Source organism: Citrobacter sp. TBCS-15, assembly GCF_005280815.1.
Taxonomy (GTDB): domain Bacteria; phylum Pseudomonadota; class Gammaproteobacteria; order Enterobacterales; family Enterobacteriaceae; genus Citrobacter; species Citrobacter werkmanii.
Genome location: NZ_SZWK01000101.1, coordinates 517,621 through 575,291, shown reverse-complemented (window position 1 = coordinate 575,291; position 57,671 = coordinate 517,621). Strand labels below are relative to the sequence as shown.

Annotated in this window: 45 protein-coding genes and 1 pseudogene (2 of these 46 only partly in view); 16 read left to right on the top strand and 30 right to left on the bottom strand. The window is 52.4% G+C overall.

Features of this window, described 5'->3' with window-relative positions:
• The 5 genes in view from FDW96_RS05795 to FDW96_RS05775 are tightly spaced (at most 9 nt apart) and all read left to right on the top strand, a layout consistent with a single transcriptional unit that may run on beyond the window.
• Positions 1-826: the 3' portion of a bifunctional diguanylate cyclase/phosphodiesterase gene (locus FDW96_RS05795; RefSeq protein ID WP_042310643.1), read on the top strand. Its footprint begins 1,367 nt before the window's first position; 826 of the gene's 2,193 nt are visible here — the last part of the coding sequence; its start codon lies off the left edge, out of view; it ends in the stop codon at positions 824-826.
• Positions 819-1,742: an amino acid ABC transporter substrate-binding protein gene (locus FDW96_RS05790; protein ID WP_137365338.1), complete on the top strand. Its 924-nt coding sequence runs from the start codon at positions 819-821 to the stop codon at positions 1,740-1,742. The genes FDW96_RS05795 and FDW96_RS05790 overlap by 8 nt, the downstream gene beginning before the upstream one ends.
• A complete protein-coding gene (locus tag FDW96_RS05785) occupies positions 1,726-2,619 on the top strand; it encodes a transporter substrate-binding domain-containing protein (RefSeq protein WP_137365337.1) in 894 nt (297 codons plus the stop codon). The genes FDW96_RS05790 and FDW96_RS05785 overlap by 17 nt, the downstream gene beginning before the upstream one ends.
• Before the next feature lie 5 nt (positions 2,620-2,624).
• Positions 2,625-3,314 carry a cysteine protease LapG gene (lapG, locus tag FDW96_RS05780; protein WP_061382549.1) on the top strand — a complete coding sequence of 230 codons (690 nt, stop codon included), beginning with the start codon at positions 2,625-2,627 and terminating at the stop codon, positions 3,312-3,314.
• A gap of 9 nt (positions 3,315-3,323) precedes the next feature.
• Positions 3,324-5,258 (top strand): EAL domain-containing protein, encoded by a 1,935-nt coding sequence (locus tag FDW96_RS05775; protein WP_137365336.1) that lies wholly within the window; start codon positions 3,324-3,326, stop codon positions 5,256-5,258.
• A 73-nt stretch (positions 5,259-5,331) separates the two neighbouring features.
• On the opposite strand, the gene FDW96_RS05770 is transcribed toward FDW96_RS05775, so the two are convergent.
• Together FDW96_RS05770 and FDW96_RS05765 are read right to left on the bottom strand one after the other, a co-directional pair.
• Entirely contained in the window at positions 5,332-5,598 is a 267-nt protein-coding gene (locus tag FDW96_RS05770; protein ID WP_042311152.1) for a hypothetical protein, read from the bottom strand.
• Between the two features lie 66 nt (positions 5,599-5,664).
• Complete coding sequence (locus tag FDW96_RS05765; protein ID WP_137365335.1) at positions 5,665-14,748, bottom strand: retention module-containing protein; 9,084 nt, start codon at positions 14,746-14,748, stop codon at positions 5,665-5,667.
• A 332-nt stretch (positions 14,749-15,080) separates the two neighbouring features.
• Here FDW96_RS05765 and FDW96_RS05760 point away from each other — a divergent pair, with 332 nt between their 5' ends.
• The 3 genes from FDW96_RS05760 (at position 15,081) to FDW96_RS05750 (ending at position 20,067) form a co-directional block, all read left to right on the top strand.
• The gene (locus tag FDW96_RS05760) at positions 15,081-16,424 is read left to right on the top strand and encodes a TolC family outer membrane protein (protein ID WP_061382348.1); all 1,344 of its coding nucleotides are present in this window, start codon (positions 15,081-15,083) and stop codon (positions 16,422-16,424) included.
• A 90-nt stretch (positions 16,425-16,514) separates the two neighbouring features.
• Positions 16,515-18,707 (top strand): type I secretion system permease/ATPase, encoded by a 2,193-nt coding sequence (locus tag FDW96_RS05755; protein ID WP_061382349.1) that lies wholly within the window; start codon positions 16,515-16,517, stop codon positions 18,705-18,707.
• Positions 18,694-20,067 (top strand): HlyD family type I secretion periplasmic adaptor subunit, encoded by a 1,374-nt coding sequence (locus FDW96_RS05750; protein ID WP_077949296.1) that lies wholly within the window; start codon positions 18,694-18,696, stop codon positions 20,065-20,067. Before FDW96_RS05755 ends, FDW96_RS05750 begins: the two co-directional genes overlap by 14 nt.
• Before the next feature lie 41 nt (positions 20,068-20,108).
• Here the strand turns inward: FDW96_RS05750 and FDW96_RS05745 are convergent, their stop codons facing one another.
• A complete protein-coding gene (locus FDW96_RS05745) occupies positions 20,109-20,714 on the bottom strand; it encodes a helix-turn-helix domain-containing protein (protein ID WP_042310657.1) in 606 nt (201 codons plus the stop codon).
• Between the two features lie 443 nt (positions 20,715-21,157).
• On the opposite strand from FDW96_RS05745, the gene FDW96_RS05740 reads away from it, so the two are divergent.
• The 4 genes from FDW96_RS05740 to FDW96_RS05725 all read left to right on the top strand — a co-directional run bounded on the left by FDW96_RS05740 (position 21,158) and on the right by FDW96_RS05725 (position 26,226).
• A complete protein-coding gene (locus tag FDW96_RS05740) occupies positions 21,158-21,943 on the top strand; it encodes a winged helix-turn-helix domain-containing protein (RefSeq protein WP_042310660.1) in 786 nt (261 codons plus the stop codon).
• A complete protein-coding gene (locus FDW96_RS05735; RefSeq protein WP_042310661.1) occupies positions 21,943-22,455 on the top strand; it encodes a hypothetical protein in 513 nt (170 codons plus the stop codon). The genes FDW96_RS05740 and FDW96_RS05735 overlap by 1 nt, the downstream gene beginning before the upstream one ends.
• A gap of 241 nt (positions 22,456-22,696) precedes the next feature.
• Complete coding sequence (gene mutS / locus FDW96_RS05730) at positions 22,697-25,258, top strand: DNA mismatch repair protein MutS (RefSeq protein ID WP_042310663.1); 2,562 nt, start codon at positions 22,697-22,699, stop codon at positions 25,256-25,258.
• A 113-nt stretch (positions 25,259-25,371) separates the two neighbouring features.
• Positions 25,372-26,226 (top strand): tetratricopeptide repeat protein, encoded by an 855-nt coding sequence (locus FDW96_RS05725; protein ID WP_137365334.1) that lies wholly within the window; start codon positions 25,372-25,374, stop codon positions 26,224-26,226.
• A gap of 255 nt (positions 26,227-26,481) precedes the next feature.
• Here FDW96_RS05725 and FDW96_RS05720 read toward each other — a convergent pair whose 3' ends face one another.
• The 4 genes from FDW96_RS05720 to FDW96_RS05705 are packed head-to-tail and all read right to left on the bottom strand — an operon-like array spanning position 26,482 to position 29,253.
• Complete coding sequence (locus FDW96_RS05720; protein ID WP_137365333.1) at positions 26,482-26,979, bottom strand: hypothetical protein; 498 nt, start codon at positions 26,977-26,979, stop codon at positions 26,482-26,484.
• 6 nt (positions 26,980-26,985) lie between these two features.
• The gene (locus tag FDW96_RS05715) at positions 26,986-27,222 is read right to left on the bottom strand and encodes a non-oxidative hydroxyarylic acid decarboxylases subunit D (RefSeq protein WP_038633131.1); all 237 of its coding nucleotides are present in this window, start codon (positions 27,220-27,222) and stop codon (positions 26,986-26,988) included.
• 10 nt (positions 27,223-27,232) lie between these two features.
• On the bottom strand, positions 27,233-28,660 hold the full coding sequence (locus FDW96_RS05710) for a non-oxidative hydroxyarylic acid decarboxylases subunit C (RefSeq protein WP_137365332.1): 1,428 nt from the start codon (positions 28,658-28,660) through the stop codon (positions 27,233-27,235).
• Positions 28,660-29,253, bottom strand: a complete 594-nt coding sequence (locus FDW96_RS05705) for a non-oxidative hydroxyarylic acid decarboxylases subunit B (RefSeq protein ID WP_061382350.1) — start codon at positions 29,251-29,253, stop codon at positions 28,660-28,662. The genes FDW96_RS05710 and FDW96_RS05705 overlap by 1 nt, the downstream gene beginning before the upstream one ends.
• Before the next feature lie 158 nt (positions 29,254-29,411).
• On the opposite strand from FDW96_RS05705, the gene FDW96_RS05700 reads away from it, so the two are divergent.
• Positions 29,412-29,816: a MarR family winged helix-turn-helix transcriptional regulator gene (locus FDW96_RS05700; protein ID WP_137365331.1), complete on the top strand. Its 405-nt coding sequence runs from the start codon at positions 29,412-29,414 to the stop codon at positions 29,814-29,816.
• Between the two features lie 74 nt (positions 29,817-29,890).
• Here the strand turns inward: FDW96_RS05700 and rpoS are convergent.
• The 12 genes and pseudogenes from rpoS to cysD form a co-directional block, all read right to left on the bottom strand.
• Positions 29,891-30,884: pseudogene (rpoS, locus tag FDW96_RS05695) on the bottom strand (RNA polymerase sigma factor RpoS).
• Positions 30,885-30,946: 62 nt separating this feature from the next.
• Positions 30,947-32,029, bottom strand: coding sequence for a murein hydrolase activator NlpD (nlpD, locus tag FDW96_RS05690; RefSeq protein ID WP_227255159.1), 1,083 nt, complete (start codon positions 32,027-32,029; stop codon positions 30,947-30,949).
• A 164-nt stretch (positions 32,030-32,193) separates the two neighbouring features.
• Positions 32,194-32,820 carry a protein-L-isoaspartate O-methyltransferase gene (locus tag FDW96_RS05685; protein ID WP_042310675.1) on the bottom strand — a complete coding sequence of 209 codons (627 nt, stop codon included), beginning with the start codon at positions 32,818-32,820 and terminating at the stop codon, positions 32,194-32,196.
• A complete protein-coding gene (gene surE / locus FDW96_RS05680) occupies positions 32,814-33,575 on the bottom strand; it encodes a 5'/3'-nucleotidase SurE (RefSeq protein ID WP_061382353.1) in 762 nt (253 codons plus the stop codon). Before surE ends, FDW96_RS05685 begins: the two co-directional genes overlap by 7 nt.
• The gene (gene truD / locus FDW96_RS05675) at positions 33,556-34,605 is read right to left on the bottom strand and encodes a tRNA pseudouridine(13) synthase TruD (RefSeq protein ID WP_061382354.1); all 1,050 of its coding nucleotides are present in this window, start codon (positions 34,603-34,605) and stop codon (positions 33,556-33,558) included. Before truD ends, surE begins: the two co-directional genes overlap by 20 nt.
• Positions 34,602-35,081: a 2-C-methyl-D-erythritol 2,4-cyclodiphosphate synthase gene (ispF, locus tag FDW96_RS05670; RefSeq protein ID WP_042310680.1), complete on the bottom strand. Its 480-nt coding sequence runs from the start codon at positions 35,079-35,081 to the stop codon at positions 34,602-34,604. The genes truD and ispF overlap by 4 nt, the downstream gene beginning before the upstream one ends.
• Positions 35,081-35,791, bottom strand: coding sequence for a 2-C-methyl-D-erythritol 4-phosphate cytidylyltransferase (gene ispD, locus FDW96_RS05665; RefSeq protein WP_061382355.1), 711 nt, complete (start codon positions 35,789-35,791; stop codon positions 35,081-35,083). The genes ispF and ispD overlap by 1 nt, the downstream gene beginning before the upstream one ends.
• An 18-nt stretch (positions 35,792-35,809) precedes the next feature.
• Positions 35,810-36,121, bottom strand: a complete 312-nt coding sequence (ftsB, locus tag FDW96_RS05660) for a cell division protein FtsB (protein ID WP_003034163.1) — start codon at positions 36,119-36,121, stop codon at positions 35,810-35,812.
• A 214-nt stretch (positions 36,122-36,335) separates the two neighbouring features.
• Entirely contained in the window at positions 36,336-36,659 is a 324-nt protein-coding gene (locus FDW96_RS05655) for a DUF3561 family protein (RefSeq protein WP_042310684.1), read from the bottom strand.
• Positions 36,660-36,706: 47 nt separating this feature from the next.
• Entirely contained in the window at positions 36,707-37,312 is a 606-nt protein-coding gene (cysC, locus tag FDW96_RS05650; protein WP_042310685.1) for an adenylyl-sulfate kinase, read from the bottom strand.
• Positions 37,312-38,739 carry a sulfate adenylyltransferase subunit CysN gene (cysN, locus tag FDW96_RS05645; protein WP_042310687.1) on the bottom strand — a complete coding sequence of 476 codons (1,428 nt, stop codon included), beginning with the start codon at positions 38,737-38,739 and terminating at the stop codon, positions 37,312-37,314. The genes cysC and cysN overlap by 1 nt, the downstream gene beginning before the upstream one ends.
• A gap of 9 nt (positions 38,740-38,748) precedes the next feature.
• Complete coding sequence (cysD, locus tag FDW96_RS05640) at positions 38,749-39,657, bottom strand: sulfate adenylyltransferase subunit CysD (protein WP_003034152.1); 909 nt, start codon at positions 39,655-39,657, stop codon at positions 38,749-38,751.
• Positions 39,658-39,911: 254 nt separating this feature from the next.
• Between cysD and FDW96_RS05635 the strand changes: the two genes are divergently transcribed.
• On the top strand, positions 39,912-40,949 hold the full coding sequence (locus tag FDW96_RS05635) for an aminopeptidase (protein WP_137361244.1): 1,038 nt from the start codon (positions 39,912-39,914) through the stop codon (positions 40,947-40,949).
• A gap of 50 nt (positions 40,950-40,999) precedes the next feature.
• Here the strand turns inward: FDW96_RS05635 and cysH are convergent, their stop codons facing one another.
• The 3 genes from cysH to cysJ all read right to left on the bottom strand — a co-directional run bounded on the left by cysH (position 41,000) and on the right by cysJ (position 45,322).
• Positions 41,000-41,734: a phosphoadenosine phosphosulfate reductase gene (gene cysH, locus FDW96_RS05630; RefSeq protein ID WP_085048822.1), complete on the bottom strand. Its 735-nt coding sequence runs from the start codon at positions 41,732-41,734 to the stop codon at positions 41,000-41,002.
• A gap of 76 nt (positions 41,735-41,810) precedes the next feature.
• Complete coding sequence (gene cysI, locus FDW96_RS05625; protein WP_137365330.1) at positions 41,811-43,523, bottom strand: assimilatory sulfite reductase (NADPH) hemoprotein subunit; 1,713 nt, start codon at positions 43,521-43,523, stop codon at positions 41,811-41,813.
• Positions 43,523-45,322: an NADPH-dependent assimilatory sulfite reductase flavoprotein subunit gene (gene cysJ, locus FDW96_RS05620; protein ID WP_137365329.1), complete on the bottom strand. Its 1,800-nt coding sequence runs from the start codon at positions 45,320-45,322 to the stop codon at positions 43,523-43,525. Before cysJ ends, cysI begins: the two co-directional genes overlap by 1 nt.
• Before the next feature lie 438 nt (positions 45,323-45,760).
• Between cysJ and queD the strand changes: the two genes are divergently transcribed.
• Positions 45,761-46,123, top strand: coding sequence for a 6-carboxytetrahydropterin synthase QueD (gene queD, locus FDW96_RS05615; RefSeq protein ID WP_006687049.1), 363 nt, complete (start codon positions 45,761-45,763; stop codon positions 46,121-46,123).
• 47 nt (positions 46,124-46,170) lie between these two features.
• Here the strand turns inward: queD and queE are convergent, their stop codons facing one another.
• From queE to FDW96_RS05600, 3 genes are all read right to left on the bottom strand, one after another.
• Positions 46,171-46,842 carry a 7-carboxy-7-deazaguanine synthase QueE gene (queE, locus tag FDW96_RS05610; protein WP_038633185.1) on the bottom strand — a complete coding sequence of 224 codons (672 nt, stop codon included), beginning with the start codon at positions 46,840-46,842 and terminating at the stop codon, positions 46,171-46,173.
• A 71-nt stretch (positions 46,843-46,913) separates the two neighbouring features.
• Entirely contained in the window at positions 46,914-47,603 is a 690-nt protein-coding gene (locus tag FDW96_RS05605) for an N-acetylmannosamine-6-phosphate 2-epimerase (RefSeq protein ID WP_137365398.1), read from the bottom strand.
• Positions 47,603-49,159, bottom strand: a complete 1,557-nt coding sequence (locus FDW96_RS05600; protein WP_042311155.1) for a maltose/glucose-specific PTS transporter subunit IIC — start codon at positions 49,157-49,159, stop codon at positions 47,603-47,605. The genes FDW96_RS05605 and FDW96_RS05600 overlap by 1 nt, the downstream gene beginning before the upstream one ends.
• A 165-nt stretch (positions 49,160-49,324) precedes the next feature.
• Here FDW96_RS05600 and FDW96_RS05595 point away from each other — a divergent pair, with 165 nt between their 5' ends.
• Positions 49,325-50,149: a MurR/RpiR family transcriptional regulator gene (locus tag FDW96_RS05595; protein WP_042310698.1), complete on the top strand. Its 825-nt coding sequence runs from the start codon at positions 49,325-49,327 to the stop codon at positions 50,147-50,149.
• Between the two features lie 55 nt (positions 50,150-50,204).
• On the opposite strand, the gene eno is transcribed toward FDW96_RS05595, so the two are convergent.
• The 5 genes from eno to rlmD all read right to left on the bottom strand — a co-directional run.
• On the bottom strand, positions 50,205-51,503 hold the full coding sequence (gene eno, locus FDW96_RS05590) for a phosphopyruvate hydratase (RefSeq protein WP_042310706.1): 1,299 nt from the start codon (positions 51,501-51,503) through the stop codon (positions 50,205-50,207).
• A gap of 86 nt (positions 51,504-51,589) precedes the next feature.
• A complete protein-coding gene (gene pyrG, locus FDW96_RS05585) occupies positions 51,590-53,227 on the bottom strand; it encodes a glutamine hydrolyzing CTP synthase (RefSeq protein ID WP_005130912.1) in 1,638 nt (545 codons plus the stop codon).
• A gap of 224 nt (positions 53,228-53,451) precedes the next feature.
• Complete coding sequence (gene mazG / locus FDW96_RS05580; RefSeq protein WP_042311157.1) at positions 53,452-54,243, bottom strand: nucleoside triphosphate pyrophosphohydrolase; 792 nt, start codon at positions 54,241-54,243, stop codon at positions 53,452-53,454.
• A 70-nt stretch (positions 54,244-54,313) separates the two neighbouring features.
• Positions 54,314-56,548 (bottom strand): GTP diphosphokinase, encoded by a 2,235-nt coding sequence (gene relA, locus FDW96_RS05575; protein ID WP_042310708.1) that lies wholly within the window; start codon positions 56,546-56,548, stop codon positions 54,314-54,316.
• Between the two features lie 100 nt (positions 56,549-56,648).
• Positions 56,649-57,671, bottom strand: the 3' portion of a protein-coding gene (rlmD, locus tag FDW96_RS05570; RefSeq protein ID WP_061382363.1) for a 23S rRNA (uracil(1939)-C(5))-methyltransferase RlmD. 276 nt of this gene lie beyond the right edge of the window; 1,023 of the gene's 1,299 nt are visible here — the last part of the coding sequence; its start codon lies beyond the right edge, outside the window; it ends in the stop codon at positions 56,649-56,651.

Genomic DNA, 57,671 nt, shown 5'->3' with positions numbered 1-57,671 from the left:
CGGCTGCTTCCATTTCTTTGAAGACGGCATGGTGATGAAGCAGACCCACAGCCTGTTTATTAATCAGGAAATCATTGATGGTATTGATAACAAGGAGTTCGAACTTCACTACCAGCCAATCATAAACCTGGCAGATGAAAGCGTGTATGGCTATGAATCGCTGATCCGCTGGAATCACCCCACCAAGGGACTAATTTATCCAGATTATTTTATCAACATAGCCGAAAGTTCCGGCCTGATTGTGCGTTTAGGTGAATGGATTATTCGTCAGTCCTGTGAAGCGGCGGCTAAATGGCCGGAGCGCACCAGAATTGCCATCAATATATCGGCCTACCAGTTGCACAGTCCGGGGCTGGTTGATGTGATCAAAGACGCCTTACGCATCAGCCAACTCGCGGCAGAACGCCTTGAAATAGAAATTACCGAATCCGAGAAACTGGATAGATCAATCGCCTTACCTGTACTGCAAGAGATCCGCGCTATGGGTATCGAAATTGCCATGGACGATCTGGGTACCGGGTATGCGGCGCTGGATTACCTGCTGATCTATCCTTTCACCCGCATCAAGATCGCCCGCACGTTGGTCGATAAACTGCAGCAGGATAATGCCAGCCAGTATTTGATTGTGATGCTGATTCAGTTTGCCCATAAGTACAATATGTCGGTCACCGCGGAAGGGGTAGAGACCGCGCAACAGCGCGACATCCTGCGCGACATAGAGTGTCAGAATGTTCAGGGCTATTTCTTTAGCTACCCGCTTCGCGAACGTGAGGTGCTTTCCGCGTTTGCCGAAGAGGCTATTGAAGAAGGTCTGAGCAATGCCTGACATCTTTCGCCTGACAAAACGCCTGCTCATGATGGTTGTACTGCTGGCAGTGGCCACGCCATGCATGGCAGATAAGCAACTGCATACGCTTGAACAGATCGCCAGCAAGAAAACCATTACCCTTGGCTATCAGGATGATGCGTTTCCCTTCTCCTGGCAAAATGGAAATACCCCTGCGGGCTACTCCATTGATATCTGCAACAGTATCGTCAGCGCGCTCAAGACAAAGCTTCAGCTAAAAAACCTAAAAATAGAGTGGGTAAAAGCCAATTCAGCATCGCAGTTTGTGCTGATTAAAAACCACATGGCAGACATCATGTGTATACCTGCCTTTTATTCACAAAGCCGGCACAGCATGAGCGAGTTCTCCCTGCCGTTTTACTTTTCGAGCACCCGCTTTGTGATGCGAAAATCCGAAAGCAACGACAACCTGGCTGAACTTTCCGGACATAGCGTACTGGTAAAAAGCGGTACGATTTACGTTGAGCAACTGCAAAAAGTGAATGCTGCGAATGATCTGGATATTAATATTCAACTCGACACCAATAATATTACGGCCTTCAACGAACTGAAGAACGGTGAGTATTCAGCACTGATCTCCAGCACGGTATTACTTAAAGGGATGATTGCACAAACGCCAAACCCTGAAGATTATGCGCTTTCCGATATTGCACTCAGCCCCCCCCTTCCGGCAGGACTGTTGCTCCCGTTACATGATAAAGAATTTAAAGAGTTTGTTGATGATGCACTCTCCTCTCTGATGACCAGCAACGAATTTACTGCGCTGTACAATAAATGGTTTCAGTCACCGATTCCGCCAAAAGCCATTAATTTAAACATTCCCATGTCAGATAACCTGAAAGCACTAACGGCTGCTAAAAAGAAGATCAGTTTTGATTATGAAAAATATAATTAATCGTGAGATGGCAAGGGTGAAACGTACGGTGCAATGGCTGCTCCTACTGGCAGGTATCGTCATCTCCCCTGCGCTGATGGCGCAGCAAAACGCCGCGACGCTCGACCATATTCAGAACAGCAGCGTGCTAAACGTGGGCTATCGCCAGTTGCCGCCATTTTCATTTACCGACCACAATGGCAAGGTCACGGGTTATACCATTGCGGTATGTAACTTAATTGCCGATAAGTTGCGCCAGTATCTTAAGCTCAACAGCTTAACTATTCATTATATTCCCGTGAGCTTTGGGGAACGCTTTACCGCATTAAACACGCGCAAAATTGATATGGACTGTAGCGTAAATACCAATGCGCCGGAGCGGATGTCCAGCGTCTCATTTTCTCTCAACTATTACATCGCAAAAATGCGCATCATTGCGTTACGTAAAAATAATATCCACTCGATTGACGACCTTAAAGGCCGCACGGTGAGCCTGCCAGGAAGCTCAAAAGATTTGCTGGAGTTTAATAAAACCAACAGAGAGCAGCATCTTAATATTTCGACAATTACTACCACCACGATAAACGGTGCGTTTGACAAGATGGCGCATAATGAAGCCGCCGCCTTATTCCTTGATGATGTGCTGGCCTGGCCGTTAATTAAGGATAGCGAGCAACCGGAACTGTTCAGCGTGTCGGCACAGAGCATCGGCAATGATATGCACTATGCCATTATGATGAGGAAAAACGATCCGCAGTTCGTGACGTTTGTAAACAGCACGCTGAAAGATTTCTTCGCCTCACCGATCAACGCGCAGTTACGCAAAAAGTGGCTGTCTCCCTGGTCCTGCGAAAAGATGAAAATCCTGTCGCCAGCCAGCTGTCAGCATAATAATTGAACACTATCAGCCGCTCGTTACACCACCGCTTGCTGCGCCTGTGGAAAATCCCTGGGGTGCTGCTGTTACTATTGACGGTCCATTCGCTGCGCGCCGCCTGGGATTTTGCCAGCATCCAGCAGAAATCCGACGCGCTTTACGGTCCCGCGAGTCCGCAAGCGCAACGGCGGATCAACGCCTGGCAGCAGGTGTTGCTCCAGTTGCGTAATGCAGACGAACAAACACAATTACACGCCGTAAACCAATTTTTTAACGATAAGCTCCGTTATACCGAAGATATTGACGCCTGGCATGACGTGGATTACTGGGCAACCCCCATTGAATCACTGCGCAAAGGCGAAGCGGATTGCGAAGACTACGCGATCGCTAAATATTTCACTCTCCGCCAGTTGGGCATCTCCGAAGACAAACTACGCATCACTTATGTTAAGGCCCTGCGTTATAACCGGGCGCATATGGTACTGGCCTGGTACCTCACGCCTGAAGCAATTCCTCTGATACTCGACAGCCTGACCAATACCATTTCACCAGCTACGCAGCGTATGGATTTATTACCCGTGTACTCCTTTAACAACACTGGCCTTTGGCTTCCGGGCAATCAGAACAATAAGCGCGTTGGGGACAGCAAGAGACTTTCTCGCTGGCAGCAAGTTTTCATCAAAATGCGGGAAGAGGGCTTCCCGATGGATAAATAGGAATCACCTGTGTCTCTTTTTAAACAGTTACTCCTGACAATCTCTCTCTTTATGATGGTTGTGTTTAGCGGCAATTTTATCGTGACGTTAGAAAGCTCTCGCGATCAGTCCAATAACCAACTCCTTTCACATGCCCAGGATGCAGCAACTGCGCTGGGCGTTTCGCTGACGCCCAACGTCAACGATCCGGCGATGATCGAGCTAATGGTGAGCTCCATTTTCGACAGCGGTTACTACAAAAAAATCCGTATTGTCGATCTGCAAAACGGTAAAACGATGCTTGAGCGCCGCGCGGCGGCGTCAATTCCCGATGTTCCCGGCTGGTTTGTTAATCTGGTGGATGTAACTCCGCAAACCGGCGAGGCGACCATTATGCGCGGCTGGCAGCAGGCCGCTCGCGTAGAAGTGACCAGCGATCCGATCTTTGCCGTACAGCGTCTGTGGGACAATACCTTAGGCAATCTGTTGTGGATGCTGTCCTGTAGTCTCGCCTGTTTAATCGCTGGCATTCTGCTGCTGCGCAAACTGCTGCGCCCGCTCAATTATCTGGCAAAACAATCAGAAGCCATTGCCCGCCGCGAGTTTCTGACGCTACAGGAACTGCCAAAAACGCCGGAATTACGCCGTGTCGTTAACGCCATGAATTTGATGGCAGCGAAGCTCAAGTCGTTATTTGAAGAGCAAGCTGTCTATAGCGAACGTCTGCACAATGAAGCTTATCTCGACAGCCAGACCGGAATTGCCAACCGCCGCGCGTTCGATATGCAGTTTCAGGCGCGGCTAAGTGATGCCGATACGGCGCCAGGGTATCTGATGCTGGTTCGCGTTCAGGATTTAGGCGGTCTGAATCAGCGTTTTGGCGGACCGCATACCGATAAGCTGTTGCTCAACATCGCTAACCTGCTGGACGCGCATAAAGAAAAATATGCCTCTCTCGACAGCACCCTCGCCCGCATTCGCGGCGGCGAGTTCGCCCTGCTCTGTCCGGGGGTTACGCACGGTGAAATGCTGGACATGGGCAATTCGCTGTGTCAGAAACTGACGGCCTTTTATGCCACCGGTATGTCAGACCAACAGCCGGTCGCCTATACCAGCATGGTGCCATTCAGCGCCGGAGATAACGCGCAGTCATTGCTGATCCAGGCCGATCGCCTGCTGGTGGAAGCAGAAACACATACCGACCATCAGGTGGTACCCACCACCGAGGTGCCAGCGGCTACCGAAGATCAGCATTTGTGGTTTGTTCGCCTCGAGCATGCGCTGGAAAATCAGCAATTCCAGTTGGTTTATCAACCCGTTGTGGATTGCTGCTCGCCCGACAAAATCCTGCATTACAAAGTGCTGTCGCGCATTATTGACGAACAGGGCAATACCATTACCGCCGGTCGTTTCCTGCCGTGGATCCACCGCTTTGGCTGGAGCCATCGCCTCGATAAAGTGATGCTGAAACTGACGCTGAACCAACTAAAAACTGCACCGGGGAAATTAGCGCTGAGTATTTCAGGCAGTTCTGTCGCCAGCGCAAACGCCATTGCTGACCTGCTCAATCCGCTGCGCTATGCACCGCGTATAGCCACCCAGCTGATTCTGGAATTGGATGAAAATCAGCTTCCTGGGCCACATCAGATGGCAGCATTTGTCAAAGCTGTAAGCCAGCATCGCTGCGCGCTCGGTCTGCAACACTTCGGCAGTCGCTTCAACATGATCGGTCATCTGTCGCAGTGGGGGCTTGCTTATCTGAAAATCGACAGCAGCTATATCCGTAATATTGATGAAGAAAACGATAAACGTTTGTTTATTGAAGTGTTGTGCAGCGCCACGCGCAGTATTGATTTGCCGCTGATTGCCGAACGTGTTGAAACACAAGGCGAGCTTAAGGTACTGCAGGAGTTAGGGATTGATGGCGCAATGGGTCAATTATTAGGTGAACCCACGCCGTTGTGATAACAGCAGGCAGCCTGTATATCGCCGGACAGCGCTTCGCTTATCCGGCCTACAAACCGGCTGCCTGCATCAGCTAAAAAATACGGTCATCACTACCAAGCAGTTGTTCCAGTCCACCGAGTTCCTGACGCGCGTTCGCGCGATTCATTAATTTAACCTGCGCCATCGGCGGAAGATCGGTAATGGCAATCACGCCTTTACGGATCAGCAGGTAAATCAGATCGTCGAGCACGCGGACCATCTCCAGGTCGCTTTTTTGCAGCATCTCTAACGTCTGTTGGGTGTCATTTTCAGCATTTTTACCAGCGCCTGCTGCCTGCGCGTGTGGTCCAGAATTCATATCAGTGTCTTTCATTTCGTATACCCTGATGCCGCTGCCCTGTTCGCACAGGGCAGCAAGCAACGATTAGTGAGTCGGGTTGTGATCGGGTTTGGCTATCAGGTGATCCAACGAGTAGGTCGCAGAATGCAGATCGCCGCTTGCATGAGTCGACAGCGCAGTATCAATGCCATGCGCGACCTTCGCCGGACTGGCGATCTGATGATGATCGCCGCCGCTTTGAATGTACTTCGCAATATCCACGCCTTCGTGCAGCTCACGCGCCAGATCGCTGAGATCGACTTTATCGAGCATGGCCTTCGCCTTATCGTCAGCGCTCAACACGGCAGTTGCCTGCCCGTGTCCGGTCGCTTCAGGGGCGTAAGAGAGTGATAACGCGCTATCGTCGAACAGGTTGTGCAGCGCATGTTTCATCGCGGCATGATTTCCTTTATCCGCCGTATGCCCTTTGTGTGGTGCCGGATCGTCCATCGTCACATTCAGCGTTTGCGTATACGGTGTAATATTGCCGTGGTCATCATGCGCCTCGACCAATACGCTCACTCGGTTATGACCTGCCCGGAACGCTGAGGTCTCGGCCTCAATGTCATAGGTCAGCCCATTATTGCCCTGATGAAGAATCGCATCGTACTGATGCCCATTAACCAGCGCTTTAATATGCTCCCCATCATGCACATCACCGCTCACGCTGCCGGTGATATGGGTGATAGCCCCCTGTGCTTCCGCACGTGAGATGTGGTTATCTCCGGTGAGTTTATCCACGATAAGCGTGGCGTCTGCCTGTTGATCCACTGCATAGGTGTGGGACGTTGTCTTTGAGTACGGGTTACCTGGCGCATCATGACCGTTGACCTCAACCGAGAATGCGGTGTTCGCTTTCATCACATCGCTGTCTACATCGACATGATAAACCCGCTCACCATTCCCCAACGTATCTACCGAACCTGTATATTCATGACCACCAATCTTTAATTTGATCGAATCCCATACATCCACATCGCCGCCAAGATGCCCGGTTACCCTCACCATCGTTCCCTGGAGTTCCTGATGATTCAGGACGTTATCCTGGGTGACGCTATCAATATCCATCGTTCCTGCAGCGGTCCTGTCGATAGTGATGGTCTTATCGGTCTGGATCTCATCACGGTTACCTGCATCATCATGGGCGGTGACGTGAGCGGTTATCTTTTGATCGTGAATCAGGTCAACCGTACTGGCATCTACGCTAAATACCTTCTGTCCGCCGCTGTTTTTCACATCAGCCACCAGATCTTTACCGTTAACCGTGATGGTCACCCGATCGCCAACATCCACATCCCCGGTCACATAACCGCTGATGGTGGTTTTCGCATGCTGAGTTTCCTCGTTATTCAGCACATCATCGACTGACACCTTATCCAGCACGATGCTGGCATCAACCTGCGTATCGATAGTGACCGTTTTGTCGTTTACGGCATGCATTGGGTTCAACGCCGAATCCTGCCCTTCTACGCTGACGTGAATATTCGGGTCATTTTGCAGCCCGACCGTACTCACCATCGCTTTGTAGCCCAGTTGCCCGTTCATATGCGGCAGCTCAATGACACGCGTATGTACTGTGACGCCATCGACGAGAATGGCGACTTTATCACCGAGATGCACGTCGCCATCCACCGTACCACTCACCTCTACGCTTCCGGCTTTCACTTCATCAGCATTGATAATATCGTCGCCGCCGACGGTGTTGATGGTCACGCTGCCGCTTGCCGACTTATCAATCGCATAGCCCTGCGTGAAGCTGGCAGGCTGCACGTTGCCGTGATCGTCATATCCTGAGACTGTCGCGACAATCGCGCGATCGGCCAGCAGGTCTTTGGTGTAAATATCGACGCAGTAGTGATGGTTATTATCGACAGTCGCCGCATAAGGGTTTCCGTTAACCGTCAGCGTCACCTTATCGCCGGGATGCACATCTCCGGATACCGACCCCGTTACTGTCATCTTAGGTTGCAGCGATTCCCGCGCGTTCAGCACATTGTCACCGGCAATGTTATCTATCGTCACGCCAGCATTAGCGCTCAGATCGACCACGACATGGCTGCTGGCAGAGGCGCTCCCCTGATTGCCATTATCATCCGTCGCCATGACCGTCGCGATAATATCCGGGTTATTGTGCAGATCGTTGATACTGACCTTCTTCGACCAGACCAGGTGACCATGTTTATCATCATGCACGACTGCAGTTAGCGTATTGCCATTGACCTGCAGACTCACCACGCTGCCATCGTGGATCCCTTCGCCGCTGACCGTGCCTCTGATGGTGGTTTTACCGCTTTGCGCTTCCGCCGCATTGATAACATCATCACCGGCGATCTTATCCATCGTTATCTGCAGCGGGTTATCCGTATCGACGGTGATGGTTTTCTGCACCGTATCTGTCGCTGCCCCAGCCGTGATAGAGACATCAAACATCGGGTGCGCCTGCAGTTCATTCGTTGGCACATCCACTTCGTATGCCAGCTGTCCCGGCATCGTCGGGATGCTCATAACATGCCCGGTGTACTGCACATGATTGATGGTAACAATCACTTCGTCCCCGGCCTGAACGTCGCCGCTGACCAGGCCACGGATTGCCGTCGTTGCTTTCTGCGCTTCATCGTGGTTGAGAACGTCATCGCCCGCCACCTTATCAACGGTAAGATGCACGGTCGGTTGGTGAGGTTGCGTGGTTCCCGTCCCCGTTGCCGTCGGGGTGTGCATACTAAAAGGCGTATTGGCAGGCGTATAAGTCTGGGTTACCCACGGGAGATCGATAAATTTATGCTCTACCGCTGTCGCCGTGTTGCCGTGATCGTCATGGGTGGTGATGGACACGGTGATATTGCCGTTGTTATTCCAATCCTGAGAAAGAATATCCAGCGTGTAACCCAATTGCCCATCATGGAGGGTAATAACATGCGTTTCCAGATGCGTGTTGTTGCCCACATCAACGGTAACCAAATCATTAAGCTTCGCGTCCGGGGTAACATGCCCGGTTACCGTGACAAATTCCGGGCGGTTTCCTGCGGGTAGCGCCCAGCCTCGCCAGCTCAACGCAGAATCAATCGTAATCCCGGCATCGGCAACGGTATCAACCACCACAGGCATGTCATCGTGCCCGTGTGCAATATTGCCTGCGTCATCTTTTGCCGTTACTTCGGCATGAATCTTCGGATCCATAAGCAGATCCAGAGTCGACACCTTAGTGCTGAAAGCCCGCTGGCCGCCGTGATCTTCCACCTGCGCATAGTAGATCTGATGGTTGATGGTGAGTTCAACCGTATCACCGATTTTGACATCGCCTCCCACCGTACCCGTAACCGTCGTTTGCGGCTTCAGGGCTTCGTCGTGGTTAATCACCGCATCACCGCTGCCAGTGAAGATCGGATCAATATGCACTATCGCGTCAATCTGGTCGTCGATAATCACGGTGCTGTGCGCATCTGCCGTGGCGTTATTTCCTGCCGCATCAGTGGTAGTGATGGTTGCGGTGATATGCGGATCGTTTTGCAGCCACTGGGTATCAACATCAGTGGAATACCCCAGGATTCCCAGATTTGGCAGGTTCGTCACCGTCGCATCAACCATATGGCCGCCGATATTCAGGTGCACCACATCATTAACCCTGGCATCACCGCCCACCGTACCGCTGACGATCGTCGTGGTTTGCCCCAATTCGATCTTATTCAATACATCGTCGCCCGTTACCGGATCGATGGTGATTGAGGCCAACGCTTGCGCGTCCAGCATAACCGTATGATGCGCTGTAATTTGCGCATGGTTCAGGGCATCGTCCGTGATATCCATGGTGACGCTGATATGCGGATCGGCAACCAGATCGGCCGTCGCAACGGGAACATGGAATCCCATTTGTTGATTACCGCGATCCTCTACCACACCGGAATAGGTATGGCCGTTGATGGTCATGGAGAACGGATCGCCGGGGTGAACTTCCCCGCTCACCGTCCCGCTCACCATCGTATAGCCATGCATCTGCTCAGCGAGGTTCAGCGTATTATCCGGCGTCACGGCATCAATGGTTATCTGCGCATCGACACGGGTATCGATAATCACTGTGGTTTCTGCATTGGCCGTCGCCGGGTTGCCCGCGCCATCGGTGGTGCTGACCGTCGCGGTCAGATGCGGATCGGAGATAAGATCGGCGGTACTGACTTTAATGCTATAGCCGAGAACCCCACCTCCAGTATCACCCACTTTCCCCGTCAGGACGTGGCCATTCACGGTGAGATAAACGACGTCATTTACATGAACATCCCCAGCCACTTTCCCGGTCACATACGTGAATAGTTGTTTTGATTCATCGCCATTAATCATATTGTCGCCAGTGACGGGATCAATCGTCAGCATGGCTTTGGCATGTAAATCAACCAGCAGGTCGTGCGTTATCTCCGCTTGCTGGAAATTATGCACATTATCTTCACCGACTACACGAGCAACGATATGCGGGTCTTTGACCAGATCGCGGCTCAGAACGTCCAGCTTATATCCCAGCGCATTGTTATGTTCCGGGAGTGCCTGCGCGGTTGTTTCGTAGGTATGACCGTTGACGATGACCTGAACTTTAGCGCCCGCGTGTACATCGCCGGACACCGTGCCCATCACCTCAGTGAGATGTTTTGCTGCTTCCGCGCCGTTGAGCTTGTCATCGCCCGCTACCGTATCAACGGTGATTCCCGCCCCGGCATGATTATCAATATGCACCACACGGGTTGCGGTGGTAATCACCTCATTTTCCACCGCATCGTGAGAGGTAACCGTGACCTTAACGGACACATTCTTATCCTGGGGCCCCTTATTATCACTGAACGCCGTTGAATCAACGGGGACTTGATAGCCCAGATGTCCGCCACCAAGGTCGATGACCTTGCCGTTAAACGTCTGGTGATTGATCTCAACGATCACCGCATCGCCAGGCTGCGCGTCTCCTCCCACCTTGCCGCTGATGAGCTGCATCGGCGTATCCAGCTCCTGGTGGTTAAGGTTGTTGTCGTCAGTAACCTTATCAATAGCCACGGTGCTGTGCGCCTGAGTATCCAGCGTGACGGTTCTATGCTCCACCGCAACCGCCTGATTGCCCGCAGCGTCGTGGCTGACCAGCGTGACCATTACGTCGTTGCTGCCTTCCTGCAGCACACCCGTTGGAACAAACACTTCGTAGCGCAGAACGCCGTGATCGTTAACCACCGTGCCGCTAAAGTCCTGATTTTGCCCCTGCACGTGAACAGTCACCGCGTCACCCGCTTTGGCATCCAGACCTTTCGCGATACCGCTAATCAGCGTCGGCATGCGGTTTTCAATGGCGTTTACCACGTCATCGGACGCCACCACTGCGGTCGTCACCACGTTTTTAGCAAAGTTATCGATATGCACTTTATGGCTGTCAGTCGCGATGGCAAGGTTACCCGCCGCATCATGCGAGGTAACCGTGACGTGCACATCGACATCCGTCAGCACATGAACGCTGTTGTTTGCAAACGCTGATGAGTCCACATCAATGCGGTAACCCAGCCTCCCCTGACCAAGGTCAATGACCTGACTCTCGTACTGATGACCATTAACCACCAGTTGGATCGGGTCGCCGACCTTCGCATCTTCCCCCCCGACGATGCCCGTAATGCGCTGTGTCGCCGCGGACAGTTCCTGGTAATTGATGACATTGTCCGTGGCAATGTTATCCAACGAGATAGCATTATGCGCATGCGTATCGAGGGTGATAATACGGTGCGATTCACTGGTCACCGCGTTGCCCAGCGCGTCATGGCTGAGCAGGGTCGCAACTACCGCATTCTTACCTTCATGCAAGGTTCCATGCGGCAGAACCACTTCATAGCGTAGCTGACCGTTATCGTTGACCACCGTGCCGTTAAAGTCTTGCCCATGAACGCTTATTTTTACCGCATCCCCCTCCCGGGCATCGCCACCGGCTACGATACTAATAATGGTGGGCATCCGGTTTTCATTGGCGTTCACCACATTGTCCGTCGCTACTGTGTCAATCTTGAGGGTGTTTTCCGCATAGTTATCGATATGAACTTTATGCGTATCGGTGGCGATGGCCAGGTTTCCCGCCGCATCATGAGAAGTCACCATTGTGGTAATATTCACATTCGTCAGAACATGGCCGCTGTTATCGGCAAATGCAGAAGAGTCCACATCGATGCGATAACCCAGCTTACCGCGGCCGAAATCAACCACCTTACCGCTGTACTGATGACCATTTATCTCCAGTAAGACCGGATCGTTGACCTTCGCATCCTCACCGCCAACAAAACCGGTAATCGTCTGTTTAGCCGCAAGCAGTTCCTGGTAATTCAGCGCATTATCTGCAGTGAGGTCATGTATGCGGATAGTATTATGCGCTTGCGTGTCTAACGTGATGGTGCGATGTGCCAGCGCGGTGGCTTCATTTTCCACCGAGTCATGACTGACCAACGTCACCACTACGTCGTTTTTACCTTCCTGCAAGGCCGTCTTCGGCAACGCGATTTCGTAGCGCAGCTGCCCGTTATCATCAACGATTGTTCCGGCATAGTTTTGCCCCTGTACGCTGACGGTGACCGCATCGCCCGCTTTAGCATCACCACCGGCTTCCCCGCTAATTAGCGTTACCATACGGTTTTCAATGGCGTTGACCACATCGTCCGTCGCCACAGCATCGATGCTGACCTGATTGGTGGCAACGTTATCAATGTGCACGCTGTGGGTGTCGGTGGCGATCGCCAGGTTACCCGCCGCATCATGAGAGGTGACCGTGACCTTCACGTCCACGTTACCGTCGACCGGCACGCTGTTGTTGGCAAAGTCTGCGGTGTTTACCGTGATACGGTAGCCCAGCGAATTGTGGCCTAAATCGATAACCTCCCCGCGGTACTGGTGACCGTTGATCTCCAGTTGTACCGGATCGCCAGGTTTAGCATCTTCATTGCTGCCAATGGTGCCGGAGATCACCTGGTTACGTGTGTAAAGCTCGCTACGATTCAGGGTGTTATCACTATCTACATCATTGATTGTCAGCGAGTTGTGCGCCTGAGTGTCGAGCGTGACGGTACGGTGCGCGAACGCGGTGACTTCGTTACCCGCCGCATCGTGGCTGACCAGCGTGACCACCACATCGTTTTTACCTTCCAGCAACGTTCCTTTCGGTAATGCCACTTCATAGCGCAACTGACCGTTATCATTAACCACCGTTCCGGCATAGTTTTGCCCCTGTACGCTGACGGTGACCGCATCGCCCGCTTTGGCATCACCGCCTGCCACACCGCTAATCAGCGTGGTCATGCGGTGTTCAATCGCGTTGACCACATCATCCGTCGCCACCGCGTCAATGTTGACCTGATTGGTCGCAAGATTATCAATGTGCACGCTGTGGGTATCGGTGGCGATCGCCAGGTTTCCCGCCGCATCGTGAGAGGTAACCGTGACCTTCACTTCCACGTTACCATCAACCGGAATGCTGTTATTGGCAAAGTCGGAAGCGTTAACCGCAATACGGTAGCCCAGCGTATTATTGCCAAGATCAATAACCTGACCGCTGTACTGGTGACCGTTAAGCTCCAGTTGTACCGGGTCACCCGCCTTCGCGTCTTCGCCGCTGACAGTTCCGGAGATAAGCTGGTTGCGCGCAAACAGTTCAGCGCGGTTCAGGGTGTTATCGTCGGTGACGTCATCAATCGTCAGGGCGTTGTGCGCCTGGGTGTCCAGTACCACGGTACGGTGCGTCACGGCAATGGCCTCATTGCCTGGTGCGTCGTGGCTGACCAGCGTCACCTGCACCTCATTCGCGCCCTCTTTCAGGGTGGCTGAAGGCACCACGATCTCATAGCGTAGCTGACCATGGTCGTCGAAAACCGTGCCATGAAATTCTTTGCCCTGAAGGGTCAGGGTGACCCGGTCGCCCGCTTGCGCATCGCCGCTGGCGGCGCCAGAAATGACGGTCGGCATACGAAACTCATTGGCATTGACGACATCATCAGTCGCTACTGCTTCAATAGTCACGGCGTTTTGCGCGGATAGGTCGTTATCGACATGATGATCGGTAGAAACCGTTGTGCGATTACCGGCATCGTCGAAAGAGGTCAGCGTAGCGTGAATATTCGGGTCGTTCAGCAATCCCTGAGTCTGTACCGGAATGGTATAAATCAGAGCGCCATTGCCCGGGTCAGTAACGACGCCGGTATATTCTTTACCATCAACCAATAAGGTAACGAGATCGCCAGGTCGGGCATCACCACCAACAGATCCATGGATCATCGTCTGCGGCTGGCGGGACTCGGCGTAGTTAATGAGGTTATCCGGCGTGACGCTTTCAACGCTAATGTTGATGTCTGGTCCGGTAATATCAATCAGCGCATGATCGACACTTTCTGCCGTTCGTCCTGTGACATCGGTCGCTATTGCCACTACGGTGACATTTCCTGGCACTAATCCGCCCAGATCGGTATTAATATTCCAGTGACCGTTATTCACCGGAACCTCAACGGTGAATGTGTTTTTTTGGCTATCGGTGAAGGTAAGCGTGACGTGATTTTGATTGCTGGTGCCGCTTAAATGGGTCTGGTGGAATTCACTTTTGTTAATAAAACCGTCATTACCGGCAAACTCGGTAATTTGCACTTCAGGCGGGAAAACGCTCGCCGAGCCTGCCCCCCCAACTGGCAAGTTGATATCCCAGTTCGGGCTGCCGAGACCTTTTGTATTAAAACCCGCCGTAGGATCAACCACCTGTCCGGTTAATTCAAGCTGAACCAGGGTGTGACCACCGCCACCGCCCTCAAGCTGTACCGGCGCGTCATTACCCGCCGCGGTGGCTTCCAACACCTGCGTCGGGTCAGCGCCGTCGGCAATGGCTTTTTGTACGGCGGCAATATCCTGGGCATCATGCTCCGGATTATGGTTGACCTGTAGCCCGTGCTCACCCCAATGGCTGTTACGGCCAATATCCAGCGTCTTCCCGTCTGGTAAAGAGAGACTCACCGCGCCGCTGGCGCCGGTCATAATTTCCTCACCGCTATATACCCTGTCGCCTTCATGAACAAGTCGTTGTGTGCCATTAGCATCAACAACGTATACCTGCCCAATGATTGCTTTGATCACACCGAGTAATTTGCTCACCGTAACCTCACTTAATTACCATCATTATTTTTATAAAATCGTTAATATATTAACGAACAAATATCACATTCATTTAATGTAAACATTAATATCTCAATGTGGAAAAAAACACATTTTAAAGAATGCAATTACATGAGACTTGACTGGCAAATGAATATAATAAAAAATAACCAAAAATAAAACACGATGTGACAAAACATGTCTGAGAATAGCTGACCACAAGCTTCAATTAAGACAATTTACCTTTGTTAATTAATATAACGTGTTTGTAAAAATGGATGATAGCGACGACAGCAGGATGTCATAACCGTGTCATATAAGGCATTCATGTCATGAAGAAGTTTTTAGTTTTTCTGCTTTCATGCTTTTCAATATCCTCAGTAAATGCAGAAGACTTACAAAATACCGTTAAAAACGCTTTAGCTAATCATCCTGAAGTTAATGCCGCAATAAATAGCCGTTATTCTTCAGAGCAAGAACTGCGGGCCGCTCAAGGTGGCTATTTACCCTCACTCAATTTAAATGCTGAAGCTGGGCGTAAAAATGTTGATGATGCAACGACTCGCGCGGCAGGACGCAATAACGGTCTGACCCAGTCACCTAACGAAGCGACGCTGAGTCTTGAGCAAAATGTGTTTAATGGCTTTGCCACCTCCAGCGAAGTTGCACGGCAAAAAGCGACCGTTGACTCGCGCGCCTGGAGCGTGATGAACACCAGCGAAAGTACCGCTTATGCGGTCATTCAGGCCTATTTCGACGTGCTACAACGCGAAGAGTTTGTTCGCCTTGCTGAGGACGATCTGGCGAACCACGAACGCATTTACGACCAGATAAAACTGCGTACCGATCAGGGGGTTGGGCGCTCCGGGGACTTTATGCAAGCCGAAGCGCGTCTGGCGCAGGCGCGTAATAACTTGCTGACCGAGCAGACGAATCTTGAAGACGCGAAAACCACCTTTGTCAGCGTGACAGGCATGGATCCGCAAGGTTTAAGCCTGCCCGAGAGTATTGACTCTCAGTTACCCACCTCGCTGGAAGACGCCAAAAGTCGGATGGAAAAAAACAGCCCATTACTGAAATCCGCCAATGCGGATATCGAAGCCGCGCATCAGCAGTATGAGGCTTCGAAATCTACCTTCTATCCGCGCGTGGACGTTGAGCTTTCCCGCGGGATTAGTAATAACACCGACACCACCCGCGCCCATACTGAAGAGTGGGAAGCGATGGTAAAGCTGCATTACAACCTGTACCAGGGCGGCAGCGACAAAGCCAATATGAACTCCCGCGCGTATCTGCATAAACAGGCGCAGGACGTACGCAATAACACGCTACGCCAGCTGAATCAGGAGCTGCGCCTGGCCTGGACGGCGTTACAAAACGCACGCGCTCAGCTTCCTTCAGCGGAAGAATATGCCGACCGTAGCGTCAAAGTGCGCACCGCTTATCAGGATCAATTCAGTCTTGGCGAACGTACGCTGCTGGATTTGCTCGACAGTGAAAATGAAGTTTTTTCTTCTAAACGTCGCCTTGTTGAACTGCGTTATCTGGCGATGACCAGCGGCTACCGTATTAGCGAACGCACGGGTGAATTAATGAATATTCTAAAAATCACACCGCCGCCATCAGGACAACCGGTGGATTCACAAGAAGAAAATAGCTTACCGGATCTGCATTAATAATTATTAATCCAAAATAAATCTCTGACCTGCACGCTGATAATTAGCTTGCTATTATTTCAACGTGCACGGTCAGAAATGGTTGCGAAAATGAGTGCACAAGCTGAATTATTAAATGAAGTATCCGGGAATTATGCCTGCCCTAATTCTCAACATCACGATCCCCGCAGTTATAATGACGATCCGCTATTAGATAGCTTACTCATTCTGTGTGCATTACACGGTAAACCGGCGAGTCGTTCAACATTAAGCAGTGGGTTGCCATTAGAAAACGATCGGCTCACGCTAAATATATTTCCACGCGCGGCGGCAAGGGCCGGTTTAAAGGCGCGGGTTGTCACGCGCGCACTCGATAAAATTCCGGCCATGTCTCTGCCTGCAGTCCTGTTACTGCGTTCTGGCGGAACCGGAGTATTACTGGCATGGAACGACGACGGCAGCGCCCGCTTTATGCCCAGCGAAAGCGAAGGTGGGGAGATTTGCGTCGATGTCGCCACGCTTGAACAAAGCTATGCCGGTAAAGTGATTTTTGCTCATCCGCGCCACGAATTCGATTTGCAGGCGGAAGCTTTTCTGCCACGTACCAAATCCTGGTTTAAAGACACGCTGAAGCTGTCACGTTTCCTGTATATGGATGCGGTGCTGGCTAGCCTGCTGATCAACCTGATTGCGCTCGGCACGCCGCTCTTCACCATGAACGTCTATGACCGGGTTGTGCCTAACCAGGCAACGGTCACGCTGTGGGTGTTGGCAGTCGGTATCTGCCTGGCTTTTGTTTTTGATCTGATATTGAAAATGCTGCGCGGTATCTGCCTTGATATTGCGGGGAAAAAAAGCGATCTCATCATCTCTTCAACGCTGTTTGAGCGCATTATCGGCATGGAGATGAAAGAACGTCCGGCGCGGGTGGGCAGCTTTGCGCAGAATATTCACGAGTTTCAGTCACTGCGCGATTTCCTCTCATCACTTACGCTGACGACGATTATCGATCTGCCCTTCACCCTGCTGCTGCTGATCGTCATCGGGATTATTGGCGGAGCGCTGGCCTGGATCCCGGTCCTGACGCTGCCGATTGCTTTGTTGTGCAGTTGGGCGTTACAAAAACCGGTCAACGCGGCAGTCACTAAAACCATGAGTCTCGCCAGCGAACGCCAGGCATTGCTGATTGAAACCTTGAGCAGTCTGGATGCCATCAAAGTGAATAATGCCCAGAGCGAACGCCAGTTTCAGTGGGAACAAACGCTGGGCAGCCTGAGTCGCCTGGAGCTACGGGTGAAAACGTTGTCCAGCCTGGCGAGCAACCTGACCGGCTGGTTCCAGCAAATCTCCGGGGTGGTGATGATTATCGTCGGGGTGTACATGATTATCGGCGGCAAACTGAGTATGGGGGGACTTATCGCCTGCTACATGCTCAACGGCCGGGCATTAATGCCGCTGGGTCAGTTAACCGGCCTTATCGCCCGCTATCAACAGGCGAAGCTCACCATCAAAAATACCGAGAAAATGATGTCGCTGGCGCAGGAGCGTCGCGCGGATGAAAATCCGCTCAAACGTGAGCAGCTACAGGGCAGCATAGAATTTCGCGATGTCGATTTCAGCTACCCGGAACAACAGAACCTGTCGCTGCAAAAAATCAATCTGACCATTCAGCCTGGGGAACGAATCGGCATCATCGGACGCAGTGGTTCTGGTAAAAGTTCGCTCAGCAAACTGCTGGTCAATCTGTACCAGCCCAGCGCCGGAAATATTCTGATCGACGGTATCGATTCTCGTCAGTTGGATGTGAACGATCTGCGCCACAGCATCGGCTACGTGCCGCAGGATATCCAGTTGTTCAATGGCACGCTACGCGACAATTTGCTGTGCGGTGCGCGTTATATCGATGACGAAACCATGCTGCGGGCGGCAGAACTGGCCGGCGTGAACGATTTTGCGCGCTTGCATCCTGACGGCTATAACCTGCAGGTTGGCGAGCGCGGCTCCCGACTTTCCGGTGGACAGCGGCAGGCGGTAGCGCTGGCACGCGCGCTTTTGCTGGATCCGCCTCTTCTGTTACTGGATGAACCCACCAGCTCGATGGACAACACCAGCGAGGAGAAGATCAAACACGCGCTGGTCCCCTGCATCGCGGGCAAAACGTTATTACTGGTTACGCACCGCGCTTCCATGCTGTCGCTGGTTGACCGCCTGATTATTGTCGATAAAGGACGCATCATCGCGGACGGCCCGAAAGCGGTGGTGATGGATGCGTTGAAAAAGGGGCAGATTAATGCATCTCGCTGATTTCCTGGTTCGTGCCCGCCGTGCTATGCAGCACTACTTTCATGGCCGTGATGAAAATCAAACTGACAGTATCAATGAAGTCAGTCAGGCCATTATTGATGACTCCCCGAGAGTGATTCGACTGACGCTGTGGACGATCCTCGCGCTGGTGGTATTGTCTTTCGTGTGGGCTGGCTTTGCGAAAATCGATGAAGTCACCCGCGGGGAAGGTAAAGCGATCCCTTCATCCAAACTGCAAAAAATCCAGAACCTGGAAGGGGGGATCGTCACCGAGCTGTATGTGCATGAAGGGCAAATCGTTAACGCTGGAACACCGTTACTGCACCTGGATGACACGCGCTTTGCCTCTAACGTCGGCGAAACAGAAGCGGATAAACTCGGCTTGCGTGCAAAGGTTGAACGTCTGACGGCGGAGGTTGAAAACCAGGACTTTGTTATTTCACCAGAGATTGCCAGCAAAGCGCCGGATGTCGCACGGGGAGAAACCGAACTGTACAACAGCCGCCGGGAGCAGTTTCATAACGAAATATCCGGGCTGGAAGAACAACTGGTGCAGAAAAAACAGGAGCTGCGCGATTTTGAATCTAAGCAAGATCAGTTCAAGCACAGCCTTGGGCTAATACGCCAGGAAATCAAAATGTCCGAGCCGCTGCTCGCCTCGGGCGCCATTTCAAAAGTTGAACTACTGCGTCTGCGTCGTACCGAAGTGGAAACCGCCGGGCAGCTCAATTCGATTAGTTTGTCGCTGCCCAAGGCCGCATCAGAAATTAACGAAATTGAGAATAAAATCGGTGAAAGCCGTGGCCGTTTCCAGAGCGATGCGCTGGCGCAACTCAACGAGGCGCGCACGAACCTGAGCAAGGCACAGGCCAGCGTTAAAGCGCTGGAAGACCGGGTGAACCGGACGATGGTCACCTCACCGGTGCGGGGTATCGTTCAGCAGGTGATGGTGAATACTATCGGCGGCGTCATACAGCCTGGCAGCGATCTGGTAGAAATCGTTCCGCTGGATGACAAGCTGTTAATCGAAGCCAAAATACAGCCGCGCGATATTGCCTTTCTTCATCCGGGCCAGCATGCAATGGTGAAATTTACGGCCTACGATTACACCATCTATGGCGGTCTGCAAGGCGAAGTGGTGCAGATAAGTCCGGACACCGTCACCGATAAACAGGGGCGAAGCTTTTATATTGTTCGCCTGCAAACGGACAAAAACTACCTGGGAACGAAAGAACATCCGATGCTGGTAATCCCCGGCATGGTAGCGAGCGTCGATATTCTCACTGGCAAGAAAACGATTCTCAGCTATCTGTTAAAACCGATTATTCGCGCTCGCGCGGAGGCGCTCAGAGAACGTTAAACGCCTGCGCTCCCTTTCATCATGTCAGGGAGCGCATAAATTTATAACGGAGTACAGAAGGAAAGTTTTCCCCGGTTTAATGTGATTTTCCCGTCATTAACCAGTTCCTGTAAAACCTTGTGGATGGCGCTGCGGGAGATATGATTACGGGTCAAAATAAAGGTATATACGGACGTTTTCTCACGCACCTCAGGTTCCATCGACCAAATATATTTTACGTGTTCAATAATCTGCTCACGAATGGTGCGATGTGACTGCAACGCTTCACGCTGAAAATAGCGTTGCAGGTGATGCGTTAAGATATCAAACGCCTGCTTCCATAAGTTTTTAGCGGTAAACATATGATCTGCATTCTGCACGCTCATCGCCCACATTTCGCAATCGGTATCGCAACGTAAATAGTGCCCGGCGACTTCAGTACGCATTTGCGGCAAACCGAGTATGGCCGGAGCAGAAATACTCACGGTGACTAAGTCATTTTCCACACGATAAACAGAGACGGTCCCTTTCTCCAGAAACAAGATATTTCCATCAACCTTCAGATCAATACGCTGGCGTTTTTTGCGTAACGACAGCCAGGCATTCTCTGACTTCTTCATTTCATCACCCACAAGTACTACAGCATTTTCAATTTCTTTCTGGAACATGGGACTCTCTACCGCAAATTATGGCTTTATCAAAATTCACTTAGCATCAAAATAAATGTCAGCCTTCAAGCAGGCTGACATTTATCCTTTCTCTACATCTACCACCGGCATTCCCTGGTGCCGTGACGCGTTCAGACACATGATGTTTTCGCGTGGTGGCGTCAGGCAGTATATTGCGCTGTCCATAAAGAATTAATGGCAATCATCTTTGCGGTCACTCTTTCATCTTTCTCTTCTTTGCAGCATAGCCAAAAAGACACAATCCATTGATTTATATATGGTTTATTTCAATTAAAAAGTTATCATTGTTAGTATATTATGATACTAATTTGAAACACTTCGCGATCTTCGTTGTAGGATCGGGTCCATGCTGGTAGCTATTATGGGCTAAGTGGTATCATTACTTACCAACCGCCTGGCGCACCATTAAGAGTAGAGACACTATGTCTGAGACTGGCAATGTCAGTTATCTGATTGAAAATAGAATCATATTTACGCCAGACACACAATCTCTGGCGCGAGTAGCTCAACCCAATCAGCAGATAAAACTCAAACACTCAGCATCATTATGTCTTTTATTACTTATTCAGCATCGCGGCCAGGTGGTTTCACAAAATGAACTACTGGAGTTCGGCTGGGGTAAAAATCATCGTCAGGTTAGTTTCAATGCCTTTTATCAAAGCATTCTCTCCCTACGTAAAAGTTTGCAGCAGCTGGATCTGGAACAACCACTGATCACAACAATCCCTCGTAAGGGGCTGATTATTCAGGAGTCGTTTGACATTCAGGCGATTGAGACGCCAGAGAGTATCTCTTCTTCAGGTGAAGAGTCCGTAGCCCCGGATACCGTTACAGAGGAACTGCTGCCTGGGACACCGCGTCAATCTTTGTTCACCACCGCAGAAATAATCATGGCGACGCTGACGCTTATAATTTGCGCGCTGATATTATACCCTTGGCAGGCCAGCGATGATTATTTTTCCGACTATATCAAGGCCAGCAAAACGCCAACTGACTGTCAGTATTATTTTAATAACGATGCCAGTAATTTCTCCCGGCATACGGCGTTTGTCGACAAAAATCCAGGGCTGTGTCAGAGCAATAAATTCATCTATATTACGACCTACCCTGAGTCAAAGAAATTGTCAGTGCTTGTATGTCACTCACCGATGAAAGCCAGGCAAGAAAACGCCTGTCAGTCGGTTTATTACCCCCGGTATGATAGCTAATGAATTTATATCCCCGAACATCCCGCATCCAGACAGGTGTTATCCTGCTGATCTGTTTTGCTGCGCTCATGGTTACTGCCGTCTATCGGTTCAATAAAAACACAGGTGAACTTCATAATCTGACCTGTCGTTCAGCCATCGAAATAGTACGTAATACAAGCTCATTTCGTGGGATTATTGATATTAAAATCGGCGGGAGTAAAGGCATTGTGAATGTTGATGGCATCATCAAAGATGCCAGAAATAATGAGCAAACCGTGCAACGCATGGTCCTGTTTACACAATCCAGCTACGGCTCAAGTCCGGTCTGGATTTCACAGAAAATACAAATATCCAATCGCGAAACGGCCCCCGCCAGCCTTATTCAGGAACTGCTCCCCGACTTTTTCCTGACCAATACCAGCGTATCCAACGTCGATTATTTTGCGCTAAATAGCAAGACGTATCTGATTACCAAAGAAGGGATCCCTTACCTGTACTGCCAGAATTATGCGTTGCCGCAAAATGAATAATAAGTAAGCGTTCTGGCGGCCAAACCTACGGGGGAATGTCCGTGGATGAATTTATCGTTCCCCCCTCCCCAGAATAAATTGTCATCGTCTGATTCGCCCCGGAGCGGAACCTGGATCGAGAAGTCATCCTTCCCCGCTTTCCCTGAAAAGCATATCTCCGTTATCATGTGTCTCTTATGTGATAACAACGAAAACAAGAATATCGCAATCCATTGAAAATCAGGGAACTGGACACAACTCCATGAGTACAATCGATAATCTCGACGCCCACACCCCCATGATGCAGCAGTATCTCAAGCTGAAGGCTCAGCACCCGGAAATACTGCTGTTTTACCGCATGGGCGACTTTTACGAACTGTTTTATGACGATGCGAAACGCGCGTCTCAGCTGCTTGATATCTCCCTGACTAAGCGCGGCGCATCCGCAGGCGAGCCCATCCCAATGGCGGGTATTCCCCACCATGCGGTAGAAAACTACCTCGCCAAGCTGGTCAATCAGGGGGAATCCGTCGCTATTTGCGAACAGATTGGCGATCCAGCCACCAGCAAAGGTCCAGTTGAGCGTAAAGTGGTACGTATTGTCACGCCTGGCACCATCAGTGATGAAGCGCTGTTACAGGAGCGCCAGGACAACCTGCTGGCTGCCGTCTGGCAAGACAGTAAAGGCTACGGTTATGCCACGCTGGACATCAGCTCCGGGCGTTTTCGCGTTAGCGAGCCTGCCGACCGCGAGACCATGGCCGCCGAACTGCAGCGTACTAACCCGGCTGAACTGCTGTATGCCGAAGATTTCGCAGAAACCTCACTGATTGAAGGACGTCGCGGCCTGCGCCGTCGTCCGCTGTGGGAATTTGAAATTGATACCGCCCGTCAGCAATTGAACCTGCAGTTTGGCACACGAGACCTGATTGGCTTTGGTGTTGAGAACGCCCCACGCGGGTTATGCGCTGCCGGCTGTCTGCTGCAATATGTGAAGGATACCCAGCGCACCTCGTTGCCGCATATTCGCTCCATCACTATGGAGCGTCAACAGGACAGCATCATTATGGATGCCGCCACACGCCGCAATCTGGAGATCACCCAGAACCTGGCGGGCGGCGTTGAAAACACATTAGCTTCGGTACTCGACTGCACCGTAACACCTATGGGCAGCCGTATGCTCAAGCGCTGGCTGCATATGCCGGTCCGCGACACCAAAATCCTCACCGAGCGCCAACAGACCATCGGCGCGCTACAGGACACCACCAGCGAATTGCAACCTGTGCTGCGTCAGGTGGGCGATCTGGAACGCATTCTGGCTCGTCTCGCGCTGCGTACCGCGCGCCCGCGCGATCTGGCCCGCATGCGTCACGCTTTCCAGCAACTACCTGAACTACGTGCGCAACTGGAAAACGTAGACAGCGCCCCGGTGCAGATGCTGCGTGAGAAAATGGGTGAATTTGCGGAACTGCGTGAACTGCTGGAACGCGCCGTGGTGGAAGCTCCACCGGTGCTGGTACGCGACGGCGGCGTCATCGCGCCTGGCTATAACGAAGAGCTGGACGAGTGGCGAGCGCTGGCTGATGGCGCAACCGACTACCTCGACAGACTGGAGATCCGCGAGCGCGAACGCACGGGTCTCGATACGCTGAAAGTCGGATTCAACGCCGTTCACGGATACTACATTCAGATCAGTCGTGGACAGAGCCATCTGGCGCCAATTAATTACGTGCGTCGCCAGACGTTGAAAAACGCAGAACGTTACATTATTCCAGAGCTGAAAGAGTATGAAGATAAAGTTCTGACTTCCAAAGGTAAGGCGCTGGCACTGGAAAAACAGCTATACGACGAGCTGTTCGATATGCTGCTGCCGCATCTGGCTGATTTACAACAGAGCGCCAGCGCACTGGCGGAGCTGGACGTCCTGGTCAACCTGGCAGAACGTGCTTATACGTTGAATTACACCTGTCCGACCTTTACCGATAAACCTGGTATTCGTATTACCGAGGGGCGTCATCCGGTGGTGGAGCAGGTACTGACAGAGCCGTTTATCGCCAACCCGCTCAACCTATCCCCACAGCGCCGGATGCTGATCATTACCGGGCCGAACATGGGGGGTAAAAGTACCTATATGCGCCAGACCGCGTTGATTGCGCTACTGGCTTATATCGGCAGCTATGTTCCGGCACAAAAAGTCGAGATAGGGCCTATCGACCGTATCTTTACTCGCGTAGGTGCGGCGGATGATCTGGCATCCGGTCGTTCCACCTTCATGGTTGAGATGACCGAAACCGCCAATATTCTGCATAATGCTACCGAGAACAGCCTGGTGCTGATGGATGAGATTGGACGCGGCACTTCAACCTACGACGGCCTGTCGCTGGCATGGGCGTGTGCAGAAAACCTGGCTAATAAAATCAAAGCATTAACATTGTTCGCGACCCACTACTTCGAACTGACTCAGTTACCGGAGAAGATGGAAGGCGTCGCGAATGTACATCTGGACGCGTTAGAGCATGGCGATACCATCGCCTTTATGCACAGCGTACAGGATGGTGCAGCGAGCAAAAGCTATGGCCTGGCGGTAGCAGCCCTGGCTGGTGTGCCGAAAGAGGTGATCAAACGCGCGCGGCAAAAACTGCGTGAGCTTGAAAGCATCGCGCCGAATGTTGCCGCAACCCAGGTCGATGGAACGCAGATGTCGCTGCTGTCGGTTGCGGAAGAAACGTCACCCGCCGTTGAAGCGCTGGAAAACCTCGATCCGGATTCACTCACGCCTCGCCAGGCGCTGGAGTGGATCTATCGGTTGAAGAGTCTGGTGTAAAAATTATCTCCCAGTAGGCAATTTTTGCCTGCTGGGATATCGCATTCTATTTTTTATTTAATACAGGAGAGTATAATAAATTCAGTCCACCACCGTAATTATTCAAGGAATTTATGAAAAGGATATTTTTATTTATAACATTAATTTTTCAATTTTCAATTACCTGCTATGCAAAATCGTCTCCTTCACTTGATGATCTTATTCAAGCGGAAGAGCGCTATTCCCAAACCAAACAGGAAAACCTAAAAAACATTATCGAAAAAGCACAAAGTGGTGATACCAAATCGCAGCTTATGCTAGGTATTGCATACAAAGAGGGTATCAACGGAATTATTAATCGCGACAAAGCATTTTATTGGTTTAATCTGGCCGCCGAACAGAACAACAGTGATGCACAATTTTATTTGGGCACGTTATACCATAATGGCGACAATGAAACACCACCGGATTATGGCAAAGCCATAAGTTGGTATGAAAAGGCCGCAAATCAAGGCCAACTTCAGGCTCAGGTTAACTGCGCTAACATCTATCAGTTTGGCCCCGAAGCGTTTCGCAATATTGATAAAGCAACGTTCTGGCTAACAAAAGCAGCAGAACAAAACGATCCCATCGCCCATGCTAACCTGGGAATTATTGCTGCCGATAATAAGAATTTTAAACTGGCGGCATATCATCTTAAGTTTGCCGCTGAGAAAGGTTACCGTATAGGTCAATATAATTATGGTACGCTTTTCTTATCAGATGATCGCTTCAAAAAAGATCTCCCTCAGGCAAAAATTTGGCTTGAAAAAGCAGCTCAGCAAAATCTTCCGGAAGCCCAGATTTCATTAGGTAGGTTCTATGCCTGGGGATTCGATGAAAAGGGTATTGATAAAGAAAAAGCGATGTTCTGGTTAAATAAAGCAAAAGATGCAAATGCCATAACTGAAAAGGAAATCGACGATATTCTTGCTAAAAAAAACAATTGATATCCCCCTGATAGCATGATGCTATTGGGGAAACATATACTATTTCGTCAGTAAGTAATAATTCTGAACAATCTCACCGGAAACTTCCGCTGGGAAAGATATCTGAATACTGTCAGGTTCACCTCCTCAGCGTTGCGCCATCGGCGTACAACTCTGGAGAATGACGCCAGAAATAGAATCTTTGCTATATTGCCTTACCGCATAGCTTGGCGGTTCATTGACGGTAATATCTGTATAATCAGCGTACGTAACGCGTTATTCCCGGAAAAGTTCACGCACAGTATTTGCCATTTCAGGATTTCCAGGAAAATCGACCCGCAGGGTTGAAAGATCGAGCTCAGTACGTATTTTTCGCTGCTCTTCTTGAATGTTTCCTTCTACCGAAACAGACACATACATATAGGGTTTTGCTGCATTAACGAGTAAATAGGTTATCTCGCTATTATAATAGAGATGATTAAATTTCCGACCAGTTACCGTCATTACAGACATAATCTGGATCGGAATTGTGCCATCGCCACTCTTAACGTCCATGTGGGCCTGACATTTAATAACGGAGCCGACGGACTCGCTATTATAGATTTGCATAATTTGTTCATGTGATGCGCTTTGCGCGCCAGAACTTATTCCCAGCAAAAATAATAAAACGACCCGCCGGTAGAATGACATATTTTTGATGATGTCCTTGCTGTCATGTTGCAAAAAAGAATTTAAGCAATTATAGGCCGGGTAAGGCGAAGCCGTACCCGGCATTTTTGATTAGCGCTTATCTTCCGCCAGCAGCGGCGGGATACTCGGCACCATTGGCGCGTCGTCGATATCTTTCTGCGTCATGCGAAACGCTTGCGGGTAATGCTCGCGGCTGGTACGGCGCAACGGCTCGGTATTGCGCCAGGTGTACAGACAGTGCTGACACTGATATACGGTCCAGACACCTTTGACCGGCGAGTTCGCCATCACTTCAATATGTTCATCGGCACAACGTGGACAAATCATCTGCTACTCCTTATTTACGGTTGGCCAGCATGGCAGTCAGCTTTTCAGCCCAGGCTTTTGTTTCCGGTAAATCGCATACCGGTTGGCTGTAATGACCTCGATTATCCGGTGCAACCGGTGTCGTGGCATCGATGATGAGCTTGTCAGTAATCCCCGCCGGACTGGAACCCGGATCAAGTTCCAGCACCGACATATTCGGCAGTTGCACCAGATCGCCCGCCGGATTGACCTTCGAAGAGAGCGCCCACATCACCTGCGGCAGGTTGAACGGGTCAACGTCTTCATCAACCATGATCACCATCTTCACGTAACCCAGGCCATGCGGCGTGGTCATCGCACGCAGACCCACCGCGCGGGCAAAACCACCGTAGCGTTTTTTGGTGGAGATAATCGCCAGCAAACCGTGGGTGTACATGGCATTCACCGCCTGCACTTCCGGGAATTCAGCTTTCAGCTGTTGATAAAGCGGTACGCAGGTTGCAGGACCCATCAGGTAGTCAATCTCCGTCCACGGCATCCCCAGATACAGCGATTCAAAGATCGGTTTGGTGCGATAAGAGACTTTATCGATACGCACGACGGTCATGTTACGTCCACCGGAATAGTGACCGGTAAACTCACCAAACGGACCTTCGATTTCACGTTTACGGCTTTCAATGACCCCTTCAAGAATCACTTCTGACCCCCAGGGTACGTCAAAGCCGGTGAGCGGTGCGGTAGCGATTGGGTACGGACTTTCACGCAGCGCCCCCGCCATTTCGTATTCCGACTGATCGTACTTCAGCGGAGTAGCTCCCATCAGGGTGATGATCGGATCGTTACCCAACGTGATGGCAATCGGCAGATCTTCACCGCGCTCTTCCGCTTTATGCAGGTGCAACGCGATATCATGCATCGGCACCGGTTGCAGGCCAAGCTTGCGTTTGCCCTTCACTTCCATACGGTAGATGCCGACGTTCTGCTTGCCGAAGTTGTCCCGATCCAGCGGATCGCGCGACACCACGCAGGCTTTATCAAGATAAAAACCCCCGTCGCCATCGTTGAGGCGAAACAGCGGCAGAATATCAAACAGGTTGATCTCATCACCATCAACACAGTTTTCAGCCCACGCAGGGTTGGCACGGCGTTCCGGGGCAACCGGAAATTTATCCCAGCGACGGATAAACTCATCAATCTGTTTTTTCACCGGGGTATTTGGCGGCAGTCCCAAAGAGATGGCGTGATTCTGCCACGAGCCGATGGTGTTCATCGCCACGCGGGCGTCGGTAAATCCACGAATATTGTCAAACCACAGCGCCGGGGCACCGTCGCCAATACGCCCGGTTGCGTTGGCCGCCGCCGCCAGATCCGGCTCGGCGTTAACTTCCTCACTGATTTTCAGCAATTGTCCCTGGTCGTCCAGCGCCTGCAAAAAGCTGCGCAAATCATCAAATACCATTATTCGTTCTCCTGTGCAAAATTCTGCGCCTGTCGTAATCCCTGCCAACGACGGGCGTTAGGATGTTCAAGCCCAAACTGGTCGAGCACGCGCGCGACAATGTGCTGCGTGATGTCATCAACGGTTTGCGGATGGTTGTAAAACGCGGGCATTGGCGGGACCATCGTCACGCCCATGCGAGAAAGCGCGAGCATGTTTTCCAGATGAATAGTGCTGAGCGGCATTTCACGCGGAACCAGCACCAGTTTGCGCCCTTCTTTCAGCACTACATCAGCGGCGCGCCCCACCAGCCCTTCCGCGTAACCTGCGCGAATACCGGCCAGCGTTTTCATGCTGCAGGGGATAATGATCATGCCGTCAGTACGAAACGATCCGGAGGAGATGGTCGCGGCCTGGTCCGCGGGGTTGTGGCAATAGTCTGCCAGTGCGGATACATCGCGGACGCTGTACGGCGTTTCCAGCTCAATGGTCGTTTTGGCCCATTTCGACAACACCAGATGGGTTTCCACTTCCGACATTTCCCGCAGCGCCTGCAGTAGCGACACACCGAGCGGCGCGCCGGTAGCCCCCGTCATTCCTACGATCAGTCTCATTCAACCCCTCAATTTGTTCGTGTACGAACGTTTTGATTAAAATACTCCCACAATTCATTGTGGGCAAGGCCACCGCGCACGGATCGCTAAAACAGCAATGATTAAAAAAGGAGGGGTAACCCGTTATGATAGAGACTGACAGCAATCCCGGAGCTCTCATGCCGTTACGAAATAAAGCATTTCATCTTTTACGTCAGCTTTTTCAGCAGCATACGGCTCGCTGGCAACATGAGTTACCAGAGCTAACCAAACCGCAGTACGCGGTGATGCGCGCCATTGCCGAACAGCCCGGCATTGAACAGGTCGCCCTGATGGAGGCAGCGGTCTGCACCAAAGCCACGCTTGCAGAAATGCTGAGCCGGATGGAAAAGCGTGGACTGGTCAGAAGGGAACACGACCCCGCGGATAAGCGTCGGCGGTTTGTTTATTTAACCGCGCAAGGAGAGGCATTACTGGCCAGCGCAACCCCGCTGGGAGATCGCGTGGATGATGAGTTTCTGGGCAGACTTAGCGAGGAAGAACGCGAACAGTTCACTCGTCTGGTGCGCAAAATGATGGAATGACCCGCCGGGCAATATTCTACTCAAAGAAAAAGGCCAGTCTCGGTGAGACTGGCCTTTCTTGATGGAACTTGTGCTTACTCGCGGAACAGCGCTTCGATATTCAGCCCCTGAGTCTGCAGAATTTCGCGCAGACGACGCAGGCCTTCAACCTGAATCTGACGAACACGTTCACGCGTGAGACCAATTTCGCGGCCCACATCTTCCAGTGTTGCAGCTTCATACCCCAGCAGACCGAAACGACGTGCCAGCACTTCACGCTGTTTGGCGTTCAGTTCGAACAGCCATTTGACGATACTCTGTTTCATATCATCGTCTTGCGTGGTGTCTTCCGGACCGTTTTCTTTTTCATCGGCCAGGATGTCCAGCAACGCTTTTTCGGAATCGCCACCCAGCGGGGTGTCTACCGAGGTAATGCGCTCATTGAGTCGGAGCATACGGCTGACGTCATCAACCGGTTTATCCAGTTGTTCAGCAATCTCTTCTGCGCTCGGTTCGTGGTCCAGTTTATGCGACAACTCACGCGCGGTACGCAGATAGACGTTCAGCTCTTTTACAATGTGAATCGGCAGTCGGATCGTACGGGTTTGGTTCATAATCGCCCGTTCGATCGTCTGACGTATCCACCACGTTGCGTATGTTGAAAAGCGGAACCCGCGTTCCGGGTCAAACTTCTCGACTGCACGGATAAGTCCCAGATTGCCCTCTTCAATCAGATCCAGCAATGCCAGACCACGATTGCCATAACGGCGGGCAATTTTCACCACCAGACGCAGGTTACTTTCAATCATGCGGCGGCGAGAGGCGACATCTCCACGCAGTGCGCGACGCGCAAAATAAACTTCTTCTTCGGCTGTTAACAGTGGTGAATAACCAATCTCACCAAGGTAAAGCTGAGTCGCGTCCAACACACGCTGTGTGGCCCCCCTGCGATAACAGCTCTTCTTCAGCCAGGTCGTTATCACTGGGTTCCTCTTCACTCAAGGCTTTCTCATCAAAAGCCTCTACTCCGTTCTCATCAAATTCCGCATCTTCATTTAAATCATGAACTTTCAGCGTATTCTGACTCATAAAGGTGGCTCCTACCCGTGATCCCTAACGGAACTAGCAAGTGAAAGCCTGGTTCCGCCGAATTATCGCTGCGGCAAGTAACGCAGCGGGTTTACGGATTTCCCCTTGTAACGAATTTCAAAATGCAAGCGTGTTGAACTGGTTCCGGTACTACCCATGGTAGCTATTTTCTGCCCCGCCTTGATTTCTTGTTGTTCCCGGACCAGCATTGTATCGTTATGGGCGTAGGCGCTCAGGTAATCATCGTTATGTTTGATGATAATAAGGTTACCGTAACCACGCAGCGCGTTACCGGCATAGACGACGCGTCCATCAGCGGTCGCGACAATAGCCTGTCCTTTGCTGCCTGCAATGTCGATCCCTTTATTGCCACCTTCGGTAGCCGCAAAGTTTTCGATCACTTTGCCGTCAGTTGGCCAGCGCCAGGTAGAGATTGGCGCGCTGGTCGACGTTGAGCTTGCAGTTGTTTCGGTTGTGCTAACTGCTGGAGCCGTTACTGGCGCTGTGACAACTGTCCCAGCAGGCTTGTTGTTCGGCAACATTTTGTTAGCACTTTGTTCACCTGAATCCTCAGAATACGTAATTGTTGGTTTCGAAGCAACAGCAACGGTGGAATTTTGTGCAGGGTTGGTCACAACTCCTTGCTGTGCTGCATCCGCCTGGGTGATGGCATTCCCACCGGTAATCGGTGTACCCGAGGCGTTGCCCACTTGCAGAGTTTGGCCGACATTCAGGCTATACGGGGCCGGAACGTTATTGCGCTGTGCGAGGTCACGGAAATCGTTCCCGGTAATCCAGGCGATATAGAAAAGCGTGTCGCCTTTCTTGACAGTATAGGTGCTGCCGCCCGTGTAGCTACCTTTCGGAATATTCCCATACTTACGGTTGTACACGATACGACCGTTTTCCATCTGTACAGGCTGTTCTGCAACAGGCTGAATTTGCGTTGGTTGCGTAGTCGGACTCTGCACCGGTTGGATCTGTGGCGTCTGTTGTACTGTCGACGTCGAGCCCATTTTTGGCGGAGGCGTAATCAGCATGCCGGAACTGGTGTTCGTGGATGCACCGCCGTCAACCGAGCTGACCGGCGCTGGTGGATTCGAGGTGTTTGAACAACCTGCCAGCCATAATGAAACCAGTGACAATGCCGCAATACGGCGAATGGTAAATTTGTGGCTTCCCGCGCTCATTTATCCCCCAGGAAAATTTGGTTAAAACCCGTAACGTAATCACCGTGTAAAAGCATCGACACGATACGCTGACTAATTCCAGAATATCCAGGAAAACTCCAGGTATTCAGAGCCAGTGTCTACGCAAGCTCCCCTTTAACTAAGGGAACAAAACGTACGGCCTCCACGGTATCAATAATAAATTCGCCTCCCCGACGACGCACCCGCTTCAGGAACTGGTGCTCATCGCCCACGGGTAAGACGAGAATGCCGCCTTCATCCAACTGCATCATCAGTGCAGTTGGGATCTCAGGCGGCGCTGCCGTTACAATGATAGCGTCAAACGGGGCCCGCGCTTGCCAGCCCAGCCATCCATCACCGTGACGGGTAGAAACATTGTGTAAATCAAGCTGTTTCAGGCGACGACGCGCCTGCCATTGCAGGCCTTTAATGCGCTCAACGGAGCATACATGATGCACCAGATGCGCCAGAATCGCCGTCTGGTAGCCTGAGCCCGTGCCAATTTCCAGCACCCGCGATTGCGGCGTTAACTCAAGCAGCTCAGTCATACGTGCAACCATATAAGGCTGCGAAATCGTCTGCCCCTGACCAATCGGCAAGGCAATATTGTCCCAGGCCTTATGTTCAAACGCCTCATCAATGAATTTCTCACGCGGCACGGCAGCGAGAGCATCGAGGACTTGCTCATCTCTGATGCCCTGGGCACGTAATTGTTCAAGAAGAGTATGTACGCGTCTGCTTACCATTGCGTGTCGACTCCCACGCTGTCCAACCAACTCGAAACCACCTCATGCGCACCGTAGGCGGTTAAATCGACATGCAGCGGCGTGATGGAAACATAGCCTTCATCGACGGCGGCAAAATCTGTATCTGGCCCGGCGTCGCATTTTTCCCCCGGCGGCCCAATCCAGTACAACGTATTCCCGCGTGGATCCTGCTGTGGGATAACCTGATCCGCCGGATGGCGACTGCCGCAGCGGGTGACGCGAATACCTTTAATCTGATCCAGCGGTATATCCGGAACGTTGATATTCAAAATACGCCCGGTGCGCAGCGGTTCACGACTCAGCGCCCGTAATATACGACAGGTTACTGCCGCGGCAGTATCGTAGTGCTTATGGCCATCAAGCGAGACAGCCAGCGCAGGGAACCCAAGGTGACGACCTTCCATTGCCGCCGCAACGGTACCGGAATAGATGACATCATCCCCGAGATTAGGACCTGCGTTAATACCAGAAACGACAATGTCCGGACGCGGACGCATTAATGCGTTCACGCCCAGATAGACGCAGTCGGTGGGCGTACCCATTTGTACGGCGATATCGCCGTTATCATAGGTAAACGTGCGAAGTGAAGATTCCAGCGTCAGCGAGTTAGACGCGCCACTGCGGTTACGATCCGGGGCAACCACCTGTACATCAGCAAACTCACGCAGCGCTTTCGCCAGCGTTTGTATACCGGGTGCATGGACCCCATCATCGTTACTCAGCAATATACGCATAATCACCCATTGTGTTAATAAGTTCCCTTACTACACTGGTGGCGAAGCTACCTGCCGGTAGCCAGAAGCGTAACTCAACGGTTACGTCATCCCACCAGTTCCAGCTTAATTGTTGTGGATACAGCAACATAGCGCGTCGCGATGCCTCGACTTTCTCGCGCAATAGCAGAGACTGCAGCACGATTTCATCCGCAACAGCGCCTTCTTCAAACGCCAGCGCGTCGCGCTGAGTTCCCCACTCACCGCTACCCGGTAATGCCGCTGTAATCATCAATTCTTTATCATCGACGCGACGCTGTAATTCAGTCTGTTCTTCCTGCGTGGCGACAAACCAGCTTCCGCGTCCCGATAATTGTAGCGCATCGCCGTCAACAACTTGATTAAAGTCTGTTTTTTTCAAGCGTTCACTGACGATCTGATTAAACAACGCGCTACGGGCCGCCGACAACCAAAAACTGCGTTTATTGCGATCGCGCACCGGCGCATCACTTTGCGCCCAGCGCAGTGCCCCTTGCAGATTGCTGCCGCCGATCCCAAAACGCTGAGCACCAAAATAGTTCGGTACGCCGCGCTCACTAATCGCCTGTAAACGCGCTTCAACGTCATTTCGCTCGCTCACTTCACGTAGCACAAGCGTAAATTCGTTGCCTTTCAGCGCCCCTAAACGCAGCTTACGCTTGTGGCGCGCGTACTCCAGCACTTTACAGCCTTCGAGCTCAAATTTGCTTAAATCAGGCATTACATTGCCCGGCACGCGCGCGCATAGCCACTGTTCCGTGACCGCATGCTTATCTTTTTGCCCGGCAAAGCTCACTTCACGGGCGTGAATTTTCAGGAATTTCGCCAGCGCGTCAGCGACAAAACGGGTATTACAGCCGTTTTTCAGAATGCGCACCAAAATGTGCTCGCCTTCGCCATCCGGTTCGAAACCTAAATCTTCGACGACGACAAAGTCTTCCGGATTCGCTTTCAGGACACCATGGCCCAGTGGTTTACCATGAAGATATGTCAGATTTTCAAACGCAGTCATTTCGTTGCCTTAATGAGTAACGCCACCGCTTCACAGGCAATCCCTTCCCCACGCCCGGTGAAACCGAGTTTTTCCGTGGTGGTCGCTTTCACGTTAACATCATCCATATGGCAGCCGAGATCTTCGGCAATAAATACACGCATTTGCGGAATGTGCGGCAGCATCTTCGGCGCCTGAGCAATAATCGTCACATCCACATTACCAAGCGTATAGCCTTTAGCCTGAATACGCCGCCAGGCTTCACGCAATAATTCGCGGCTATCTGCACCTTTAAAGGACGGGTCGGTATCCGGGAAGAGTTTACCGATGTCACCCAGCGCCGCCGCGCCCAGCAAGGCATCGGTTAGCGCATGTAACGCCACATCACCATCAGAATGCGCCAGCAGTCCTTTTTCATACGGGATGCGCACGCCACCAATGATAATTGGGCCAACGCCGCCAAAAGCGTGTACGTCAAAACCGTGTCCGATTCGCATTATGCATTCTCCTGATGAATTGTTCGGGACAGATAAAATTCCGCCAGCGCCAGGTCTTCCGGGCGGGTGACTTTGATGTTGTCAGCGCGTCCTTCGACCAGTTGCGGATGAAAGCCGCAATATTCCAGCGCCGAGGCTTCGTCCGTAATGGTTGCGCCTTCGTTGAGCGCACGGGTCAGGCAGTCGTGCAACAGTTCGCGAGGGAAAAACTGCGGCGTTAACGCATGCCATAAGTCTGTACGATCGACCGTATGGGCAATGTCTGTGCGGCCCGGCTCAGCGCGTTTCATCGTATCGCGTACGGGTGCGGCCAGGATCCCGCCAGTGCGGCTGGTTTCACTGATTGCCAGCAAACGCGCTAGATCATCCTGATGCAGACACGGCCGCGCGGCGTCATGCACCAGTACCCAACGGGCATCTCCTGCGGCTTGCAAACCGGCAAGGACAGAATCGGCACGTTCATTGCCGCCATCCACTACGGTAATTTGCGGATGCGCGGCAAGTGGAAGTTGGGCAAAGCGGCTGTCGCCTGGGCTGATAGCGATGACGACTCGTGTCACCCGGGGATGGGCCAGTAGCGCATCAACCGAGTGTTCAAGAATGGTTTTATTGCCAATTGAGAGGTACTGCTTAGGACACTCTGTTTGCATTCGGCGGCCAAATCCGGCAGCCGGCACCACGGCGCAAACGTCCAATAAAGTGGCTGCCATGTTAGATCCCTGGACGGTTTATCGATTATTTTGCCCTGCAGTCTGGGCGCGTTTAGACGCGTCAGGCACCAGACGATAAAAGGTTTCGCCCGGCTTAGTCATGCTGAGTTCGTTGCGCGCGCGCTCCTCAATAGCCTCTTGTCCGCCATTGAGATCGTCAATTTCGGCAAAGAGCTGATCGTTACGCGCTTTAAGTTTCGCGTTTGTAGCCTGCTGCGCAGCAACATCATCGTTGACGCGACTATAGTCATGTATGCCGTTCTTACCGAACCACAGCGAATACTGTAGCCAGACTAATAAAGCCAGCAACAGCAGCGTAAGTTTACCCATCCTGCCCCCTGAAAAACGGCATTAACATCCCATAACTTCCGTAGACGACTTTACATCAACGGACGGGAATGCCGCGACAACGCGGGCAAATGTACCACATTTGCCCGTTGTTACGTATACCCTGTGTAAGGAGAACATAATCTCATTGTTGGTTACGGTTTGAATTATGACCAGACAGTGAACGACATCGGCGATCGTTTAAAACGGACTTAGCCTAGCCCAAAAGCCAAAAGAATAGGGCGCTAAACATTCCACCCACCACCAGCAGGGTGCTGGTAATGCTCAGCAGCAGCTTTCCCTTTAATAGCGAGTGCAGGGCAATACCCGCCACAATCGCCACGGGCAGCAACGCGAGGAAGAAAGGCCAGGTATAAAGGAAGAAAAACAGTGTGTTAGGGCCATACATCAGACATGGGAACCCCAGCGCCAGCAGCCACGCTACAAAACCGACCACGGCCCCTGGTAGGGACCAGGTGGTTTCGTCGGCGGCGGCGAAGGTCTCTGACTCTGTGATAGTAATGTTATGGCTGTTACGCATATCTAATCCTGTGACCGTGACTGACCGGGCATGCAAGCTCGGGTGTCTCAGGATCTGATAATATCTTCCTGCCTCAGCAGGTCTAATAATTGGGGAACCAAATTTGTTACCAATTGTTCACCATCAAGATGAATCTCTGGCGATTCAGGCGCTTCGTATACCGAATCAATTCCGGTGAAATTGCGCAACTCCCCCGACCGGGCTTTTTTATACAGCCCTTTTGGATCGCGCGCTTCGCACGTTGCTAATGGCGTATCGACAAAAACCTCAATAAAACGCCCTGCGCCAAGGCGCTCACGGACCATTTTTCGCTCGGCGCGATGCGGAGAGATAAACGCGGTCAACACCACCAGACCGGCATCCACCATCAGGTTCGCCACCTCGCCAACGCGCCGGATATTCTCCTTACGGTCAGCATCGCTAAACCCCAAATCGCTACACAGGCCGTGACGCACGTTATCGCCATCCAGCAGATAAGTGCTGACGCCCAGCTTGTGCAACGCTTCTTCCAGCGCTCCCGCTACCGTAGATTTACCGGAGCCAGACAGTCCGGTAAACCACAGCACAACACCACGGTGACCGTGGCGTTGCTCCCGCTGTTGCGGTGTAACAGGATGGGCATGCCAGACGACGTTTTCGTCATGCAGCGCCATTATTTGCCTCCCAGCAGATCGCGCGCACCCCAGTGTGGGAAGTGGCGACGCACCAGCGCATTCAGCTCCAGTTCAAACGCGCTGAACTGAGAAGCGGCGGCCTGCTCCTGAATGATAGGCTCGCGCACCAGCCCCGCGCCGACAGTGACGTTAGTCAGGCGGTCAATGATAATCAACCCACCCGTAACCGGGTTCTGCTGATAGGTATCCAACACCAGCGGTTCATCAAACGTCAGATTAACCAGACCAATGCCGTTCAGCGGTAACGCGTCGACCTCACGCTGGGTCAGGTTATTAATATCGACCTGATACTGCACGGTATCCACGCGTGCACGGGTCTTCTTGCCGGCAACTTTGATGTCGTAGCTCTGCCCCGGCGACAGCGGCTGTTCCGCCATCCACACCACATCAACGGCAGCGCTTTGTACCGCTGGCAACGCTTCACCAGCATCCAGCAGCAGATCGCCCCGGCTGATGTCGATCTCATCTTTCAGCACCAGGGTGATCGCTTCACCTGCATGCGCTTGCTGTAAATCACCATCAAAGGTAACGATCCGCGCCACGCTCGACTCAACGCCGGACGGTAACACCTTGACGCGTTGCCCTACCTGCACGCTACCGGAGGCCAGCGTTCCGGCATAACCACGAAAATCCAGATTTGGTCGGTTCACATACTGCACCGGGAAACGCATCGGCTGGGTATCGACAATGCGCTGGATCTCAACGGTTTCCAGCACTTCGAGCAGCGTCGGACCGCTGTACCATGGCATGCTGACGCTTTGTGAAGCCACGTTATCGCCTTCCAGCGCAGAGAGCGGCACAAAGCGGATATCCAGGTTGCCCGGCAGTTGTTCAGCAAACGTGAGATAGTCTTCGCGGATGCGGTTAAATGTCTCTTCGCTAAAGCTCACCAGATCCATTTTGTTGATCGCTACCACCAGGTGCTTGATCCCAAGCAGCGTGGAGATAAAGCTGTGACGACGGGTCTGATCCAGCACGCCTTTACGCGCATCGATCAACAGGATCGCCAGGTCGCAGGTCGACGCACCGGTCGCCATATTGCGGGTGTACTGTTCGTGACCGGGGGTATCCGCAATAATAAATTTGCGCTTCTCGGTGGAGAAATAACGATAAGCCACGTCGATGGTGATGCCCTGCTCACGCTCGGCCTGCAAGCCGTCTACCAATAGCGCCAGATCGAGTTTTTCGCCCTGGGTGCCGTGGCGTTTACTGTCGTTATGCAGCGATGAGAGCTGATCTTCATAGATCTGCCGGGTATCATGCAGCAGGCGACCAATCAGGGTACTTTTCCCGTCATCCACGCTACCGCAGGTTAAAAAACGCAGCAGGCTTTTGTGTTGCTGGGCAACCATCCAGGCTTCAACGCCGCCTTCATTAGCAATTTGTTGTGCAAGTGTCGTATTCATGGCGGCTCCTTAGAAATACCCCTGACGTTTCTTCAGCTCCATGGAGCCCGCCTGGTCGCGGTCAATCACGCGGCCCTGACGTTCACTGGTGGTTGAGACCAGCATCTCTTCAATAATTTCCGGCAGCGTCTGCGCGTTAGACTCCACCGCGCCGGTCAGCGGCCAGCAGCCAAGCGTGCGGAAACGCACCATGCGCTTTTTAATCACTTCGCCGGGTTGCAGATCGATTCTGTCGTCATCAATCATCATCAGCATACCATCGCGCTCCAGCACCGGACGCTCAGCCGCCAGGTACAGCGGTACGATGTCGATATTTTCCAACCAGATGTACTGCCAGATATCCTGTTCGGTCCAGTTAGAGAGCGGGAATACGCGAATGCTTTCGCCTTTGTTAATTTGTCCGTTGTAGTTGTGCCACAGTTCCGGACGCTGATTTTTCGGGTCCCAGCGATGGAAGCGATCGCGGAAGGAGTAAATGCGCTCTTTGGCGCGCGATTTCTCCTCATCACGGCGTGCGCCGCCGAACGCGGCGTCAAAACCGTATTTGTTCAGCGCCTGCTTAAGCCCTTCGGTTTTCATAATATCGGTATGCTTGGCGCTGCCGTGAACAAACGGGTTGATGCCCATCGCCACCCCTTCCGGGTTTTTATGCACCAGCAGTTCGCAGCCGTAGGCTTTCGCCGTGCGGTCACGAAACTCATACATCTCGCTAAATTTCCAACCGGTATCAACGTGCAGCAAGGGGAACGGCAGCGTACCAGGATAAAACGCTTTGCGCGCCAGATGCAGCATTACGCTGGAATCTTTGCCGATGGAATACATCATCACCGGATTAGAAAACTCGGCGGCCACCTCACGAATGATATGGATGCTTTCCGCTTCCAGTTGCCGCAGGTGGGTAAGTCGTTTTTGATCCATAACCGTTCCTATGTAATGCCGTTATTTTGCTAGCGATGCTCAGATAACCTGACTATAGGGAGGGCAAGGAGGCGAATGAAATTACGAATTGGAATGAGTAGTTCCTCAAAGGAATAACGATCTGGAAAAGCAAATATCAAAAAGTGCTTAAGCCACCGGATTTCGGGCATTTAGGAGCAAATGAAATTGTTTTACCTCGATCACGGTTTCATACTAGCGGCTAAAAATTTCTGCTTGGTATTTAAGGACTCACTATGTTTTCCGCATTGCGCCACCTGACTACCGCCCTGGCGCTCGGCGCGTGCTTTATCCTTCCCGCACAGGCAACATCTTCGAAGCCCGGAGATATCGCAAATACCCAGGCACGCTACATCGCCACATTCTTCCCAGGCCGGGTGACGGGTTCTCCGGCAGAAATGTTATCTGCTGATTATATACGTCAGCAATTTCAACAGATGGGCTATAGCAGTGATATTCGGACGTTTAACAGTCGCTATATTTATACCGCCAAAGATAATCGTAAAAACTGGCATAACGTAACGGGCAGTACCGTCATTGCAGCCCATGAAGGCAAGGTGCCACAGCAGATTATTATCATGGCGCACCTCGACACCTACGCCGCACAAAGTGACGCCGATTCCGATGCCAATCTGGGTGGATTAACCCTGCAGGGTATCGACGACAACGCCGCAGGGGTGGGCGTGATGCTGGAGCTGGCTGAACGGCTCAAAAATGTGCCGACGCAGTACGGTATTCGCTTTATCGCCACCAGCGGTGAAGAGGAAGGCAAACTGGGCGCAGAGAACATCCTGAAGCGAATGAGCGCCGCCGAGAAGAAAAATACGCTGCTGGTTATCAACCTCGATAATCTGATCGTTGGCGATAAGCTCTATTTCAACAGCGGGAAAAGAACCCCGGAAGCCGTACGAAAACTGACGCGCGACCGGGCGCTGGCCATCGCGCGCAGCCGCGGTATTGTCGCCAGCACCAACCCCGGGCTGAACAAAGACTATCCAAAAGGTACCGGCTGCTGTAACGATGCAGAGGTGTTCGATAACGCGGGAATTGCCGTCCTGTCCGTTGAAGCGACCAACTGGAGCCTGGGCAAGAAAGATGGCTATCAACAACGCGCCAAAAGCCCCTCGTTCCCAGACGGCAACAGTTGGCACGATGTACGGCTGGACAACCAACAGCATATCGATAAAGCGTTACCGGGCCGGATTGAGCACCGCAGCCGCGACGTGGTACGCATTATGCTGCCGCTGGTAAAAGAGCTGGCGAAGGCAGGGTAATCCTGAAAAAAAAGAGCCCCGGTAATGCATAACGCTTACCGAGGCTCATATTACCCTTCGTGCAGCCCGCATTCGCGCTTCAGCCCGAAGAAGCGCGTCTCTTCTTCCGCCATGCCCGGCTCCCATTTGCGGGTAGTATGCGTATCACCCACCGACAGATAGCCCTGGTCCCACAGCGGGTGATATTTCAGCCCGTGCTTTTGCAGATACTGGTAAACGGTACGGTTATCCCAGTCAATGATCGGCAGCACTTTAAACACGCCGCGCTGAATTGCCAGTACCGGCAAATGCGCCCGGCTGCCTGACTGCTCGCGGCGCAGGCCCGCAAACCAGGTCTGTGCTTTCAGCTCTTTTAGCGCCCGGTTCATCGGCTCGACTTTGTTGATGTCATTGTATTTCTCAATGCCCTCAACGCCCTGCTCCCACAGTTTGCCATAGCGTGCTTCCTGCCAGGCAGCACTCTCCTTCGCCCGATAGACTTGCAGATTCAGCCTGAGTTTGTCCGTTAACTCGTCAATAAACTGGTAGGTTTCCGGGAACAGATAGCCGGTATCGGTCAGAATTACCGGGATATCCGGGCGGATCTGATTGACCAGATGCAGGCTTACTGCGGCCTGAATACCAAAGCTGGAAGAAAGCACATATTCTCCCGGCAAATTCTCCAGTGCCCACGCCACGCGGCCTTCGGCGTCCAGCTTTTCCAGTTGGCTGTTAGTTTCAGCCAGAGCCATAACGCGTTCAACTTTCGGCAGATCGTTCAATGCGTGTAGATCGAGTACGGACATAATTACCTCATCTTATGCCTGATGGCGCTACACTTATCAGGCCTACAAAACCGTCGCGTCACCAGGCAAAGGGAACTTATTCCCAGAAATCACGCGCTGGATCGAGCACCGGGCGAATGATGCCCGCACGCACCGTAAAGTCGCCGAAGCCTTCACCCGCTTCGCGCTCTTTCGCCCAGCGCCCAACCAGTTCGTCAACGGAATCGAGAATTTCTGATTCCGTAATATTTTCGCGGTACATACGCGGAATACGCGTCCCCATGCGGTTGCCGCCCAGATGCACGTTGTAGCGACCAGGCGCTTTGCCCACCAGCCCCAGCTCCGCCAGCATCGCGCGGCCGCAGCCGTTCGGGCAGCCGGTCACGCGCATCACGATATGCTCGTCCGGGATGCCGTGTTTTTCCAGAATCGCTTCCACTTTGTCCGTAAATGACGGCAGGAAACGCTCGGCTTCGGCCATCGCCAGCGGGCAGGTCGGGAACGACACGCAGGCCATCGAGTTTTCACGCTGCGGTTTCACCGCATTCATCAACCCGTGGTCGCGCGCCAGCTTCTCGATCTTCGCTTTCTGACTTTCCGGCACGCTAGCGATGATCAGATTCTGGTTGGCGGTGATGCGGAAATCGCCTTTGTGGATCTTCGCGATCTCCAGTAAACCCGTTTTAAGCGGACGTCCCGGGTAATCCAGGATACGACCGTTTTCGATAAACAGCGTCAGGTGCCAGTTGTTGTCGATCCCTTTCACCCAACCAATGCGATCGCCGCGACCGGTAAACTCATACGGGCGGATCGGCTCAAATTTGATCCCCGCGCGACGCTCAACTTCTTTTTTGAACGTGTCGACACCGACGCGCTCAAGCGTATATTTGGTTTTCGCGTTTTTACGATCGGTACGGTTACCCCAGTCACGCTGGGTCGTCACCACCGCTTCGGCTACCGCCAGGGTATGCTCCAGCGGCAGGAAGCCAAACTCGCTGGCTGTACGAGCGTAGGTTTTCTTATTACCGTGCTCAATAGACAGACCGCCGCCAACCAGCAGGTTAAAGCCCACCAGCTTGCCGTTTTCGGCAATCGCCACGAAGTTCATGTCGTTGGCGTGCAGATCGATATCGTTCTGCGGCGGGATCACCACCGTGGTTTTAAATTTACGCGGCAGATAGGTTGCGCCGAGGATCGGTTCTTCGTCGGTGGTCGCGACCTTCTCCTGATCGAGCCAAATCTCCGCATAGGCGCGAGTGCGCGGCAGCAGATGTTCAGAGATCTTTTTCGCCCACTCATAGGCTTCCGCGTGCAGCTGCGACTCATAAGGGTTGGAGGTACACAGCACGTTACGGTTCATGTCGTTGGCAGTCGCCAGCGCATCCAGCCCCACCGAATGCAGCATCTGATGCACCGGTTTGACGTTCTTCTTCAGAATACCGTGGAACTGGAAGGTCTGACGGTTAGTCAGACGGATGCTGCCGTAAATTGTGTTGTCAGCGGCGAATTTATCGATCGCCTTCCACTGGGTAGTGGTGATCACCCCACCCGGCAGACGACAGCGCAGCAGCATCGCGTGACGCGGCTCTAGCTTCTGCTCGGCGCGCTCGGCGCGAATGTCGCGGTCATCCTGCTGGTACATACCGTGGAAACGGATCAGCAGGAAGTTATCGCCGTGAAAACCGCCGGTCAGGCCATCATTCAGGTCTTCCGCGATGGTGCCGCGCAGGAAATTACTTTCACGCTTCATGCGCTCGGCGTCAGTCAGTTTGCCTTCGACCACTAAAGGCCCTGGGTATTTTTCGCTCATTAGTAGACATCTCGCTGATAACGGCGCTCGACGCGCAGCTCACTTAAAAATTCATCCGCCGCTTCGATGTCCATTGCACCGAATTCAGCAATCACTTCCAGCAACGCCTGCTCAACGTCTTTCGCCATGCGATTAGCGTCGCCGCAGACATAAATGTGGGCACCGTCATTGATCCAGCGCCACAGTTCTGCGCCCTGTTCGCGCAGTTTGTCTTGTACGTAGATTTTTTCTTTTTGGTCACGTGACCAGGCCAGATCGATCCGGCTCAGCACGCCTTCTTTCACGTAACGCTGCCATTCAACCTGATAAAGGAAATCCTCGGTGAAGTGCGGGTTACCGAAGAACAGCCAGTTCTTGCCTTCGGCGCCATCGGCCGCACGCTGCTGCATAAAGGCGCGGAATGGCGCGATACCGGTGCCAGGACCAATCATAATCACCGGCGTCTGTGGGTTAGCCGGCAGGCGGAAGTTGTCGTTATGTTCGATGAATACGCGGACTTCGCCCTCTTCTTCCACGCGGTCAGCGAGGAAGCTGGAAGCTCCGCCAGCGCGGGCGCGGCCTTCAATCTCGTAACGCACAACGCCGACGGTGACGTGGACTTCGCTTTCAACTTCCGCCTGCGCGGAGGCGATAGAATAGAGGCGCGGCGTCAGTGGACGCAGCAGGCCGATTAACGCGTCGGCATCAAGCTGTGCCGGCGAGAAACGCACCATATCGACGACTGGCGTGGTAGCCGCATACTGCTGCAGCTGGGCTTTATCGCCCACCAGCGGCAGTAGCGATTCACTGCGCGTCAGCGTGGCGTAGTTTTCCACGATATTCGCGGTGTTGACCGTCAGCTCGAAATGCCATTCCAGCGCTTCGGCCAGCGGCAGGATTTTTCCTTCGACCGTGACCGGTTCATCCCCTTTCAGCCACAGCAGTTCAACCAGCTCTTTCACCAGAGCCGGATCGTTCTGATACCACACGCCCAGCGCGTCGCCCGGCTGATAACGCAGACCGGAATCGCCAAGGTCGATTTCGATATGGCGGACGTCTTTTTCCGAGTTACGACCGGTAATTTTCTGGTTCACCGACAAGGACGCAGTCAGCGGTGCTTCTTTGGTGTAGGGGCTGGTATGTACTTCATTTACCGCACCGCTCGCTGCAACTTGTACAGACGGGGCAGCAGGCGCACGCGCTTTCAGCACATCGACCAGACGCGCGCGCCATTCGGAGGCGGCAGCCTGGTATTCCACGTCGGCGTCGACGCGGTCGAGCAGGCGCTCACCGCCCAGGTCGGCCAGCTTGCTGTCGAAGTCTTTCCCGGCCTGGCAGAAAAATTCGTAAGAGGTATCGCCAAGACCCAGCACCGCAAAGGCGGTATCGGTAAGCTTCGGCGCTTTTTTCGAGAACAGGAACTTATGCAGCGCGACGGCTTCTTCCGCTGGTTCGCCTTCTCCCTGAGTCGATGCCACCACAACCAACAACTTTTCATTGGCGATTTGTTTGAATTTGTAGTCGCCGGCATTGATCAGAGTGACATTGAGCTTCGCGGCAATCAGATCATCGCGCAGGGCTTCCGCCACACGGCGCGCATTACCGGTTTGCGAGGCAGAGATAAGCGTAATCCCTGGCATTTCTGCGGCAGGCGCAGGGGCTGTCGCATTGCTGGCTGGCTGCTGATTCAGCACGCCCCAAAAGTAACCAGAAACCCACGCCAACTGTGCGGGAGTGAAATCGGTAGTGGCCGCCTGAAGGCGCGCCAGTTGCTCCGGGTTTAGCGGTAGCAGAGCGGAAGGTGGGGCCTGTGTCGTCATGCGTTGTCATGTTCCAGTAAGCAAAGCTGTTTTTCGCGCCCAAATGGCACCAAAAAAAGAAATGAAAATACTCTAAATAATTCGAGTTGCATGAAGGCGGCAAGTGAACGAATCCCAGGAGCTTACTGAAGTAAGTGACTGGGATAAGAGAGTGAAGCCAACACACATGCAGCTCGAAGTATGACGAGTATTAGGTTAACGGCGGGCATAGTAACAACTAAAGAAGGGATAGAAATAACAAATAACCAAATGAACTAACCTGTTTTAGTTATAGTTATTAACAGCAAAATCGATTTAATAAGCCTATGATATATAAAAATTTATTAAGCATTATCTTTATGAATGGATTGTTCTGATACTCTGCGCCCTTTTAACTAATGATAAAATTTGCTCTTTACGGTACCCTACGGCGGTTTTTCGCATTCTTGAGAGTAAAAAATGTCCACCACCTTGTTTAAAGATTTCACCTTCGAAGCCGCTCACCGCCTGCCGCATGTACCGGAAGGGCATAAGTGTGGTCGCCTGCATGGTCACTCATTTATGGTGCGTCTTGAAATTACCGGTGAAGTCGATCCGCATACCGGTTGGATTATGGATTTCGCAGAGTTAAAGGCGGCGTTTAAGCCGACTTACGACAGACTCGATCACTACTATCTGAACGATATTCCGGGCTTAGAAAACCCAACCAGCGAAGTGCTGGCAAAATGGATTTGGGATCAGGTTAAACCTGTTGTCCCTCTGCTGAGCGCAGTAATGGTGAAAGAGACCTGCACGGCGGGTTGCGTGTATCGCGGCGAGTGATAGTGACTTTGCCGGATGGCGATGCGTAGCCCACCCGGCAAAATTTATCAGGCAATATTCAGGTACTTATGGGTCTGCATCGACAGACGCCAGTTACGCGCGATACAGGTATCAATGCACAGACGCGTCGCATCTTCTTTCTGGCTGATTGGCTGTAAGGCAATGATCCGTGGCTTGTCATCGCTCAACGTTGCCAGCAGTTCATCCAGCGCTTCAATATCGCGAACGCGGCCGACCGGATGTTTGATTTCATTCGCGCGCTCCAGCGCCTGTGACAGCACATCATAACCGCCGCGCATATTCACCTTTGGCGACACGGTCACCCAGGTATTCGGCGTACAGCGTACTTCGTGGGTACCGCTGGTTTCAATCTGGCAGCTAAAGCCGTTCTTTTCCAGCAGGTCAGTCAGCGGCATCAGGTCATGAATGCAGGGCTCACCGCCGGTGATCACCACATGACGGGCGGTATAGCTCTGACGCTGAATAACAGCCAGCAGATCTTCACTGCTCGCCGCGCCCCACTTATCGCTCTCTTTAGTCTTGGCCAGGATGCTGTACAGGGAGACTTCCCGATCCTCAAGCTTATCCCAGGTGTGTTTGGTATCGCACCAGGCACAGCCAACCGGGCATCCCTGTAAACGAATAAAAATGGCGGGGACGCCGGTAAAGTAACCCTCACCTTGCAGGGTCTGGAACATCTCGTTAATCGGGTACTGCATAGCGTTCTCAATATGGGGATAAACGCTAATTATCGCAGATCCCCGCCAAAGTATCATGCCCCATCGATGCTTTACGAGGCGATCGCCGCGACAAAGCGTGCCGTTATCTGCTGCGGACGCGTGATAGCGCCTCCAACCACCACGGTATGCGCGCCTAATGCCAGGCAACGTGCGGCGCGTTCCGGGGTATCGACGTTCCCTTCCGCCACGACCGGTATGGTGACCGCCGCCAACACCTCACGTAAAAAACCGCAGTCGTTTTCCGCCAGCACATGCCCGGCAGTGTCCGCAGTATAGCCATAGAGCGTGGTGCCCACGCAGTCAAACCCCAGCAGCTCTGCTGTTACCGCCTCATCAACGGTGGCGATATCCGCCATCAGCAGTACGGACGGGTAGCGGGCGCGGATTTGCGTGACCAGTTCTTCCAGCGTTTGCCCACCAGGACGCGGTCGCGCTGTCGCATCCAGAGCAATAATTTCCGGCTCAACGGTCATCAGCTCATCCACTTCCTGCAGGGTGGCCGTAATAAACACCTCGCTGCCCGGATAATCGCGCTTGATAATTCCTATTACCGGCAGGGAGACGCTCTCTTTGATCGCGCGAATATCTACCACGCTGTTCGCACGGATACCTATCGCCCCGCCCTGCGCTGCCGCCAGCGCCATACGAGACATAATAAACGGGCTGTGCAGGGGCTCATTTTCCAGCGCCTGGCAGGAGACAATTAACTTACCTTTCAGGGAATCCAGTACAGTTTTCATCACGATAAGATCTCTTCGACTTCATTTTTAATGATGGTGACATGCGGGCCATAAATCACCTGAACACCGTTGCCGCGAATAATTACGCCACGCGCTCCGGTCGCTTTCAGCCCCGCTTCATCTACCTTGCTGCTCTCTTTCACCGTCACGCGTAAGCGTGTGGCGCAACAGTCCACCTCTTCCAGATTCTCTTTGCCTCCCAGCCCGGCGATGATTGCCGCTGCGCGTTCGCTCTGAGGCAGACCGGACTCCACCTGGGCAGCGTTCTCACGTCCCGGCGTCAGCCAGTTAAAGCGGTTAATCAAATAACGGAAGGTGAAGTAGTAAAGAAAGAACCACGGAACCCCAACCAGAGGGACGTACATCCAGTTGGTTTTCGCTTCCCCCTGTAGCACGCCGAAGAGGAGGAAATCGATCAGCCCACCCGAAAAGGTTTGCCCAATAGTGATATGTAAAATATGCGCCATCATAAACGCCAGCCCATCGAAGAAGGCGTGAATGACATATAACACCGGAGCCACAAACAGGAAGGAGAACTCAATAGGCTCAGTGATGCCCGTCAGGAAAGAGGTCAGAGCAGCCGACAGCAGCAGTCCGGCGACAAGCTTTCTGTTCTCCGGTTTTGCCGTGTGGTACATCGCCAGGCATGCGCCAAGCAGGCCAAACATCATGGTGATAAAGCGCCCGGACATAAAGCGCGAGGTACCGGCATAAAACTGCTGCGTATTCGGATCGGCAAGTTGGGCAAAGAAAATACGCTGGGTGCCTTCGACCAGTTGACCGTTGACGATTTCGCTCCCGCCCAGCGCCGTCGTCCAGAACGGCAAATAAAAAATATGGTGTAAACCCAGTGGACCAAGCATACGCAGGATGAAGCCGTACAGCAGCGTCCCCAGATAGCCCGTCGCATCCACCAGACCGCCCAGTCCAAAAATGAGCTTCTGGAAATGCGGCCACACCACCGTCATGATCGCCCCCACCACAATCGCGGCAAGCGAGCTGATAATCGGTACAAAACGCGAACCACTGAAAAAACCAAGAAACTGAGGGAGTGAGACTTTATTGAAACGACTATGCAGCGCGCAAGTGACCAGACCAATCACTACCCCACCAAACACGCCCGTTTCCAGCGTCTGAATGCCCAGCGTCATCCCCTGGCCCACAGCACCTGGATTCTCGTGCGCCAGCGTTCCGTTGAGCGTTAACAAAGCGTTGATGGTGGCATTCATCACCAGAAATGCCAGCAAGGCCGCAAGGCCCGCCGTGCCTTTATCCGTTTTCGCCAGCCCCACGGCGACACCAACCGCAAAAAGCACCGACAGGTTGGCAAACACGATAGAACCCGCGCTGGTCATGATCGTGAAGATTGCCTGCAGCCAGTCGACATTCAAGAATGGGTAGGCCGTCAGCGTATTGGGATTCGACAAAGCCCCACCAATCCCCAGCAACAACCCCGCTGCGGGCAATACCGCAATCGGCAGCATGAACGATTTGCCGAACCTTTGCGCCTTTTCAAACCATGCGCCTGACGAAGCGCCGCTAAATATTTGCATCATTTTTTCATCTCCCCGATCATTGATGAAAATTTTTACCATAATTAATTATAAAAACGAAAATTACCATCAAAAACCAGGAAGCCGATCATACTTTTTTAAAATGACTGGCATCTCTCCCCTGCTTTCCGCCACACTATCGGCAGAGAAACGCATTAAGGATTTTGCATGTCAGAAAATGAAAACCTGCTGCTGAGATTGCGCCAGGGCGTTGATGGATATAGTCGAACTCAACAAAAGCTGGGAGAGTTTGTGCTTAGCGATCCGGCAAGAGTAGTCTATCTGACGATTACCGAACTGGCGCGTGAAAGCGACACCAGCGAGGCGAGCGTCACGCGTCTGTGCCGTACGCTGGGGTGTAAGGGCTATAACGAATTTAAGATGGCGCTGGCACTCGATCTCCGGCAAGGAGAGCCGGTAGAGCACAGCGGTGATGAGATTGACAATGTCGTCAATGAATCCGTGCAAGCGCTGCAGGACACGGCAAAATTACTCGACAGAACATTACTGGAAGCAGCCGCTCTGGCGCTGCATCAGGCTCAGTCGGTACAAATTTATGGCGTAGCGGCCAGCGCTATTCTGGGTGAGTATTTACATTACAAACTCCTGCGCCTCGGCAAACCCGCGCAATTGTTCAGTGACATGCACCGTGCAGCTATGAACGCTACAACGCTAAGCAAAGATACGCTGGTAGTGGCGATATCCAGCTCAGGCTCCACGCGCGATCTGCTGCATGTCGTAAAGCTGGCGCGTAAGCAAGGCGTACGCGTACTGGCGCTGAGTAATACACCGCGTAGTCCGCTGGCTTCGCTGAGTGATATTCAACTGGTCGCAGCCAAACCGGAAGGTCCATTGAGTGCTGGTGCGCTAAACGCCAAGGTGGGTGTCATGCTGTTAGTGGAACTGCTCACCACGTCGCTGATTGCGCTGGATGAAAAGTACAGCGATGTGAGCCAGCAAACGGCGAGTGCGACCCTACCGCTACTGCTTTAAAGACATAAAAAAACCCGCCGCAGCGGGTTTTTACGTTAAGAGTTAAAGAACAGGATTACGCCTGACCTTTGATCTCTTTACGACCGTTGTACGGAGCCTGTGCACCCAGCGCTTCTTCGATACGAATCAGCTGGTTGTACTTAGCAACGCGGTCAGAACGGCTCATAGAACCAGTTTTGATCTGGCCTGCAGCGGTACCAACAGCCAGGTCAGCGATGGTAGCGTCTTCAGTTTCGCCAGAACGGTGAGAGATGACAGCAGTGTAGCCAGCGTCTTTCGCCATTTTGATCGCAGCCAGAGTTTCGGTCAGAGAACCGATCTGGTTGAATTTGATCAGGATGGAGTTAACGATGCCTTTTTCGATGCCTTCTTTCAGGATCTTGGTGTTGGTTACGAACAGATCGTCACCAACCAGCTGGATTTTGTCGCCCAGAACTTTAGTCTGGTATGCGAAACCGTCCCAGTCAGACTCGTCCAGACCATCTTCGATGGACACGATCGGGTACTGTTTGGTCAGTTCTTCCAGGAAGTGAGTGAATTCTTCGGAGGTGAATGCTTTGTTGCCTTCGCCAGCCAGAACGTATTTACCGTCTTTGTAGAATTCAGAAGCTGCACAGTCCATCGCCAGAGTGATGTCTTTGCCCAGCTCGTAGCCAGCTGCTTTAACCGCTTCAGCGATTACAGCCAGAGCTTCAGCGTTGGAACCCAGGTTCGGCGCGTAGCCGCCTTCGTCACCAACTGCAGTGTTCATACCTTTAGCTTTCAGAACTTTAGCCAGGTTGTGGAACACTTCAGAACCCATACGTACGGCTTCTTTCAGAGTCTTAGCGCCAACCGGCTGAATCATGAACTCCTGGATGTCGACGTTGTTGTCAGCGTGCTCACCACCGTTGATGATGTTCATCATCGGAACCGGCATGGAGTATTTGCCCGGAGTACCGTTCAGTTCAGCGATGTGCGCATACAGCGGCAGGCCTTTAGCAGCAGCTGCTGCTTTGGCGTTCGCCAGGGACACAGCCAGGATGGCGTTTGCACCGAAGTTGGATTTGTTTTCAGTACCGTCCAGATCGATCATGATCTTGTCGATGCCAGCCTGATCTTTAGCATCTTTACCCAGCAGAGCCTGAGCAATTGGGCCGTTAACAGCTGCAACAGCTTTCAGTACGCCTTTACCCATGAAACGGGATTTGTCGCCATCGCGCAGTTCCAGTGCTTCGCGGGAACCAGTAGAAGCACCTGACGGAGCTGCTGCCATACCAACGAAACCACCTTCCAGGTGTACTTCGGCTTCAACAGTCGGGTTACCACGGGAGTCGATGATTTCACGACCGATGATTTTAACGATTTTGGACATTAGGTTTTCCTCAGTACAAGTTAAACTAAAACTCCAGACAAACAATGCACCCGAATGGGTGCATTGCCGTTCTAACTTTTTACTTCTTACTTCGCCTGACGCTTCTGATGTTCACTGGCGGCTTTCACAAAGCCGGCAAACAGCGGGTGCCCATCACGTGGCGTGGAAGTAAATTCCGGGTGGAACTGACAGGCCACGAACCACGGATGATTCGGTACCTCGATGATCTCGACCAACTGATCATCACCGGAACGGCCTGCAACACGCAGACCAGCAGCTTCAATCTGTTTCAACAGCATATTGTTGACTTCGTAGCGGTGGCGATGGCGTTCAACGATTGTCGGCGTGCCGTACAGTTGACGGACCAGACTTTCATCGCTCAGTTGACACTGCTGCGCGCCAAGACGCATGGTGCCACCCAGATCGCTCTTCTCGGTACGGACTTCGACGTTGCCGTCTTCGTCACGCCATTCGGTAATCAGGGCCACCACCGGGTACTTACAGTCTGGCACAAATTCCGTGGAGTTGGCGTTGTCCATACCCACTACGTTACGCGCAAACTCAATCAACGCAACCTGCATACCCAGGCAAATGCCCAGATAAGGAATATTGTTCTCACGCGCAAAGCGCGCCGTCGCGATTTTACCCTCAACACCACGGTAGCCAAAGCCGCCAGGGATCAGGATAGCATCAAGACCTTTCAGGATCTCAACGCCGCGCGTTTCGACATCCTGCGAATCGATCAGCTTGATGTTGACGGTGACACGATTCTTCAGACCACCGTGCTTCAGCGCTTCAATCACTGACTTATAGGCATCCGGCAGTTCAATGTACTTGCCGACCATACCGATAGTCACTTCACCTGCCGGATTCGCTTCTTCGTAGATAACCTGTTCCCATTCTGACAGATTAGCTTCCGGACAGTTCAAGCTGAATCGTTTACAAATATAATCGTCAAGGCCCTGGGATTTCAACAGGCCCGGAATTTTATAGATGGAATCGACATCTTTCAGAGAAATCACCGCTTTTTCCGGAACGTTACAGAACAATGCAATTTTCGCACGTTCATTAGCCGGAACTGCGCGATCGGAGCGGCAGATCAGGATATCTGGCTGAATACCGATAGAAAGCAGCTCTTTTACAGAGTGCTGAGTCGGTTTCGTTTTGACTTCACCTGCCGCCGCCATGTACGGAACCAGCGTCAGATGCATAAACAGCGTGTGCTCACGGCCAATTTCTACGGCCATCTGGCGAATCGCTTCAAGGAACGGCAGAGATTCGATATCCCCAACGGTTCCGCCGATTTCGACCAGAACAACATCATGACCTTCACCGCCTTCCAGAACGCGCTCTTTAATTGCGTTGGTGATATGCGGGATAACCTGAACAGTAGCGCCCAGATAGTCGCCACGGCGTTCTTTACGCAGAACGTCAGAGTAGATACGACCCGTGGTGAAGTTGTTGCGGCGGCTCATTTTCGTACGGATGAAACGCTCATAGTGACCCAGGTCCAGGTCGGTTTCAGCGCCGTCTTCGGTAACGAACACTTCCCCGTGTTGGATTGGGCTCATAGTACCCGGATCGACGTTGATGTACGGATCCAGTTTCATCATGGTCACGTTGAGGCCACGGGCTTCAAGAATGGCTGCGAGGGAGGCTGCGGCAATGCCTTTTCCCAGAGAGGATACGACCCCGCCGGTCACAAAAATATAGTTCGTTGTCATGCTGGACCTGAGAAGTTAGGGTGAAACGATGGAATTACCAAGACGGGAAAGTAGTATACCCGAACATGACGAGCGCCACAAACTTTCATTATCCCTCCTCTTCACCAGGCTCACATTAACATCGGGAGTGAGAAAATAGCCCCTTTGGGGTAAATGTTTTTGACGTAAATCAAGCGCTTGTTATTTAAAAAATCACACAAAACGCCCTTGACCGACGAAATCCCTTAGAGATCAATTTCCTGCCGTTTTACCTGTTGCCAGACTTCTTCCATTGTTTCCAGATCCACACCCGTCATTTCCAGACCGCGCGCAGCGACAATTCGCTCAACTTCACGAAAACGTCGCTCAAATTTTTCGTTCGCTTTTTGCAATGCGGTCTCTGCTTTTGTCCCCAGATGACGAGCCATGTTGACTGTGGCAAACAGCAGATCGCCTATTTCTTCCTCCAGTTTAGCCTGGTCGACAACAGCCTGCTTTGCCTCAAACATGACTTCGTCGATCTCTTCATAAACTTTATCGACAACCGGTCCTATTGTTTTCCAATCGAAGCCAACATTAGAGCAACGTTTCTGGATTTTCTGGGCGCGCATTAGCGCCGGTAAACTGCGGGGAATATCATCGAGCGCGGAATGCTGTGCTTTCTCGGCGCGTTCTTCGCTTTTAATTTGCTCCCAGCGGGTGAGCACTTCAGTACTGTTGCTGGCAGAAACATCAGCGAATACATGCGGATGCCGGCGTTCAAGCTTATCGCTGATGGCGGCGCAGATATCATTGAAATCAAAACGGCCTTCTTCCTGCGCCATCTGGGCGTAAAACACCACCTGGAACAGCAGGTCGCCGAGCTCTCCACGCAGGTCGTCGAAGTCTTCACGCGCAATCGCATCCAGTACTTCATAGGTTTCTTCGAGGGTGTAAGGGGCAATAGTGGCGAATGTCTGCTCTTTATCCCACGGACAGCCGTTTTCCGGGTCGCGCAGGCGCTGCATAATACCGAGCAGTCGATCGATTTGGTTCATGTGAAAATCCTGGAGATTTGAATAACTGTAGGCCGGATGGCGGCTTCGCCTTATCCGGCCTACGTTCGTATTAATTACCGTGCAACCGCCGCGCGTCGATCACATCCGGCACCTGGTTCAGCTTACCAAGCACGCGCCCGAGCACCTGCAGGTTATAGATTTCGATGGTCATATCGATGGTGGCCAACTGTTGTTTGGTATCGCTCCGGCTGGCAACCCCCAGCACGTTCACTTTCTCGTTGGCAAGAATGGTGGTGATATCACGCAATAAACCGCTGCGATCGTTGGCCTGGACGCGAACCACCAGCGAATATCCCGCCGAGTAGCTTTCGCCCCAAACCGCATCAACAATCCGCTCCGGCGCGTGCGAACGCAGCTCTGCCAACTGTTCGCAATCGGCCCGGTGCACGGAAATACCGCGCCCCTGAGTGATAAACCCAACGATTTCATCGCCAGGAATCGGCTGGCAGCAGCGGGCAATGTGGTGCATCAGGTTACCAACCCCTTCCACCACGACGCGACCATCGTCTTTACGGCGACTCTGCGGCGCCTGGGTTTTCTGCTGAAGCTGTTTCAGCGCGGCAGCATCCTGCTCAGCAGCGCTCGGCTTATTAAACTGCGCCTGCAGGAAGTTCACCATCTGGTTGAGACGGATGTCTCCTCCGCCAATCGCCGCCAGCAGTTCATCCAGCTCATTGAAGCTGTAGCGCGGCAGCAGATGTTTTTCCGCCTCTTTCAGGCTAATGCCCAGGTGCGCAAGCTCGTCGTCGAGGATCTGGCGGCCCGCAAGGATGTTTTTGTCACGATCCTGTTTACGGAACCAGGCGTGGATCTTCGAACGACCACGGCTGGTGGTTACATAGCCAAGGTTAGGGTTCAACCAGTCACGGCTTGGGTTTGGCTGTTTCTGGGTGATAATTTCAATTTGATCGCCCATCTGTAACTGGTAGGTAAACGGCACGATGCGCCCACCAATTTTCGCGCCAATACAACGATGCCCTACATCACTGTGAATGTGGTACGCAAAGTCCAGCGGCGTGGAGCCTGCAGGTAAGTCCACAACGTCACCTTTTGGCGTAAAGACGTAAACCCGGTCATCGAAGACCTGGCTGCGGACTTCATCCAGCATTTCGCCGGAATCCGCCATCTCTTCCTGCCAGGCGATCAGCTTACGCAGCCACGCAATGCGGTCTTCATGCCCAGAACGCGCCGCGCCTGATGCAGTCCCTTCTTTGTACTTCCAGTGTGCCGCCACGCCCAGTTCGGCATCTTCGTGCATCTGTTTGGTGCGGATCTGGATTTCAATGGTTTTTCCACCCGGTCCCAGTACAACCGTATGGATTGACTGATAGCCGTTGGGTTTCGGATTAGCGACGTAATCATCGAACTCATCCGGCAGATGGCGATAGTGAGTATGTACTATCCCGAGCGCGGCATAGCAGTCCTGTAAGCGCTCCGCCACGATACGCACCGCGCGGACATCAAACAGCTCATCGAAGGCTAACTGCTTTTTCTGCATTTTTCGCCAGATGCTGTAGATATGCTTCGGACGCCCGTACACTTCGGCTTTGACGCCTTCCGTTTTCATCTCTGAACGCAGATGGCCAACGAACTCTTCAATATAGTGTTCGCGATCGATACGACGCTCGTGCAGCAGCTTGGCAATGCGTTTGTATTCGGCCGGGTGCAGGTAGCGGAAGCAGTAATCTTCCAGCTCCCATTTTAATTGCCCGATGCCTAAACGGTTGGCCAGCGGCGCATAGATGTTGGTGCACTCTTTTGCCGCCAGAACGCGTTCATCTTCCGGCGCGTCTTTCACTTCACGCAGATGCGCGATCCGCTCTGCCAGCTTGATGACCACGCAGCGGAAATCATCCACCATTGCCAGCAGCATACGGCGGACGTTATCGACCTGCTCGGAAGAGACTGAGTCGGTATGCGTGGCTTTCAGCTGGCGTATCGCCGCCATATCGCGCACACCATGGATAAGATGCACAATCGATTTACCCACGCTTTCACGCAGGATATCCTCACTGACCACGTTGGCATCCGCCAGAGGAAACAGCATTGCTGCACGCAGTGTGTCGATGTCCATACTCAACATAGAGAGTATTTCTACCATCTCCACGCCACGCCATAACAGCAGATCTGCATCAGGATGTCCCTGTGTTTGCTGCTGGCAGTACGCCCAGGTTTCGGCTAAGCGTTCACACGACTGCTGGCTGGAGATTCCCAGACTCGCGATCCATTTCTTGGGATCAAACTCACCAGCTTTATTTATATGTGCACTTCTTACCGCAACCATTGTCCTCTCCTTTAGGGGCCAGGCCTGTCGAAGTCGACAAGCCTTACCCATTGTCTTTCATGCTGCATTACAACCCGAAATCCAATGGGTACAAATTTCATTACAAACGCTCAAACAGGACCATTGATTCCAGGTGTCCAGTGTGCGGGAACATATCGAGCATCGCCAGTCGCCGTATGGCATATCCCGCGTTGAGCAAAGCGTCGCTGTCACGAGCCAGCGTTGCAGGGTTACAGGATACATAAACAACGCGTATAGGTTCTAATTTTATAATATGTTGCATTACACCGGCAGCCCCCGCACGCGCAGGATCGAGCAATACTTTGTCGAATCCGTTTTTCGCCCACGGCTGCCGGGTAACATCTTCCTCAAGGTTTTCATGAAAGAATGTCACGTTGTGTAATCCGTTATTCAGCGCGTTTTCCCGGGCTTTTTCGACCAGCGCCGGAACCCCTTCAACCCCTACCACGCTTGCTGCCCTTACTGCCAGCGGCAGGGTGAAATTCCCCATACCGCAGAACAGATCGAGCACGCGATCTTCAGGTCGCACATCCAGCCATTCCAGCGCACAGGCGACCATTTTTTGGTTTACCCCTGCATTGACCTGAATAAAATCACGCGGGCTGAAGCTTAACCGTAGTCCATTTGAGTCATACCAGGGCGATTCTTCTGATACTGATTCAAGTATCTCGCTTTGCGGGGCCAGAAACAAAGACAGCCCCTGAGAATGCGAAAAGCATTCCAGTTTTTCTTTATCCGCCGCACTCAAAGGCGCCGTGTGGCGTAAAATCATCAGGGTTCCGCTCCCTGCCTGCACCAGCTCAACATGACCGAGATGACGTAACCCTTGCAAACTCTCCAGACACGCCCTGATGTGGGGCAACAGCGCTTCAAGTTGGGGCACCAGAATAGGGCATTGTTTGACATCAATAATGTCGCTGGAACCGGATTTGCGGAATCCCATCTGCAACTTTTGTTCTTTTGACCGATAGTTCAGACTCAAACGTGCGCGACGACGATAGCCCCACGGGGTATCAGCGATAATATCCGACACTTCACATTTCATTAAACGCGCTAACGCCGCGCTTTTGCTACGCTGCTGCAACGGGATGCTGGCGTGCTG

Excerpts from the sequence above, each read along its gene's own strand:
- FDW96_RS05790 (WP_137365338.1), top strand. The coding sequence starts at position 819 with ATGCCTGACATCTTTCGCCTGACAAAACGCCTGCTCATGATGGTTGTA.
- FDW96_RS05785 (WP_137365337.1), top strand. The coding sequence starts at position 1,726 with ATGAAAAATATAATTAATCGTGAGATGGCAAGGGTGAAACGTACGGTG.
- FDW96_RS05770 (WP_042311152.1), bottom strand. The coding sequence starts at position 5,598 with ATGAATTCTGGACCACACGCGCAGGCAGCAGGCGCTGGTAAAAATGCT.
- FDW96_RS05760 (WP_061382348.1), top strand. The coding sequence starts at position 15,081 with ATGAAGAAGTTTTTAGTTTTTCTGCTTTCATGCTTTTCAATATCCTCA.
- FDW96_RS05755 (WP_061382349.1), top strand. The coding sequence starts at position 16,515 with ATGAGTGCACAAGCTGAATTATTAAATGAAGTATCCGGGAATTATGCC.
- FDW96_RS05750 (WP_077949296.1), top strand. The coding sequence starts at position 18,694 with ATGCATCTCGCTGATTTCCTGGTTCGTGCCCGCCGTGCTATGCAGCAC.
- FDW96_RS05745 (WP_042310657.1), bottom strand. The coding sequence starts at position 20,714 with ATGTTCCAGAAAGAAATTGAAAATGCTGTAGTACTTGTGGGTGATGAA.
- FDW96_RS05740 (WP_042310660.1), top strand. The coding sequence starts at position 21,158 with ATGTCTGAGACTGGCAATGTCAGTTATCTGATTGAAAATAGAATCATA.
- FDW96_RS05735 (WP_042310661.1), top strand. The coding sequence starts at position 21,943 with ATGAATTTATATCCCCGAACATCCCGCATCCAGACAGGTGTTATCCTG.
- mutS (WP_042310663.1), top strand. The coding sequence starts at position 22,697 with ATGAGTACAATCGATAATCTCGACGCCCACACCCCCATGATGCAGCAG.
- FDW96_RS05725 (WP_137365334.1), top strand. The coding sequence starts at position 25,372 with ATGAAAAGGATATTTTTATTTATAACATTAATTTTTCAATTTTCAATT.
- FDW96_RS05720 (WP_137365333.1), bottom strand. The coding sequence starts at position 26,979 with ATGCCGGGTACGGCTTCGCCTTACCCGGCCTATAATTGCTTAAATTCT.
- FDW96_RS05715 (WP_038633131.1), bottom strand. The coding sequence starts at position 27,222 with ATGATTTGTCCACGTTGTGCCGATGAACATATTGAAGTGATGGCGAAC.
- FDW96_RS05710 (WP_137365332.1), bottom strand. The coding sequence starts at position 28,660 with ATGGTATTTGATGATTTGCGCAGCTTTTTGCAGGCGCTGGACGACCAG.
- FDW96_RS05705 (WP_061382350.1), bottom strand. The coding sequence starts at position 29,253 with ATGAGACTGATCGTAGGAATGACGGGGGCTACCGGCGCGCCGCTCGGT.
- FDW96_RS05700 (WP_137365331.1), top strand. The coding sequence starts at position 29,412 with ATGCCGTTACGAAATAAAGCATTTCATCTTTTACGTCAGCTTTTTCAG.
- FDW96_RS05685 (WP_042310675.1), bottom strand. The coding sequence starts at position 32,820 with ATGGTAAGCAGACGCGTACATACTCTTCTTGAACAATTACGTGCCCAG.
- surE (WP_061382353.1), bottom strand. The coding sequence starts at position 33,575 with ATGCGTATATTGCTGAGTAACGATGATGGGGTCCATGCACCCGGTATA.
- truD (WP_061382354.1), bottom strand. The coding sequence starts at position 34,605 with ATGACTGCGTTTGAAAATCTGACATATCTTCATGGTAAACCACTGGGC.
- ispF (WP_042310680.1), bottom strand. The coding sequence starts at position 35,081 with ATGCGAATCGGACACGGTTTTGACGTACACGCTTTTGGCGGCGTTGGC.
- ispD (WP_061382355.1), bottom strand. The coding sequence starts at position 35,791 with ATGGCAGCCACTTTATTGGACGTTTGCGCCGTGGTGCCGGCTGCCGGA.
- ftsB (WP_003034163.1), bottom strand. The coding sequence starts at position 36,121 with ATGGGTAAACTTACGCTGCTGTTGCTGGCTTTATTAGTCTGGCTACAG.
- FDW96_RS05655 (WP_042310684.1), bottom strand. The coding sequence starts at position 36,659 with ATGCGTAACAGCCATAACATTACTATCACAGAGTCAGAGACCTTCGCC.
- cysC (WP_042310685.1), bottom strand. The coding sequence starts at position 37,312 with ATGGCGCTGCATGACGAAAACGTCGTCTGGCATGCCCATCCTGTTACA.
- cysN (WP_042310687.1), bottom strand. The coding sequence starts at position 38,739 with ATGAATACGACACTTGCACAACAAATTGCTAATGAAGGCGGCGTTGAA.
- cysD (WP_003034152.1), bottom strand. The coding sequence starts at position 39,657 with ATGGATCAAAAACGACTTACCCACCTGCGGCAACTGGAAGCGGAAAGC.
- FDW96_RS05635 (WP_137361244.1), top strand. The coding sequence starts at position 39,912 with ATGTTTTCCGCATTGCGCCACCTGACTACCGCCCTGGCGCTCGGCGCG.
- cysH (WP_085048822.1), bottom strand. The coding sequence starts at position 41,734 with ATGTCCGTACTCGATCTACACGCATTGAACGATCTGCCGAAAGTTGAA.
- cysI (WP_137365330.1), bottom strand. The coding sequence starts at position 43,523 with ATGAGCGAAAAATACCCAGGGCCTTTAGTGGTCGAAGGCAAACTGACT.
- cysJ (WP_137365329.1), bottom strand. The coding sequence starts at position 45,322 with ATGACGACACAGGCCCCACCTTCCGCTCTGCTACCGCTAAACCCGGAG.
- queD (WP_006687049.1), top strand. The coding sequence starts at position 45,761 with ATGTCCACCACCTTGTTTAAAGATTTCACCTTCGAAGCCGCTCACCGC.
- queE (WP_038633185.1), bottom strand. The coding sequence starts at position 46,842 with ATGCAGTACCCGATTAACGAGATGTTCCAGACCCTGCAAGGTGAGGGT.
- FDW96_RS05605 (WP_137365398.1), bottom strand. The coding sequence starts at position 47,603 with ATGAAAACTGTACTGGATTCCCTGAAAGGTAAGTTAATTGTCTCCTGC.
- FDW96_RS05600 (WP_042311155.1), bottom strand. The coding sequence starts at position 49,159 with ATGATGCAAATATTTAGCGGCGCTTCGTCAGGCGCATGGTTTGAAAAG.
- FDW96_RS05595 (WP_042310698.1), top strand. The coding sequence starts at position 49,325 with ATGTCAGAAAATGAAAACCTGCTGCTGAGATTGCGCCAGGGCGTTGAT.
- eno (WP_042310706.1), bottom strand. The coding sequence starts at position 51,503 with ATGTCCAAAATCGTTAAAATCATCGGTCGTGAAATCATCGACTCCCGT.
- pyrG (WP_005130912.1), bottom strand. The coding sequence starts at position 53,227 with ATGACAACGAACTATATTTTTGTGACCGGCGGGGTCGTATCCTCTCTG.
- mazG (WP_042311157.1), bottom strand. The coding sequence starts at position 54,243 with ATGAACCAAATCGATCGACTGCTCGGTATTATGCAGCGCCTGCGCGAC.
- relA (WP_042310708.1), bottom strand. The coding sequence starts at position 56,548 with ATGGTTGCGGTAAGAAGTGCACATATAAATAAAGCTGGTGAGTTTGAT.